The sequence below is a fragment of the Anaeromyxobacter terrae genome (genome assembly GCF_022690685.1).
GTDB classification, from domain to species: Bacteria; Myxococcota; Myxococcia; order Myxococcales; family Anaeromyxobacteraceae; genus Anaeromyxobacter; species Anaeromyxobacter terrae.
Genome location: NZ_JALCYY010000009.1, coordinates 88,764 through 133,502 on the forward strand (window position 1 = coordinate 88,764; position 44,739 = coordinate 133,502).

Here is a 44,739-nt window from a genome sequence, read left to right on the forward strand (position 1 = left end):
GAGGTCGCCACCGGGCTCGCCCACGAGATCAAGAACCCGCTCGCCGGGCTCTCCGGCGCGCTCGAGCTCCTCGCGGAGGACCTCGCCGAGGATCCGCAGCACGCCGAGGTGGTCGGCGAGATGCGCCACCAGGTGCAGCGCCTCACGCACACCATGGAGAGCCTGCTCAGCTTCGCCCGCCCGCCGAAGGCGAGGCTCCGCTCCACCGACGTGAACGGCACGCTCGAGAAGGTGCTCTTCCTCATCCGCCAGCAGTCGCGCAACGGCGTCGTCTCGGTCGTCCCGGAGCTCGCGCCCGAGCTCCCCGGCGTGCTGGCGGACCCATCGCAGCTCGAGCAGGTCTTCCTCAACATCTGCCTCAACGCCTGCCAGGCGATGGCCGCCCAGGGCGCCGGCACGCTGACCGTCCGCTCGCGCACCGGCGACGGGAACGTCGTCGTCGAGATCGTCGACACCGGCCCGGGCATCCCCGCCGATCTCCGCGCCCAGGTGTTCAAGCCGTTCTTCACGACCAAGCGCGAGGGGAACGGCCTCGGCCTCGCGATCTCCGCGCGCATCGTGGCGGAGCACGGGGGGCACATCGGTTACCGCTGCCCGCCGGACGGGGGGACCGTGTTCACGGTGACCTTGCAGCTGGCTCGCCCCGCGCGCGCCACGGAGCACGCCGCATGACGATCCCCTCGGCCCGCGTCCTCGTCGTCGACGACGAGAAGCTCATCCGCTGGTCGGTGTCGGAGCGCCTGCAGCGCAGCGGCTACGAGGTGCTGTCCGCCGAGTCGGGCGAGCAGGCGCTCGAGATGCTCGCAGCGAACCCGCCCGACGTCATGCTCCTCGACGTGCGGCTGCCCGGGATCGACGGGGTCCAGACGCTGCAGCGCGCGCTGGCCGAGAACGCCGACCTCATCGTGCTCATGATGTCCGCCCACTCGACGGTCGACATCGCCGTCGACGCCATGAAGCACGGGGCGATGGACTTCCTCGTGAAGCCCTTCCCGTTCCAGGCGCTCGACGCCGCCGTGGAGCGGGCGATCGCGACCGCCCGGACGCGGAGGCAGATCGCGGCCCTCGCGAACGAGCGCCGCAGCGGGACCGCGCTCGAGGCGATCGTCGGCCAGTCGAGCGCCATGGAGCAGGTCCGCTCGATGATCTCGCGGCTCGGCGCCTCCGACACGACGACGGTCCTCATCGAGGGCGAGAGCGGCTGCGGCAAGGAGGTGGTCGGCCGCGCCATCCACTTCCAGAGCGCGCGCGCCGAGCGGCCGTTCCTGCAGGTGAACTGCGCCGCCCTCCCGGAGCACCTCCTCGAGTCGGAGCTGTTCGGCCACGAGCGCGGCGCCTTCACCGACGCCCACGCCCAGAAGCGCGGCCTGTTCGAGAGCGCGGAGGGCGGCTCGGTGATGCTGGACGAGATCGGCGACCTGCCTCCCGGCGGCCAGGCGAAGCTCCTCCGCCTCCTCGAGAACAAGACGTTCCGGCGCGTCGGCGGCGTCCAGGAGCTGCGCAGCGACGTCCGGGTCATCGCCGCGACCAACGTGGACCTCGAGCAGCGCGTCGCCGACGGCCGCTTCCGCGCGGACCTCTTCTTCCGGCTGAACGTGGTCCGGATCGTCGTCCCGCCGCTGCGCGAGCACGTGGAGGACGTCTCCGCGCTGGCCGCGCACTTCATCGCCCGCTTCAACGCGGAGATGAAGCGGCAGGTGAGGGGCGTGACGCCCGCGGCGATGGAGCTCCTCAGGGCCTACCGCTGGCCGGGCAACGTCCGCGAGCTGCGCAACGTCATCGAGCGCGCGTTCATCCTGCACGCGGGGGTCGAGGAGATCCGCCCGGAGCACCTCAGCCCTGAGCTGCGTCGCGGCACGCCGGCGAAGCGCGCCGACAAGCTCGTCCCGAGCGTCACGCCGGACGGGCTCGTCCTCGACGACGTCGAGCGCAAGCTCATCGTCGAGGCGATGGAGCGCGCGAGCGGCAACCAGTCGAAGGCCGCGCGCCTCCTCGGCGTGTCCCGCGACACGCTGCGGTACCGGCTCAAGAAGCACGGGATCGGGTAGCGCCCGGCGGCGCGAACGGAGCAGCTCCCCGCCTCGAGAGACTGGCCGACGGAGTGGACACGAGACGGCCCGAGGCGATTCGCCCCGGGCCGCCAGATCCCCGCCCTCTGAAGCTTCGGGTGCGCGGCTACGCCAGCGCCGCGTCGTCCACGTCGACCGGCGTCCCGTCCGTCGGCCACTCGATCTCCGTCGCGAGCGCGTGCAGCTCCTGCTTCAGCTTCTCCTTCGCGCGGATCTCCAGCTGGCGGGCGCGCTCGCGCGAGAAGCCGAAGTGCTCTCCGAGCTCCTTCAGCGTGAGCGGGCGATCGGCCATCACGCGCTGCTCGATGATGTAGCGCTCGCGCTGATCCAGCCGGGCGAGGGCCGCGGTCACCTTCGAGGCGACGATCTGCTGCTCCTCCGCGACGGAGAGCTCGTCGTCCTGCGCCGCCGCCTTGCCGGCGACGAAGTCGATGTGCGAGTAGCCGCCGTCGTCGCCCATCGGCGCGTCGAGCGAGAGGTCGCGGCCGTCCATCCGCTGCTCCATCTCCTCGACCTCGGCGGGCTTCACCCGGAGCTTCTTCGCGATCTTGCCCTTGTCCTGAGCGTCGGAGTCGATCCCGTGCTCGGTGGACATCTTGTCGAGCTCGCGCTTCGTCCGGGCGAGGGAGAAGAACAGCTTCCGCTGGGCCTGGGTCGTCCCCAGCTTCACCAGGGACCACGACTTGAGGATGTAGTTCTGGATGTACGCGCGGATCCACCACACGGCGTACGAGATGAGCCGGATGCCCTTGTCCGGGTCGAACTTCTGCACCGCCTTCATCAGGCCGATGTTCCCCTCCTGGATGAGGTCGGCCATCTTGAAGCCGTAGGAGCGGTATTCGTACGAGACCTTCACGACGAACCGCAGGTTCGCCGTCACGAGCCGGTGCGCCGCGCGCGTGTCCCCCTGGTCCCGGTACAGCCGCGCGAGCCGCTGCTCCTCGTCCACCGTCAGGAGCGGAAAGCGATTGATCTCCGATAGATACAGCTCGAGGGAGCTGGTGGTCGTCGGGATCGCGATGCGCTTCATTCGGCCTCCGGGGTGCGCCTAGTGACGGGGGCTGGATAAAGCAACGCCCGTGCCGCAAAGGGGTAGGGGAAATTAGTGCGCGATTCCAAAGGCTTGGCTGTTAGGACAGGAGCCGCTCGGAAACCGTGTGGCTGTAAAGATGACAGTAGGCGCGTGAGCCCCTGGCCCCGTTGGGTTTTTTCCCTGTAATTCGTTCAACGGGACCTACCGGGTGGTTGCAGACCTCACTTGCGCGTGACAGACGGGGTACCCACGTTGTGGCCGCACGCTCGTCGGGATGGCGGCTAGGCAGGTGGATCGTGGAGCGCGAGCAATCCGAGCAACCCAAGACCGGGTCGGACCCGAAGGACGTGGCGGCGGACGCGAACGAGCGGCGGAGCGGGTATCTCGGCTTCGTGGCTCACGAGGTCCGCAACCCGCTCTCGACCGCGCTCTGGACCGCCGAGCTCCTGGCCCGGATGTCTCCCGAGGAGCGCGGGGGTGCCCGCGGCGACAAGCTGTCCGCGATGTGCCTTCGTTCGCTCTCCCGCGTCCGGCAGCTCGTCGAGGACCACTTCCTCTGCGAGCGCCTCGACGTGGCGGGCATCCCGGTCCGTGCGGAGCCGCTCTCGCTGGGCGAGGTCGTCGAGGCGCTGCTCGAGCGGCGCCCGGCCGACGCCCCGCCCGTCACCGTCGAGCTCGACGGCCCGATCACGGTGGCGGCAGATCGCTCGCTGCTCGAGCGGGCGATCGAGGCGCTGCTCGCCGTCGCGGGCAGCGACGGTACGCCGGTCCGGGTGGTCGCGCGCACGGGCGACGACGTCGCGATCTCGGTCTCCGGACATGCGCCGGCTCCCGGCGCGCTCGAGGATCCCCGCAAGGGCTCGGCCAGCGATCCGAAGGGGCGGGCCCTCGCGCTGCCGGTTGCCCGCCGCGCGGCTGCGGCGCTGCGGGGGAGCCTCATCGTCTCCGATGCCGGTTACCTGCTCACGCTGCCGCGGGTGAGGGCATATACTCCCCCGCCCGATTCACCCGCGGAGCCATGACAGACCCTCTCGTGCTGGTCGTCGACGACGACCCGGACATCCTCGACGCCATCTGCGACATCCTCGAAGGCGAGGGTTATCGCGTCGCGCGCGCGCGTCATGGCGTCGAGGCGCTCGAGAGGGTCGAGGCGGAGAAGCCCGCCATCATCTTGCTCGATCTGATGATGCCCGTGATGGATGGGCTCGCCTTCGCCCAGGCGCTCCGCGAGCGGCCGGGCAAGGCGGGGATCCCGATCGTCGTCATCTCGGCGGACGGAAACCCGCAGCGCGCCGCTTCGGTCGGGGCGGCGGGCTACCTCGCGAAGCCGTTCGACATCGACGCGCTGCTCGCGCAGGTCGCCCAGATGACGTCGTCGGCGTGCGCCTCGTTCTGACGGCGCCGCTCGGCCTTCGCCGGAAAACCGGCGGCGGTACGCGGGGTTCCCTTGACACCCGGGCGCGAGACGGGTAGAAACCGCCCCTTTCCAACGGCACGTCCTCCGCGGCCATCTGCGACGCGCGGCGGACCAATGCGAGGTGACACATGGCGACAGGGCTTCTGGCGAAGAAGGTGGGGATGACGCAGATCTTCACCCCCGAGGGTGACTGCGTTCCGGTGACGGTGCTCGAGGCGGGCCCGTGCACGGTGGTGCGCCGCAAGACCGCCGCGAAGGACGGCTACGACGCGATCGTGATCGGCTGGGGTGAGATGGACGAGAAGCACGCCCACCGGCTCACGAAGTCCGAGGTCGGCGTCTTCAAGAAGGCGGGCACGCCGATCTTCCGGCACGTGAAGGAGATCCGCGTCAAGGACGCGAAGCTCCTCGGCGAGCTCAAGGCGGGCGACGTCCTCACGGTCGACAAGGTCTTCCAGCAGAACCAGCGCATCGACGTGTCCGGTGTCACGAAGGGCCGCGGGTTCACGGGCGTCATGAAGCGCTGGAACATGCACGGCGCCGCGCGCGACTCGTCCACGACCCACGAGCACCACCGCCACGTCGGCGCGATCGGGCAGCGCAAGACGCCGGGCAAGGTGTGGAAGGGCAAGCACCTCCCCGGCCACTACGGCGTCGACAACGTCACGATCCAGAACCTCACGATCCTGGGCGTCGAGGCCGACAAGAACCTCCTCCTCGTGAAGGGCGCCGTGCCGGGCCACAACGACGGCCTCCTCTTCGTCAACACGGCCGTGAAGGGCCAGCCGCGGGCCAAGCAGGTGCAGGAAGTCCGCGCGCGCGCGAAGCCGAAGGTCTAGCGAGCTCCGCCGCCCGTCGGCCGAGAGACACGAACGCCGCTCCGGACACCGGGGCGGCGTTTCTCGTTTCCGGGGCCGGGTTGGAGGGGCGGGCTTCGCGGGCGCTCTCGCTGCGCGCCGTGAGCCGAGGAACCCCGAACACGACGACGCCGCCCGCGGACGAGGCCCGGGGCGGCGTGGGTGTTGCCGGAGCTCGAGGGGCGGGGCCTCAGGCCTGGGCCGAGGCGGAGCCGCCCTTCTTGCGATCGCGCTCCAGCTTGTAGCGCAGGGTCGGGTCGAGGAACTTCTTCCGCAGGCGGATGGAGTGGGGCGTCACCTCCACCAGCTCGTCCTCGGCGATCCACTCGAGCGCCCGCTCGAGGCTCATCTCGCGCGGCGGCGTCAGGATGACGTTCTCGTCCCGGCCGGCGGCGCGGATGTTGGTGAGCTTCTTCTCCTTGGAGATGTTGAAGTCGAGGTCGTTGTCGTGGCTGTGCTCGCCGACGATCATGCCGGCATACACCTTGTCGCCGGGCCTCACGAAGAGCGCGCCGCGCTCCTGCGCGTAGAAGCAGGCGTAGGCGACCACGTCGCCGATCCGGTCCGCCACGATCGCGCCGCTCTTCCGCTTCTCGATGCGCCCCTGCCACGGCTCGTAGCCGTCGAACTGCGAGGACATGATGCCCTCGCCGCGCGTGAGGGTGAGGAACTCGCCCCGGAAGCCGATGAGGCCACGGGCCGGCACGCGGAACTGGAGGCGGGTGCGGCCCGAGCCGAGCGGCTGCATGTCCACCATCCGCCCCTTGCGTCCGCCCATGCTCTGGGTGACGCCGCCCACGCCGTCGTCGGGCAGGTCGCAGACGAGCAGCTCCATCGGCTCGTGGATCTCGCCCTCGATGGTCTTGAGGATGGGCTCCGGGTTCGAGACGGTGAGCTCGTACCCCTCGCGGCGCATGTTCTCGACGATCACCGCGAGCTGGAGCTCGCCGCGGCCGACCACCTTGAAGGCGTCCGGGGTCTCGGTGTCCTCGACGCGGATGGAGACGTTCTTGTACGCCTCGCGGTAGAGCCGCTCGCGGATGTTGCGGCTCGTGACGTACTTGCCTTCCTTCCCGGCGAAGGGGCCGTCGTTGACCTTGAAGACCATCGACATGGTCGGCTCCTCCACGCTGATGCGGGGGAGGGCCACCGGGTTCGCCGGGTCGGCGATGGTGTCGCCGATGCCGATCTCCTGGGCGCCGGCGATGCAGACGATCTCGCCCGGGCCGGCGTCCTTCACCTCGACGCGCTTCAGGCCGTCGTAGGCGTAGAGCCGGACCACCTTGGCGGGGACGATCTTGCCCTCCTCGCGCATCACCGCGATGGCGTCGCCCTCGTGCAGCACGCCCGAGGAGATGCGCCCGATGGCGAGGCGGCCCACGTACTCGTCGTAGTCGAGGTTGTCGACCAGCATCTGGACGTGGGTCCCGTCGCCGCCCGGCGGAGGGGGGACGTGGGTGAGGATGGCGTCGAAGAGCGGCTTCAGCGACTCGGCCTCGAACGCGCCCTGGACGGTGTGGCCGGCCTTGCCCTCGCGGGAGATGGCGTAGATGACCGGGAAGTCGATCTGGTGCTCGTTCGCGCCGAGGTCGATGTAGAGCGAGTAGACGAGGTCGAGGACCTCCTTCGCCCGCGCGTCCTGGCGGTCCACCTTGTTTACGACGAGCACGGACGGTAGCCCGAGCGCGAGCGCCTTGGAGAGGACGAAGCGCGTCTGGGGGAGGGGGCCCTCCGCGGCGTCCACCAGCAGGAGCACGCCGTCCACGAGCCGGAGCGCCCGCTCCACCTCGCCGCCGAAGTCGGCGTGGCCGGGGGTGTCGACGATGTTGATCTTCACCCCCTTGTAGGTGACGGCCGTGTTCTTCGCGAGGATGGTGATGCCCTTCTCGCGCTCGAGGTCGTTCGAGTCCATCACCCGCTCGACGAGCTGCTCGTTCGCGCGGAACACGCCGGCCTGGCGCAGCATGAAGTCGACGAGGGTGGTCTTGCCGTGGTCGACGTGTGCGACGATGGCGACGTTGCGGATCTGCTCGCGGGGGGTCATGTAGGACTCTTTGCGTAAAAGGCCGGGACTTATAGTCGTTTCCGGCGACGCAGAGCAAGGGAAACCGCGATGTCGGGCGATAGCGGGAAAATCGGCCAAGCGCCCGCCACGTGGTAGGATGGGCGCGTTCAGCAATTTTTCTCGCTCGCCGGGGGGCGCGCTTCGGAATGCCGTACGTCATCCTCTTCGTGGACGACGAGCCGGAGGTGCTCGGTCTCCTGCGGCGCACGTTCCCGCCGCAGGACGGCTATGAGGCGCTGACGGCGGGCGGCGCCGAGGAGGCGCTGAAGATCCTCTCCGAGCGCGAGGTCGAGCTCCTCGTCACCGACCAGCGCATGCCGGGGATGAGCGGGGTGGAGCTCATCGCGGAGGCGCGCCGGAGGCGCCCCGACCTCTGCGCCATCCTCCTCACCGCCTATACGGAGCCGCAGGACATCGTCGACGCGATCAACCGCGGCGAGGTCTACCGGTACCTCGTGAAGCCGTGGGAGAGCGCGGATCTCCGCCAGACGGTGATCCGCGCGCTCGAGCAGGTCCACCTGAAGCGGGAGCACGCTCGCCTCCTCGCGGAGGCGGAGCGGCGGCTCCAGGCGCTCCAGGTCGCGGCGGAGGTCGCGCGGGACGCGAGCGTCGCGGAGAGCCACACGCGCCTGCTCGAGAGCGTCGTCGAGCGGCTCCCGCGGATCGTCCCGTGCGACGTCGCCGCCGCGCTCTTCGCCCCTGCCGGGAGCGCCCCGCTCCTTCTCCTCCAGCCGGTGGCCCGCCTCTCCGACTCGGCGCTCCTGCAGGTGAAGGAGGACGCGCTCGCCGCCTACGCGGAGCACTCGGGGAGCCGCCTCGCGGAGTCCTCGCTCCAGATCCGCGTCCTCGGCGCGGCGGGCCGGGCGAGCGCGTTCGGCTCGCGCCTCGCCGTCCCGCTCCAGGTCGACGGCGCCACCGCGGGCGTGGTCCTCCTCGAGAGCGCGGCGCCCGGTGCGTTCGGCGAGGGCGACGCGCGCGTGCTGGACATCTTCGTGAACGAGCTCGGCGCTGCGCTGCGGGCGTTCGGCGCCAAGCACGCGGGCGAGCGGCACCGGCTCGAGCGCGTGGTCGAGTGCATGGCCGACGGCCTGCTCTTCGCGGCGACCGGCTCCGACGAGGTGATCGCGAACCCCGCCGCGCGCCGCATGCTGGGCGCCACGCTCGAGGGGCCGCTGCCGGTGAAGTGGCTCAAGGACGCGCTCGGCTTCTACCCGTTCGACCTCGTGCGCGGCCTCGAGCCCGATCCCTCGGGACGCGCGTTCGTCCAGGAGGAGGTGCACCTCCTCGACCGGACGCTCTCGTCGATCGTCTCGCCGGTCGCCGAGCCGGACGGGCGGCTCGCCGGCGTCGCGATCGCCCTGCGCGACGTGACCGAGCAGAAGCGCCTCGAGGAGCGCAAGGAGGAGTTCGTCCAGGTCGTGAGCCACGAGCTGCGCACGCCGCTCACGTCGATCACCGGCGCGCTCGACCTCGTCCTCTCCGGGCTCGCCGGGGACCTCGAGCCGAAGCAGGGGCGCTACCTCCGCATGGCGCGGGAGTCGACCGAGAAGCTGAACGGGCTCGTCGACGACCTCCTCGACCTCGCGCGCCTCGCGAAGGGCAGGCTCCAGATGTCGCCCGAGTTCACGCGCCTCGACGAGCTCGTCCGCGCGACCGTGGAGCGGTACCAGCCCGCCGCCGCGGAGCGCGGACAGGAGGTCGCGGTCGAGACGCCGCCCGCACCCGTCCGGCTCCTCGCCGATCCGGGCCGCGTGGGCCAGGTCCTCTCGAACCTCCTCACCAACGCGATCAAGTTCGCGCCCGAGAACAGCGTCATCCGCGTGCGGCTCTTCCGCTCGCCGGCGCTGCCCGGGATGCTGGGGCTCTCGGTCTGGAACGCGGGCGAGGCGATCTCCGAGCCCGACCTGGAGCGGATCTTCGAGAAGTTCGAGCAGGCGCGCACGGACCGCAACCGGCGCGTGCGCGGCACCGGGCTCGGGCTCTCGATCTGCCGAGGCATCGTCGAGGCGCACGGCGGCGCGATCTGGGCGGAGAGCCCGGGCGACGGCGTGCGCTTCGTGGTCGTGCTGCCGGAGGAGGCCCCCGCGATCCCGTTCGATCGCGGCTCGATCGCGGCGGACGCGCCGCTCGTCCTCGTGGTCGACGAGCCGGACGCCGCCACGCTCACCCGCGGCGTGCTCGAGGCGCGGGGGATGCGCTGCCACGCGACGAGCGATCCGCACGAGGCGCTCGCGGAGGCCCGCCGCCGCCGCCCGCGCCTCGTCGTCTACGACCCGCGCGTCGTCACGCTCGCGGGCGTGCCCCTCGCCGACATCCTCCGCCACGACGCGGACACGCGGCAGGCCGCCGTGCTCGCCTTCGCGGACCCGAGCCAGCGAGAGGCGGCGTTCCGGGCCGGCGCCGAGGCGTTCGTGACGAAGCCGGCCCTGCCGCCAGTGCTGTCCGCGGCCGCGGAGCCCCTGCTCCGCCGCGGCCGGCCGGCGGGTGGGCGGGTGCTCGTCGTCGACGACGACCCCGCCATCCGCGCCATCTCCGCCGAGGTGCTCGCCAGCCAGGGCTATGAGGTCCTCGAGGCGGACACCGCCGCGGAGGCCCGCCGCCTCGTGCAGGAGAAGCGGCCGCAGCTCATGCTGGTCGACGTGCAGCTGCCGGACGGGAACGCGTTCGCGCTGCTCGAGGGGCTCGCCGAGGAGCGCGCCTCTGAGCCCTTCGCGGTCGTGTTCCTGTCCGCGCGCGGCGAGACCGCCGACAAGGTGCGCGCGCTCCGGCTCGGCGCCGACGACTACCTCACGAAGCCCTTCGACGCGCAGGAGCTCGTCGCGCGCGTCGACGCCGTGCTGCGCCGGCGCGAGGCCACCCTCCACGCCTCTCCGATGACGCGGCTGCCGGGAGGCCGCGCCATCGACCAGGAGGTGGAGCGGCGGCTCGGGGGCCGCGTCCCGTTCGCGCTCACCTACGTCGACCTCGACAACCTGAAGGCGTTCAACGACCACTACGGCTACGCGAAGGCGGACGGCGTCATCATCCAGACGGCGGGCATCCTCCGGCACGCGGTGACGGAGCACGGCGGGGAGGCGGCGTTCCTCGGGCACATCGGCGGAGACGACTTCGTCGTGCTCACCGCGCCGGAGCGCGCCGAGGCGGTCTGCCGGGAGATCATCTCCACCTTCGACCGCGTGATCCCGCTCTACTACGACCGCGAGGATCGCGACCGCGGCTTCATCGAGGCGGCCGATCGCTTCGGCGTCCGGCGGGAGTTCCCGATCCTGTCCTTGTCCATCGCGACCGTCGTCGCGCCGCCGGGCCGGTACGCGGCGCACGCGGACGTCGCCCGGGCCGCCTCCGAGCTGAAGGAGCGGGCGAAGCAGGTGCCGGGCAGCGTCCACCTCTCGGACGCGGGCGCCGCGGCGGGGAGCCCCGTCCTGATCGTCGGGGGCGCGTCGGGCGGCGGCGGGACGGCGGCATGACGCTGCAGCGCAAGCTCGCGCTCTTCCTCCTCGCAGCCTCGCTCGCACCCGTCGCCGGAGTCGGCTTCCCCATCCTGGCCTGGGCGCAGCGCGAGCTCGGCCGGCGCGCCTCCGCCGAGCACCTCGCCCGCGCCCGCTCCGGCGCGGCGAGCCTGGCCGTCGAGCTCGCCCCGATCGACGCGTCCCTCTCCGCGGTCGCCGAGAGCGGTCGGCCCGATCGGCTCGACGAGGCGGAGCGGCGGGCGCTGCTCGCGGGGCTGTTGCGGCAGGTCCCCGCCGCCGACGCGAGCGCGCTCGTCGACGCCGGGGGCAAGGCCCGGGCCGTCGTCGCGGGCTCGGGCGGCGCCTCGGACGCGTTCCTCGGCGCGGTGCGGGCGGCGGGGGAGGGTGCCCCGGCCGGCCTCGCCCTGCACGCCTACGACGAGCCCGACGGCGCGCACCTCGCGGTGGTCCACGCGGTGGCGGTGCGCGACGGGCGGAGGTGGCTCGTCGGTGCGCGGCTCGGCGCCGAGCTCCTGCAGCGGCGGCTCGACGCGGCAGCGCCGGAGGGGGGCGCGGCATACCTCGTCGACCGCGGGCGCGTGCTCGTCGGGTCCGCGGCGGCAGGGCCGCTCGACGGGGCGGCGCGGGCGGAGCTCGCCGGTCCACTCGAGGCGGTGCGCGCGGGGGCGCTGCAGGGACGCAGCGTGCTCGCCGCCTGGGCGCCGATCGGCGACGCGACGGGCTGGAGCGTGCTCGTCGCCGTCCCGGCGGAGGTCGCGTACGCGCCGATCGTCGGGCTCAGGCACGCCGCGCTCACCGCGTGCGCGCTCGTGACGTTGGGCGTGCTCGCGCTCTCGTTCCTGGTCGCGCGTCGCACGACGGCCGGGCTCGCCCGCATCGACGCGGCGGCGCGTGCGCTCGGCGCGGGTGAGGTCGCGGTCCGGCTCCCGGTGGACGGGCGCGACGAGATCGCGGCCGTGTCGCGCACCTTCAACGCGATGGCGGACGAGCTCGGGTCGGCGCGCGGGCGGCTCGAGCGCTGGAACGAGGATCTGAAGCGCGAGGTGGACCTGCGCACGCGCGAGCTGCGCGACGCGCAGGCGCAGCTCCTCGAGGCGCAGAAGCTCGCCGGGATCGGGCAGCTCGGCGCGGGCGTCGCGCACGAGATCAACAATCCGCTCACCGGGATCCTCGGGAACGCCCAGCTCCTGCTCGAGACGATGCCGCGCCAGCACCCGGACCGCGAGTCGCTCGAGAAGATCGAGACGCTCGCTCGCCGCTGTCGCGACATCACCCAGAAGCTGCTCCGCTTCAGCCAGCAGCGCGCCGAGCCCGACTTCCGCGAGCTCGACGCGAATCGGGTCGTCTCCGAGTCGCTGGCGCTCGTGGAGGGACACCTCCGCGCCGCGGGCATCCCGCTCGACGTCTCGCTCGCCGCGCCGCCGCCGCGGGTCCGCGGGGATCCCGGTCACCTGGCGCAGGTCGTGCTGAACCTCGTCTCGAACGCGCGGACGGCGTGCCTCGGGAAGGCGGGCGCCGGGATCCGGATCGCGACGCGGCGCCGCGGCGAGGACGTCGAGATCGAGGTGCGCGACGGCGGGAAGGGGATCTCGCCCGAGAACCTGCCGCGCATCTTCGAGCCGTTCTTCACGACCAAGGATCTGTGGAGCAACGTCGGGCTCGGGCTGTCGGTCTCGTACCGGATCGTCGCGGAGCACGGCGGCCGCATCGACGTCGAGAGCCGCTGCGGCGACGGGAGCACGTTCACGGTGCGGCTGCCGGTGGTGCCGTCGGCGATGTCGGCGGCGTAGGCGAGCATGGACGATCGGCGCGAGCGGCGGATGTTCTGGGCGCTGGTCGCCGCCCTGCTCGCCGCGACGGGCGCGGCCTACGCGCTCATCCTCGGTGCGCCGCCGGGCGAGCGCGAGCCGGTCGTGCTGTTCGCCGAGGCGCCGCCGGTCGCGCGCCCCACGCCCCCGAGGGCCACCCCGTCCGTCCCCCAGGGCGCTCGAACCGCCCCGCGCGCTCCCGCCGCGCCGGTCGCCCCCGCGGCCCCCGCCGTCGAGCCCGCTCCTGTCCCGCAGGCGGCCGACGGCGCTTCCGTCGAGCCGGCCGGGGCGGCCGCTTCGTCGACTCCAGCCGAGCCCGCGGCGCCGCTCCACGGCGCCGCCGTCGAGGCCGCCGGGGAAGTCCCGGCGGACGGCAGCGCCGCCGCGGCCCAGCCGCACCGAGGCGCACCCCAGGACCGTCCGCCCGGGTCGCCGGCGCCGCGCCCCACCGCGCTCGTGCTGAAGGTGGACTGGCCCGCCGAGCGGACGACGAACCACGCCCGCCTGCTGATCACGGGGCGCACCGCCCCGGGCGCCATGGTCGAGATCGGCGCCGAGCGCGTGAAGGTCGAGCCCGACGGTCGCTTCAGGCACGTCGTCGCCCTGCACGAGGGCGAGCAGCGCCTCGTCGCGCGCGCCCGCGCCGACGGCGGGCTCGAGACCACCGTCGAGGGCCCGGTCGTGGTCCTCGACACCCGCCCGCCGGAGGCGCGCTTCGAGACGGGAGACCTCTGGGGGAAGCCCTAGGAGGTCGCAAGCGGCCGAGGCCGCCCGAAGGCCATCCCACCTTTCCTCACGCGTTCCGCCGGCGGCGGCACTGAGCCAGCGTGGACCCGGGGGTGGGTTGGGGTGGACAGGGGGTCGAGATATCCTCCGATATCCACCTCGGGGGACGCTTGCTCACTCGCAGCCACATCGCCGGGCTCGCCCTGGCGCTCGTCGCACCGTGCGCCGCCGCCGCGGCGCCGGCCGGAACGTTCACCTGGATCGCGGCGGGGCCCGGCGATCAGGCCGATCCCGCCGTCGACGGGCGCTGGGTCGTGTTCACGGATGGTTCAGGTGCGAGCCGGGACGTGCTCGCCCGTGATCTCTCGACCGGCGACACGCACGCCGTCGCCGCGGGCCCGGGCGACGAGGACAGCCCGGACGTCGCCCGCTCCGTCGTCGCGTACCGCGTCGCCGACGGCGTCGCGGTCGCGTACCTCGCGAGCGGCGAGCTCCTCAGGACGCCAGCGGAGCCAGGCGCAGGCGCGCCGGCGGTCTCGACGGCAGCGGTGGCGTGGGAGGCGGGCGGTCCCGGCGAGCGGGACATCGGGTGGTTCCTGCTCGGGGGCGGGGCGCCGCGCGGCGGCGTCATCGCGGCTCCCGGAGATCAGCGCGCGCCGGCGGTGAGCGGCACCTCCGTGGCGTACGTCGACGACGGGGACGGCGGCTCCGTCCGGCTGCAGGAGCTCGCGCGCGGCGAGGCGCGCGTCGTCTGCGAGGGGCGCGCGACGGGGGTCGCGCTGGACGGCGGGCCGGGCGCGCTCCGGATCGCGGTCGCGCGCGCGGCGGCCGGCGCGGACGTGGACGTGGACGTGGAGCTCTACGATGACGGCGGCGCGCTCCTCGCCGCGCTGCGCCTCCCCGGCGAGCAGCGGCGCCCGCACCTGTCGGGCGACTGGATCGCGCTCGAGGACCTCTCGACCGGCCGCTCGCGAGTGGTGCTCTGGAACTGGCGCACCGGGCTCGTCCACGTGCCGCGGCCTTCGCTGGCGGAGCAGCTCCTCGGAGACCTCTCCGCCGGCGACGACGCGGTGCGGGTGGCGTTCACGGAGCGGACGGAGGGCGGCCTCGACGTCGGGCTCTACACGCTGCCGCTGCCGATCGTGGACGACGGCGGGGGCGGCGGAGGCGGCGGGCCGGGACCGCAGCCCGCGCGCTGCGACGACCCGGGGGCGGAGGTGCTCGCGACGCTCGCGCTCGTGCGCGCGCCGGGCGCGCCCGCGGCGGGCGAGATCGCGTTCTCGGGCGGAGGGACCGAGGACCTGCCGATCGTCGTCTGCGTCGACGCGCGGCGGGTGTCGTCGGGGTGGGTGACGCTCGACGGCGAGGCCCTCGCGGGCCCGTCGCAGGTGCTCTCCGGAGACGCTCACCTGGAGGTCCAGGCCGTGGCTCGCGGTGGCGAGGGAACGCTCGCGGCGCAGGTCGCCGGGAAGCCGGGGGCTTCGCTGCGGATCCGCGTGCTCGCCGACCGTGGCCGCGCGCTCCCCGCCGCGGACGGCGCCGGCCCGGTGACGCCGGGATCGGACTCCACGCAGGACGGCGGGGGCGCTCCCATCGCGAACGGCGGGGCCGTCCCCGCGGACGCTCCCGCCGGTGGCGACGTGGCCGTGCCCGGACGCGCGGGCGCCGGCGGATGCGCGAGCGGCGGCGCCGCCGACGGGCTCGCGGTCCTCGGGGCGCTCGCCCTCCTGCGGCTGCGCCGGCGCGCGGCGCGGGCCTGAAGGCGCGGCTCACATGACCGGGCTCCTCGCGCTCGCGCTCGCGGGAACCATCCTGCTCCCGCCGTGGCCGCTCTCGCCGGACGGCGAGGTCGTCGCGGTCCCGGGTGGCGCGGAGCTCCGCGTCGAGCCAGGCGCCGTCGAGCGCGTCGCGCCGGGGCTGTGGCGCGTCGTGCCCGCGGAAGGTGCGCATCGCGTGGTCCTCCTCGCGGGAGACGCGCGCGTGGAGGCCGAGGTCGAGCCCGGGGCGGGGGAGATCGCGATCGCCGCGGACCGGTCCACGCCGCTCAAGCGCGAGGGCCCGATCGGCCTCACGCTGGAGGCGCGCGGCCCGGACGGCGCGCCCGATCCCGCGGCGGCGACGCCCCTGCTCGTCGCCGCGCCGGGCCGGATCTCCGCCCCTACCGCCGCCGGCCCGGGCCGCTGGCGCGCGACCTACACGCCCGCCGCGGGGCCGCGCCCGGAGGTCGCCGTCGTCGTGGCCCTCTCTCCACGCTGCCCGCTGTGTCCGACGCCCCGCGCCGCGGGCGGTGCGGCGCTCCCGATCGCGGCCGCAGTCGAGCTGCCGGGACGGAGCGAGCCCGGCGCGCGGACGACGGTCATCGTCGCCGAGCGGAGCTACGACGCGGTGGCCGACGGGAGCGGCCGGTTCCGCGTGCCCATCGTGATCCCGCCCGGCGTCCGGACCGCGCGGGCGGTCGCGCTCGACGCCGCCGGGAACCGGAGCGAGACGGAGATCGACCTGCGCCTCCCCGCCGGCGACGGGAGCGTTGCCTGCCTCGTCTTCCCTCGGGCGCTGCGGGCGGACGGCCTGAGCGAGGCGAGCGTGCACTGCCTCTCCGCGGATGCCCAGGGGCGGCCTGCCCCGGAGGCGCCGCTCGAGGTGTCCGCCGCAGCCGGAGCCGTCGGGCGCCTCGTGCCCTGGCGCGGCGCGCTCCAGCGGGCGCGGTACCGCGCGCCGGCGGCCGGCGCGGGGAAGGGCGACGCGATCGTCGTCCGGCACGGGGCCGCCGAGTCCTCGGCCCCGGTCGCGCTCGCCCCCGGCCCGCCGGCGCGGATCGAGCTCACGCTCGCGCGCGAGCCGGTCCCGCTCGGCGCGACGGTGGCGGCCGAGGCGGTCGTGCGCGACGCCCGCGGCGAGGTGCTCGGCCGCGCGAGCGGGTCCGAAGGCTGCGCCGACGGGCTCGTCGGAGAGGACCGGCTCGTCGCGCCCCGCGCCGCGCCGGAGTGGCGGACCGTCGTGCCGCTGCGGTTCGCGCTCTCGCCGGGCAACGCGGCGACGAGCGTCACGCTCCGGCGCGAGGGGAGCCGCTGGATCGCCGCCGCGCGGACGGTGGACGGTCGCCCGGCGGCGGGCGTGGCCCTGCGATTCGGCTCGGGCGCGCGGGGCACGACCGACGCGCACGGCGAGGCGAGCGCGCCCGCGGCGGGGCGGGTCGAGACGGTCGAGGTCGAGGGAGGAGCCCGTGCCGCGGGCTGGGAAGGGATCGCGCCGCCGCTCCCGCCGATCGCGCTCGCCCGCGACGTCGAGGTCGCGCTCCGCCCGGCCTCCCCGGTCGACGTCGTGGCCTGGCTCGACGGTCGCGTCCTCGCGTGGCGCGTGGAGGACTCCGGGGGGCGGCCGCTGCCGGGGCGGCGCGTGGTGCTGCGCGCGCGCGGCGTCGCGGTCGGCCCCGCGGAGCCGGCGGGCGGCGAAGGGCGCGCGCCGCTCGGCGAGGGCAAGGGCAGCGTGGCCGTCGTGGACGCGGAGACAGGCGTCGCCGCGGTGCTGGAGGTCCCGCGGTGACCCGCGCCCTCGCGCTCGTCGCGGCCTTCGCGCCCGCGCTGGCGCTCGGACAGTCCGTCCTCCTCGGCGCCCAGCGCGAGCCGGGCGGCACGGTGCTCGGGCGCGTGTGCCTGGATCTCGATCGCGACGGCCGCTGCGGCGCCGACGAGCCCGGCGTTGCGGGGGCCCGCGTCGTCGCGGAGGACGGGGCGATCGCCATCGCGGACGGGCGCGGCCGTTATCACCTGCTCGAGGTTCCCGGCCGGATCGTGCTCCGCGATCGGACGGCCTACGGCGGGCACGTGGTCCTCGCCGAGGGGCTCCGCGTGAGCCGCGCGTTCGAGCTCGCCCCGGCGGGCGCGGTCGCGATCGAGCTTCCCGTCGCGCCTCCTCGCGGCGAGGCGCCGGCGCTCGCGCCGGTCCGGCCGGACGAGCCGGGTGCGACGCCCGCCCTCGGGCTTCGGGAGGACGGACGCCTCGGCTGGACGCTCGTGGGCCGCGTCCCGCCCGGCGCCATCGTGACGGTCGCGAACGCGCCGGCGAAGGTCGAGGAGGACGGGCGGTTCCAGGCGGACGTCGGCCTCGTGCCTGGGGAGAACGTCTTCCCGGTGGTGGTGCTCGCGGCGGACGGCGGGCTCGCCGTCTACTCCTGGAAGGTCCACCGCGCGCCGCGGGCGCGCGGGGGCGAGCTCGTCCTGCCCTCCGCGCCGCTGCGCGTCGCCGCCATGACCGTCGGCGCGGCGGCGGGCGGCGGCGCGCTCGTGCACGGCGTCGCGCCGGCGGGCACGCGGGTGCGGGTGGGCGGGCTCGCGCCGGTTCCGTCTGGCTCGGGCGCGTTCGCAGCGTACCTCCCGTCCGGCGCCCGCGATGCGTCGCTCGAGCTTCGGTCCGGGAACGCGCCGCCGCTCGCCGTCGCGCTGCCGCTCCCGCGCGCAGACGGGCTCCGCGCCGGCGCCGCGCTCGCGGAGCTGGAGCTCTCGCTCGGCGGGGACGCAGGGGTCCTCGTCACGGCGCGCGGGGCGGCCACGGCGGCGGGCAAGGCCGGCCCGGTCGAGTACGCGGCGGGCGTGGACGTGGACGATCGCGAGCGGTCGCTCGCGGACCTGGCGCGGCCACGCGACACGCTCGCGGTCGAGCACGCGCTCGATCCGGAGCGGAGCTTCCTCACGGCGGGCGACGACGCCGCCGCGGGCGACCGGAACCCCGGCCGCGGCCGCGTCTGGGCGCGCGTGGAGGCGCCCGGCGCGCGTCTCGACCTCGGCACGGCCCGCGCCGGGCTCACCGGCGCGGAGCTCGGCCGCTATGACCGCGCGCTGTTCGGCGCGAAGGCGCGCGGCGAGCGGGACCTCGGGCCGGTGCGCGTCGAGGCGAGCGCGTTCGGCGCGACCCTCCGGACCGACGCCGGCGGCAACGCGCCCCCGCAGGTGGCGCACGACGTGCTCGCGGCGACGGGCGGCGCCTTCTTCTGGCTCTCCCACGGAGAGGTCGTCCCGGGCAGCGAGGGCGTGCGCATCGAGTGGCGCGATCCCTTCACCGGCCTCGTGAGCGGGGGGCGCGTGCTCGCCCGCGGCGAGGACTACGAGGTCGACTGGGCGAGCGGCCGGATCGTGCTCGCGCGGCCGCTGTCGTCCGCCGCTGCGCCGCCCGTGCTCGCGACGGGCGAGCCGTTCTCCGCCCAGCGCGCGGTGCTGGTGGTCGACTACCAGCACGCGGCGACCGGGCCCGGCGGAGAGGACCTCGCCGGTGGCCGGGTCGGCGCGTCCGCGGGGCCGCTCTCCCTGTCCGCCCACGGCGCGAACGAGGAGCGCGCCGGGGGCTACCGGCTCGGCGCCGCGGCGGCGTCGCTCGACCTGGGCGCGCCGCTTCTCCTCCGCGCCGAGGCGGCTCGGAGCCGGGGCACGCCGTTCGGTGGCGCGGCGAGCGCCTTCGGGAGGAGCGCGGACGGCGGGATCTCCTTCGCGCCCCTGGCGGCGGGCGATGGCGAGGCGGGCGCCGTGCACGTCGAGGCGCAGGGCGCGCTCGGTCCGGCGCGGTACGCGGCCTGGTGGCGGGAGCGCGAGGCGGGCTACGTCGACTTCGAGTTCGCCGAGCCGGTAGCCGCGCGCGAGCGCGGGGTCGAGGCGGGCGGGCGCGCCGGGATCTTCACCGCCACGGCGACCTACGCCGAGCGCGAGGGCGCTGGCCCCTCGGAGGAGGGCGACGTCACGCCGAGCCAGGCGCGGCGGCTCGTCGGCCGCGGGACGGCGCGCGTCGGCGGCCTCGCGCTCACCGCCGAGGCGGCGCACGCGCGGCTCGTCGCGCCGGAGCCCGGAGAGGAGACGTCGGCGGGCGTCCGCGCGAGCTGGCGCACAGCGCCGGGCCTCTCGCTCGACCTCTCTCACCACCAGGGGCTCGCGGTCTCGGGCGCCGGCCGCGATCCGACCTTCACCGCCGCGGGCGCGACGGTGCACCGGGGCGACGGGCGGCTCTCCGTCCGGGGCGGCTGGGGACCGGAGCTCGGCCCGCGGGTCCTCGTCGCGGGCGAGCGCGGCCGGGACGGCGAGGCGGTGTACGGCACGTACACGGTGGATCCGGACGCGCCCTCGGCGTTCCGGGAATCGGCGAGCGCGCTCGGCGCGCGCCGGCGGGCCGGCGCCGCCGAGGTGTTCACCGAGGAGCAGCTCGCGCGCGACGCGCTCGGGCTGCGCGCCGCGCGCGTGGTGGGCGCGAGCGTCGTGCCGCTGCGGGGCCTCACGCTCACCGTGACAGGGGAGCGCGGCGCGCGGCTCAGGGCGGATGGGAGCGAGCTCGAGCGGACGGGGGCGGCGGGCGCCGCGTCGCTCGTTCGCGGGCCCGTGCGGCTCTCGCTGCGCGGCGAGGCGCGGCGAGAGGGCGGCGACGCGCAGATCGCGACCGGAGGCGCCGCGGAGTGGCGCGCGTCGCCCCGGCTCACGCTCTCGAGCCGCGCCGCGTGGGCGCACGCCGCGGGTGTCCGCGAGGCGCTCGCCTTCGAGGCCGCCGCGGGGGCGGCGCTCCGGCTCGAGCGCGCCGGGCTGCTCGCGACCGTCGCGCGGCTCGCGGACCAGCGCCCCGGCGCGGTCCGGCGCGACGCCCTCGTCGCCCGGCTCGCGGGCACGGTGGACGTCGCGGCGCGCCTCGCGCTCGGGGCGGCGGCGGCGATCGGCTGGGATCGGGCCGAGGGTGGCCGGGACGATCGCGCCGCCGGCAGCGTCCGCGCCGTGGTGCGCGTCGCAGGGCCGGCGGATGTCGCCGCGGAGTACGCGCGCCGCGCGCCGCTCGGCGGTCAGCCGCTCGGCGACCTCGACGCGCTCCGCGCAGAGGCCGGCCTCCGCGCCGGCCAGAGCCGGATCGCCATCGGCTACACGCTCCTCGGCTTCTCCGGCGACGGGATCGCGCCCCGCGACGACGGCCGGATCTTCCTGCGCGCGCAGCTCGCCTACGGACCATGAACCGATCGCTCGCCCTCGCGGTCCTCTTCGCCGCGGCCGCTTCGGCCGGCGCCTTCGCCCGGCCCGCGCGGGCGCAGCTCCGGGCCGACCCGATGCGCCTCCCGATCGCCGGCGGGCGCGTGGAGGCCGCCCTCGGGTCCATCGCGAGCGCCGCGCCCGCGAGCGACGTCCTCCTCCTCTCGGCCACCGGCGCGGGCGCCGAGCTCCGGGTGCACCACCGGCTCTCGGCCCCCGCGGCGCCGGACCGCCCGATCGACGCGAGCGCGCGGGACGTCGCCGCCGCGTTCCTCGGCGGACCGGCGGCCCGGGCGGATCTCGTGTTCGCGCGGGGCGACGGGGTGTCCGTGTCGTGGGGCGCCTCGACCGGAGCGCTCTGCGTCGTGGGCGGCCTCTTCACCCCCGGCGCGCCGACCGTGACCGCGGCGCGGCTCCGGGTGGGCGGCGACGTGGTGATCGCGCCGGTCGGGACGGGCGGCTGGACCGCCGGCGCGGTGCAGGCGGTGGACGTGACCGGCTGCCGGCGCGCCGACGCGGCGCGCTGGCCCATCGAGCCCGTGCTGTCGCGCGTCGGGCTCGCCGACGAGGTCTATACGCTGCGGCTCAGCCCGACGGCGCGCGCGCTGGGGCTCGACGATCTCGCGCTGCCGGGAATGGGCGAGGTGCAGCTGCTCCTGCACGCGAGGCCGCCCGACGCGGGCGCGGGGCTGTCCGGAGTCCACCTCACCGCGCTCAAGGTCGGCGATCACGTCCCGGAGTCGCAGGCGACGTGGCTCCCCGCGGGCGTGCGGCAGGGGGACGTCCAGGGGGTCGCGGCGGCCGACGTCGACCTCGACGGCGTGCCGGACCTCGTCCTCGCGCTCGCGCTCCCCACCGCCCTCCCGGACGCAGACGGCGCGCTCGTCTGGATCCGCAACGGCGGCGATCCCGCCGCGCTCGACCTGGCGCCCTGGGCGGACCTCACGCGCCACCCGGACCTGCAGCCGCTCGTCGATCCGGTCACGCTGCGGGGCGTCGCGCTCGGCGGCGTCGCGGGCGCGGCGGTGTGGGACCGCGCGCTCGACGCGATCGTCGTGTTCTGGCCGGAGGGCGGACGTCTCGCGAGCTGGCGCGGCGACGCGCTCGGCCTCGTGGTGAGAGAGATCGTCGCGGCGGACGTGGTCGGCTCGGCCGCGCCCGACCTCGTCGCGCTCGCCGAGGATCCCCGCACCGGCGAGGGCTCGCTCCTCGTCTACCCGGACCTCGCCGACGGCTCGCCGACCGTCGCCTGGGCGGCGGGCAGCCCGGGCGAGGCGGAGCGTGGGGGCGCGCATGCGATGGCGGTGGAGGCGCGGGATCCGGATGGCCCCGTCTCGATCGAGTGGTTCCTCGGCGCGGGCGCGAGCCCCGCGGGCCTGGGCCCGACGATCACGATCCCGGGCGCGCTCCTGTGCGGCCCGGAGGGCGACGTGCCGGTCGTCGCCCGCGCGACCGACGCGGAGGGCGTCTTCCGCGAGGTCGCCGGCGCGGTGAAGGTGCGGCTCGCCCCGCCGCGCCTCGCGCTCGCCGACGGCCCGTCGCCGGGAGCGATCGCGCTCGCGCCCGGCGGGGCGCAGGCGGTCCTCGAGGGCGAGGCGTGGACCGGCTGCGGCCGTCCGGTGCGCTTCACCTGGGCGACGAGCGGGCTGCCCCCGGGCTCGCTGCGCGCGCTCGAGGCCGGGCCGACCTGGTCTCGGCAGGCGCTCGAGCTGCCCGAGGCGAGCTACCCCGCGCTCCTCGCCGGCGCGCCGGCCGTCACCCTCGTCGCGTCCGACGACACCGGCGTCACGAGCCCGCCCGCGACGCTCCCGCTCGCGCTCGACGCGACCGGGCTCGTCGAGGTTACGCACGGCGCCGACGAGGCGGCGCTCGCCGCAGGCGAGGTGGCGGTCCTCCGCACGCGGCTCAGGAGCCGGATCTCGGCGGCGCTTCCGCGCGTGCGGATCGCGGACGCGCTGCGCGGGGTCGCTCCGGCCGGCCCGCCGCGCGTGCAGGGCGCGCGCGCCGTCGAGGTGGCCTCCGGCGGCGCCGAGATCGTGCTCGACGCCCTGCCCCCCGCGGGAGGCGAGGTGACGATCGAGCTTCCCGTGAGCGGCGCCGGCGCGCCGGGCGACTCGGCGGTGGAGGTCCGCTCCGAGGGCGACCACCTCCTCGCGCCCGCCGCCGCGGCGCGCGGCGTGGGCGGGCGCCTCCCGGGCCGCGGCTGTGCCTCGGGCGGCGCCGGCGGAGCTGCCTCGCTCCTCGTCGTCATGGGGGCGCTCGCCCTCGGGCGCGCGGGGCGCTCGCGCTCAGGCGCGCCGCCCGGGCGCCGCCTCACATGAAGCCGATGCGGCGCGTCCCCCCGAGGGCGCGCTCGACCTCCTCGAGGACGCGCATCACCCGGCACGCCTGGAGGAAGGCGAGCGCGTCGCGCTCGGGCACCTCCGAGAGCCGCACCAGGTCCGCCACCGCCTTCGTGCCGTCCGTGAGCGCGAGGAGCTTCGCCTCCTCCCGCCGGAGCTTGAGGGCGTAGAGCTCGAACGCAGGGTCGGGCGCGGGCCCGAGGTGTACGTGCGGCAGGAGCTCCTCGCGGAGGCGCGGCAGCGTCGCGGCGCGCCGCATGCCCTCGAGGACCAGATCGGCCATCGGGAGCCGCAGGTCGAGCCGGTCCGGGGGCGGCCGCCCGGGCTGGAACGCGTAGCGTCCCTCGCGCCACTCGAACGTGGACCAGAGGATCGCGCGGACCTGCGCCTGGACGATCTCCAGGCGCCGCTCGGCGGAGATGAGGCCGCGCGAGACGAGCGCGTCGCCGAGCCGCTCGTCCGGCGCGGCGCGGGACATCGTCTCGACCGCCTCGGCCGTGGCGTCGCCGAGCCGGACGCAGATCGCGGCGAAGCGCTCCGCGGCCACGTTGGACGCCGCGTATACGGGCACGCCGCGCTCGACGAGGAGGAGCTTTCGCACCGGCCCGCGCTCGAGCGTGAGCGCGCCCGTCGCCTGGCCGACGTGGAGCGCGACGCACAGGCGCGGAACGTTCGCCTCGGCGAGCTCGCCGCTCGGCCGCGGCGGCGCGTCGAGAGACCGGGGGCGCGCGGCGCTGGCGGCGGGGAGGGGCATCGCGAGCCCGGCGAGGAGGGCGGGCGCGGCGCCCCCCGCGTCCTCGTCGCCGAACGAGGCGGCGATCGCGTCCGGCGCCTCGTGACGCTCGAGCGGGCGCGCCCCGGTGACCTCGTCCGGCGCCGCGGCGTCGAGCGCCGGCGCCTCCGCGCCCACCGCCCGCGCGACCGCGGCGACGAGCGCCGCCACCTCGAACGGCTTCTCGAAGAAATCCCTCGCGCCGAGCCGCCGGACCTCCTCGGCGGCGCGCGCGCCGCGGTGCACGCCGGAGACCACGATCGCGGCCACCCCGGCGCGCGCGAGCGCGTCGACGAGCTCGCTGCCGCGTACGTCCGGCAGCGGGAGATCCAGGATGGCGGCGTCCGGGGCGCGGGCCGCGACGGCCGCGAGCGCGGCCCGCCCGGTCTTCACGCCCGCGACCTCGGCCCCGAGCCGCGCGGCCGCGCCGGCGACGAGCGCGGCCAGCTCGCGATCCTCGGCGACGAGCAGGAGACGCTTGCCGGAGAGGGGGGCTCGCACGTTGCGCGGCAATCTATCACGCGCCGGGCGTGGCGCCCCGCCGGAGCCGGCGCTAACCTCGCACCCGTGCCGCTCGCCTTCCACCACCTCGCGATCCAGTGCGCCGACCTCGAGCGGTGCGAGACGTTCTACCGGGAGCTCCTCGGCCTCCCCGTGCTGAAGCGCTGGCCGCGCGAGGACGGCGGCGGGGACCGGAGCGTGTGGCTCTCGGTGGGAGAGGGTGAGGGCGCGTTCCTCGCGCTCGAGCGGGCCGAGGAGCGGCCCGAGCCGCGCCCGTGGCGTGACGGCCGGGCGGGGCTGCACCTGCTCGCGCTGCGCATCTCCCCATCCGAGCGGGGCGCCTGGGAGGACCGGCTCGACGAGGCGGGCGTGCGCGTGGTCCACCGCACCCGCTGGACGATCTACTTCCACGATCCGGAGGGGAACCGGATCGGGCTCACCCACTACCCGCACGACGTCTGACGGCGGCCGCGCCTCCGCGGTAGGAGAGAGAGGTGCTCTTCGACCGCCGCCGCTACCACCGCGACAACTACGTCTACCTGCTCGCCGAGGGGGACGACGCGGTCCTCGTCGATCCGGGCGACGCTCGGGTCGCGCTCGCGCTCGCGGCGGATCACGGCGTCCGCCCGCGCTTCGTCCTCCACACGCACGGTCACGCCGACCACAGCGGCGGCTCGGCCGAGGTGCGCGCCGCGCTCGGCGCGCCGGAGGTCGAGGTCTACGGCCACCGCGGCGACGCGGCGTGGTTCGCGCCGGACGTGGACGTCGCCGGGCGCCGGACGCTCGCCCTCGGCGCGCTGCGGGTGGGCGTGCAGGAGGTGCCCGGCCACACCCCGGGGTCGGTGCTGTACTCCTGGCGCGGCAAGCTCCTCACCGGCGACACGCTGTTCTGGGCCGGCTGCGGCAACTGCCGCCACGGCGGGGATCCGGCGCGGCTCGCGGAGAGCTTCCTCGGGCCCATCGCCGCGCTCGACGGCGCGCTCGAGGTCCACCCCGGCCACGACTACGCCGAGGCGAACCTGCCCTTCGCCCTCGCGCTCGAGCCGGAGAACGCCGCCGCCCGCGCGCGCCTCGAGGCGGTCCGCGCGGCGCGCGCGGCCGGCGCGGAGCCGCCCGCGTCGGAGCTCGCCGAGGAGCGAGCGGTGAACCCCTTCCTGCGCGTGGGGACTCCGGCGATCCGCGGGGCCCTCGCTGCTCGCGCGCCCGGCGCGGCGCTCGAGGGCGACGCGGAGCGGTTCGTCGCGCTCCGCGCCCTGCGCGACCGGTTCGAGGCCTGAAGGCCATTCTCGACGGGAGGGCGCGTGCACGAGGAGCGGGCGAGGGGAGGGGACGACGAGACCCGCGAGCCCGGGCCGTACACGCTCGCGAACGGCCTCACCGCGCTCCGGCTCGTGCTCGCGCCGGTGTTCCTCGTCCTCTACGTGAGCGGCGATCGGCTCCGGGCACTCGCCGCGTTCGCCGCCGCCGCGGCGACCGACGTCCTCGACGGCCTAGTCGCGCGCGCCCTCCGCCAGCACACCCGCCTCGGCGCGGCCCTCGATCCCATCGCCGACAAGGTCCTCGCCGCGTGCGCCCTCGTCGCGCTCGCTGCGACCGGGAGGCTCCCGGTCTGGTTCCCCGTGCTCGTCGTCTCGCGCGACGCGCTGCAGATCGCGGGTGCGGTGCTCCTGCGGACCACCCACCACCCGGTCCCCATCGCGCCGACGCGCATCGGCAAGTACGCCACGTTCGGGCTCGCCGCCACGGTCGTGTTCGCGCTCGCCGCCGACTACGGCGCCTATCCCCGCTCGGTCACGGGCCCATACGTGGCGGCGTGGGCGCTCCTCACCGCGCAGTGCGTGGCAGTGTCCTTCGGCCAGTACTTCCTGCTCTTCGTCCGCGCGCTGCGCGCCCCATCACGGTGACCCGGAACGGCAGTCGGTCGCTTCCCGGACGGGCGGCCATGAATATCTTACCGGCGGATGCCTTCCCGGAAGCTCAAGCTGGTCGTCTCCGACTTCCATCTCGGGAAGGGGCCCTATCGCGAGGACGGCTCCGTCAACGTCTTCGAGGACTTCCGCCAGGACGGGAAGTTCGCCGAGTTCCTCGACTACCACCGCGAGGGCGAGTTCGCGGGGGCCGAGACCGAGCTCGTCGTGAACGGCGACTTCTTCAACCTGCTCTCGGTGGATCTCGACGGGCGGCTGCAGGAGGCGATCACCGAGCGCGTGGCGGTCGAGAAGACCGAGGCGATCCTGCGCGGCCACGCGCACGTCTTCGACGCGCTCGCGCGCTTCGCGGGCGACGCCCGGCGGAGCGTCACGTTCATCATGGGCAACCACGATCCCGGCCTGCTCTTCGCCGGGGTCCGCGAGGTGATCGCCCGGCGCGTCGGCGGGACGCACCGCTTCCTCCTCGACAGCTACGACTTCGACGGCGTGCACGTCGAGCACGGCATGCAGCGCGAGCCGATGAACGCGTTCAACCCGAACCGCTACTTCCGCGAGCGCAAGGGCGAGCTGTTCCTCAACCTGCCGCTCGGGTCGCGCTACATCATCTCGGTGCTGAACGAGGAGAAGGCGCAGCGTCCGTACATCGACAAGGTCGCGCCGTTCGCGAGCTACTACCGCTGGGCGCTCCTCAACGATCCCGAGGCGGTCCTCCGCATCTCGCTCCGCTCGGTCCGCTTCGCCGCCGCGGCCGCGCTGAAGAAGATCCCCCACCTCGACCCGCTGCCGCTCGCCGATCTCGCGAAGCGGCTCGTGCGCTACACCGCGTTCCCGACGCTGGAGCACGAGGCCCGCCACCTGCTCGCGCGCAAGGGCTACCACACGGTGATCATGGGCCACACGCACGTGCCGCTCTACCGCGAGTACGCGCGCGACAAGGTCTACCTGAACACCGGCACCTGGAACGCGATGACCTCGCTCGACGTCGGCAACCTCGGCCGCACGGAGCAGCTCACGTACGCCCACGTCGAGTACGTCGACGGCCGCCCCCGGGCCCGGCTCCGCGAGTGGCGGGGGATCGCCCGTCCGGCGGAGGACGTGTTCTTCTAGAGGGCCGCCGCGGCCGCACGAGGCGCGGATGCCGTCGCCGCTCGGGCCCCCGGAGCATGCGCGGCGAGCGGCCGCCTTGCCCGTTGACTCCGCCCGAAAACCGGCTATAAACGCTCGCCGTTGCGGACAGGCCCGTAGCTCAGTGGTAGAGCACTACCTTGACACGGTAGGGGTCGTCAGTTCAATCCTGACCGGGCCTACTCGCGGGCCAGCCGAGCACCGGCTGGCCCGTTTCGTTTTGCGCAGACGAGAGGAAGAGCCATGTCCGATCTCGTGAAGGTGACCCTCCCCGACGGCAGCCAGAAGGAGGCGGCGCGGGGCACGACCGTCCTCGACTTCGTGAAGACGTCGATCGGGGCCGGGCTCGCGAAGGCCGCCTACTTCGCCAAGCTCGACGGGGAGCCGGTGGACCTCTCTCGCGCCCTCGACCGCGACGCGAAGCTCGAGATCGTCACCACGAAGAGCCCCGAGGCCCTCGAGGTCGCGCGCCACGACGCGGCGCACGTCATGGCGTCGGTCGTCCAGAAGCTCTACCCGGACACCCAGGTCACCATCGGCCCGGCGATCGAGGACGGCTTCTACTACGACTTCGCGCGCGAGACGCCCTTCACGCCGGAGGACCTCGAGAAGATCGAGAAGGCGACCAACGAGGCCATCGCCGCGGACCTGCCGTTCGTCCGCGAGGAGATCTCGATGGACGCCGCGCTCGGCCTCTTCGAGCGGCTCGGCGAGAAGTACAAGGTCGAGATCGTGAAGGACATCGCCGCGCGCGGGGCGAAGACGCTCACGCTCTACCGCCACGGCGACTGGGTCGACTTCTGCCTCGGCCCGCACGGTCCGTCGACGAAGCGCATCGGCGTCGTGAAGCTCCTCAACGTCGCCGGCGCGTACTGGCGCGGCGATGCGCGGAACGCGATGCTCCAGCGCATCTACGGCACCGCGTTCTTCGACAAGAAGGAGCTCGAGGCGCACCTCGCCAGGCTCGAGGAGGTGAGGAAGCGCGATCACCGCAAGCTCGGCCCGGCGCTCGGCCTGTTCGCGTTCCACGAGGTCGCGCCCGGCGCGGCGTTCTGGCTGCCGAACGGGACCACGCTCTACAACGTGCTCGAGGACGCGATGCGCCGCCTCGTGACGAAGGGCGGGTACCAGGAGGTGAAGACGCCGCTCCTCTTCAACAAGCGGCTCTGGGAGCAGAGCGGTCACTGGGGCGTGTACCGCGAGAACATGTTCCTCGTGTTCGACAAGGAGTCCGACCCGGCGCTCCCCGTCGACGAGCGGCTCTCGATGAGCCTCAAGCCGATGAACTGCCCGTCGCACCACCTCCTGTACAAGATGGGGAAGCGCTCGTACCGCGAGCTCCCGGTCCGCTACTTCACGGTCGACACGCTGCACCGGAACGAGCTCTCCGGCTCGCTCGGCGGGCTCACCCGCGTCCGCCAGTTCGCGCAGGACGACGCGCACCTCTACCTCATGGAGTCGCAGATCCCGGAGGAGGTGAGCCGGATCGTCGAGCTCATGAAGACGGTCTACGGCGCGTTCGGGCTCGAGTTCTCGCTGCTCTTCTCGACCCGCCCGCTGAAGCCGGAGGACCGCATCGGCGACGACGCGCTCTGGGACAAGGCGGAGGGCGCGCTCCGCGCCGCGCTCGACCGGATGGGCCTGCCCTGGCAGCTGAACCCCGGCGACGGCGCGTTCTACGGCCCGAAGATCGACTTCGTCGTGACCGACTCGCTCGGCCGCAAGTGGCAGACCTGCACGATCCAGCTCGACTACGCGGCGCCCGAGCGGTTCGACCTCACCTACGTCGGCGACGACAACCACGAGCACCGCCCGGTCGTCATCCACCGCGCCGTCTATGGCTCGTTCGAGCGCTTCATCGCGATCCTCACCGAGCACTACGCGGGCGTCTTCCCGGCCTGGCTCGCGCCGGTGCAGGCGCGCGTCGTGACGGTCTCGGACCGGTTCGACGGCTGGGCGCGCGAGGTCCAGGCGAAGCTCGCGGCCGCCGGCTGGCGCGTCGAGCTCGACGAGTCCTCCGACAAGCTCGGCGCCAAGATCCGCAACGCGCAGCTCGCGAAGATCCCGTTCTCCCTCGTCATCGGCGAGAAGGAGGTCGAGGCGAAGGGCGTCGCGCCGCGCCGCCACGGCGGCGAGGATCTGAAGACCATGCCGCTCGACGCGTTCGAGGGGCTGCTGCGTAAAGAGGCGACGCCGCCGTACTAGAGGACGGCTTCGTGATTCGATAATCACCTTCGGTGATTCGCGAATCACGCTGTCGTTTGGCGATCATCGGCGATCATCTCGGCCTGGACCGTGAGTGACGGTCGGCCGGCTCGTCGCGCCGCCGCCCGCGCCCCCGGCCTCGCTCCACGCCACGCACGCTCACCGGCCGTGCGCCCGCTCCTTCGGAAGGGGCGCGGCGGGCGCGGTGCGTTCCTGTGCGCCCCCCGCTTGACAGGTTCGCTCGCGGATCGCTAGGCTCGTTTTTCTGATGTTCCTCGTACGCGCGCACCGACTTCTTAGCCTGGCGGGAGAGGTATCCCGGTCAGGCTAACGCCGCGCCGCGACCTCTTCCGCCGAACCGGCCGGAGAGGTTGCCCCCCGACAGGCGACGTTCTCCGGCCCCACCGAAACAGGAGCCAGGAGACCGCATGTCGACAGAATCCCCCGAACAACGGAACGCCTCACCCGCAGCCAGCGCAGGTCCAGTCGCCGATCGTTCCCGCAGCGCCGAGTCGAGCAAACCCCGAGGTTCCCGTCCCGAAGACGACGGAGAAAGCGTTGCCGTGAGAGACGCCGACAGGGTCATCATCTTCGACACCACGCTGCGCGACGGGGAGCAGTCGCCGGGCGCGTCGATGAACCTCGAGCAGAAGCTCCAGGTAGCGCGGGCCCTGCGCGATCTCGGCGTCGACGTCATCGAGGCGGGCTTCGCCGCCGCCTCGCCGGGGGACCTCGAGGCCATCCAGGCGGTGTCGCGCGAGGTCGAGGGCCCCAGCATCGCGAGCCTCGCCCGCTGCACGCGGGGAGACATCGACGCCGCGTGGAAGGGCCTGAAGGACGCGCCGCGCCGCCGCTGCCACGTGTTCCTGGCCACCTCGCCCATCCACCGCGACTTCAAGCTGAAGCTCGCGAAGGACGAGATCATCCGCCGCGCGGTGGACGGCGTGAAGCTCGCGCGCGAGCGCTTCGACGACGTCGAGTTCTCCACCGAGGACGCCGCCCGCACCGAGCTCGAGTTCCTCGCCGAGGTGGTCGAGCGCGTGATCGAGGCCGGCGCCGGCACGGTGAACATCCCGGACACGGTCGGCTACGCGCTGCCGACCACCTACGCGGACACCCTCCGCTACCTGAAGAAGAACGTCCGCGGCATCGACGACGTGATCGTCTCGGTGCACTGTCACAACGACCTGGGCCTCGCCGTGGCCAACAGCCTCGCGGGCGTGATGGCGGGCGCGCGCCAGGTCGAGTGCACCATCAACGGCATCGGCGAGCGCGCCGGCAACGCCTCCCTCGAGGAGATCGTCATGGCGTTCCGCACGCGCCACGACGTCCTCAAGGTCCAGACCGGGGTGAAGACCGAGCGGCTCTACCCGACGAGCCGGCTGGTGTCGCAGGTCACCGGCCTGCACGTGCAGCGCAACAAGGCCATCGTGGGGCAGAACGCCTTCGCCCACGAGGCGGGCATCCACCAGCACGGGATGCTCACCCACCGCGAGACCTACGAGATCATGCGGCCGGAGGAGGTCGGCTTCACCAAGAGCCAGCTCGTCCTCGGCAAGCACTCCGGGCGGCACGCGCTGAAGGAGCGGCTCGTCGCGCTCGGCTACGCGCTCGACGACGCCGCGGTGGACAAGGTCTTCCAGGACTTCAAGGTCCTCGCCGACAAGAAGAAGGACATCTACGACGCCGACATCGAGGCGCTCGTCATCCACGGCCAGATGCTCGCCCAGGGCGGCCGCGCCTGGGAGCTCGAGGCGCTGTCGACCACCTCCGGCACGGGCACGCTCCCGGTCGCCTCGATCGCGCTCCGCTCGCGCGACGGCGAGCAGCGCCGCGACGCCGCCACCGGCGACGGGCCGGTCGACGCCGTCTACCGCGCCATCGAGAAGATCACCGGCATCCCCGTGAAGCTGCGCGACTACCAGATCGTGAGCGTCTCGACGGGCGAGGACGCGCAGGGCGAGGTGTCCATCGAGGTCGAGCACGCGTCCGGCGTCTACCGCGGCCGGGCGCTCTCGACCGACATCGTCGAGGGGTCCGCGCGCGCGTTCCTCGACGTCGTGAACCGCATCGCGCTGAAGACGCCGGCGACCGACGAGGCCCGCCGCGAGGAGATGGGTACCGTCTGATGACCGCCGCCACCGAAGCGCGCCGCGCGCGCACGCTGTTCGAGAAGGTCTGGGACGCCCACGTCGTCCGGGCCGAGACGCCGGAGACGCCCGCCGTCCTCTACGTCGACCTCCACCTCATGCACGAGGTGACGAGCCCGCAGGCGTTCTCGATGCTGCGCGAGCGCGGCCTCCAGGTTCGCCGCCGGGACCGCACGCTCGCCACCACCGACCACTCGACGCCGACGCTCCCGCGGCTGCCCGATGGCCGCTGGCCGTTCTTCGACGCGCAGAACGCGGCGCAGGTCGCCCAGATCGAGCGGAACGCGCGCGACTTCGGCGTCGAGCTCCACGGCCTCGGCGACCCGCAGCAGGGCGTCGTGCACGTCTTCGGGCCGGAGATGGGCGCGACGCAGCCGGGCATGACCGTCGTCTGCGGCGACAGCCACACCGCCACGCACGGCGCGTTCGGCGCCCTCGCGTTCGGGATCGGGACGTCCGAGGTCGGGCACGTCCTCGCGACGCAGTGCCTGCTCCAGCGCAAGCCGCGCTCGCTCGCCATCCGCGTGGACGGGGCGCTGCAGCCGGGCGTCACCGCGAAGGACCTGATCCTCGCGATCATCGCCCAGATCGGCGTCGGCGGCGGCACCGGGCACGTGATGGAGTTCACGGGCCCGGCGGTCCGCGCCCTCACCATGGAAGGGCGCATGACCCTCTGCAACATGGCGATCGAGGGTGGCGCCCGGGCCGGGATGATCGCGCCGGACGACACGACGTTCCAGTGGCTCGCCGGGAAGCCGCGGGTCCCGAAGGGCGCGGCGTTCGACGCGGCGGTCGCGCGGTGGCGGGCGCTCCCGACGGACGCGGGCGCGACCTACGACCGCGAGGTGACGGTCGACGTCTCGCGGCTCGAGCCCATGGTCACCTTCGGCACGAACCCGGCGCAGGGGATCCCGGTGACCGGACGGATCCCGGAGCCGGGCGCGGAGAAGGATCCCGCCGCGCGCGCGACGCTCGAGAGCGCGCTCCGCTACATGGCGCTCACGCCAGGCGAGCCGATCCTCGGCCAGCGGGTCGACGTCGTGTTCGTCGGCAGCTGCACGAACGGCCGGCTCGAGGACCTGCGCGAGGCGGCGAAGGTGATGCGCGGCCGGAAGGTGAAGACCCGCACGCTCGTCGTGGCGGGCTCCCACGCCGTCAAGCAGGCGGCGGAGGCCGAGGGGCTCGACCGGATCTTCCGCGAGGCGGGCGCCGAGTGGCGCGAGCCGGGCTGCTCGATGTGCCTCGCCATGAACGGCGACATGCTCGAGCCCGGCCAGTACTGCGTCTCGACGTCCAACCGGAACTTCGAGGGGCGCCAGGGGCCCGGCGGGCGCACGCTGCTCGCGAGCCCGGCGACGGCGGCGGCGGCCGCGGTGTCGGGCGCGGTCGCGGATCCCCGGCGGCTGGTGGAGGGCTAGGACATGGAACCGATCCGCACCATCGAGAGCCGCACGGTCGTCATCCCGCGCGAGAACATCGACACCGATCAGATCATCCCGGGGCGCTTCCTCAAGGTCACCGACAAGCAGGGGCTCGGCAAGGCGCTGTTCTCCGACTGGCGCTACGACGCCGACGGGAAGCCGCGGCCCGAGTTCGTGCTGAACCGCCCCGAGGCGCAGGGCTGCACCGTCCTCGTCGCGGGGGACAACTTCGGCTGCGGCTCCTCGCGCGAGCACGCGCCGTGGGCGCTCGTCGACGCCGGCATCCGCGCCGTCGTCTCGACGCGCGTCGCCGACATCTTCCGCAACAACGCCCTCAAGAACGGGCTCGTCCCCGTCGTGCTCGATCCCGCGAGCCACGCGAAGCTGCTCGCGGCGCCGGGCGCGAAGGTCCGCATCGACATCTCCTCGCAGACGGTCACGCTGCCCGACGGCACGACCGCCTCGTTCCCGCTCGACGGGTTCGCGAAGTACTGCCTGCTGAACGGCGTCGACGAGCTCGGCTTCCTGCTCTCGCAGGAGGAGGCCATCGCGGCGTTCGAGTCGAAGGTATAGCGGCGGGCGCCCCGCCCCCGGCGCGCGCGCGCTGGGGCGGGGAGGGCCCGTCGCGCTCGTCTCGCTCGCTGCGATGTCACACGGAACGTAAAGGCTTCACGAGGAAGACATGGCCAAGGAGAAGATCACGGGCGCGATGGCGGTTCGCCGCGCGCTCGAGGCCGAGGGCGTCGAGTACGTCTTCGGCATGCCCGGCGGGACGATCCTGCCGATCTACGACGCGATGTGGGGGTGCGAGCGCCCGAAGCAGGTGCTCATCCGCCACGAGCAGGTGGGCGGCCACGCGGCGGAGGGGTTCGCCCACGCCACCGGGAAGGTCGGCGTCTGCTTCGGCACGTCCGGCCCCGGGGCGACGAACCTCGTCACCGCGATCGCCGACGCGTACATGGACTCGGTGCCGCTCGTCGCGATCACCGGGAACGTCGCGACCTCGCTCATCGGGTCCGACGCCTTCCAGGAGGCGGACATCACGGGCATCACGATGCCCATCACGAAGCACAACTGGCTCGTGACCGACGTCCACGACCTGCCGCGCATCCTGAAGGAGGCCTTCTACGTCGCCCGCACCGGGAGGCCGGGCCCGGTGCTCGTGGACATCCCGAAGGACATCCAGAACACCGAGTTCGAGTTCGAGTATCCGGAGTCGGTCGACATCCCCGGGTACCACCCGCCCGTGCGCGAGGAGCCGCGGCTGAAGGACGCCGCGGTGCTCATCCGCGGCGCGACGCGCCCGATCATCTACCTGGGCGGCGGGGTGCGGATCTCGGACGCGCACAAGGAGGTGTCCACCTTCGCCGAGCTCGTCGGGGCGCCGGTCGTCACGACCGTGCACGGGAAGGGCGCCTTCCCCGAGACGAGCCCGCAGTGCCTCGGCATGTTCGGGATGCACGGCTCCCGGTACGCGAACTACGCCGTGCAGTACTCGGACCTCATCATCGCGCTCGGAGCGCGCTTCGACGACCGGGTCACGGGCAAGCTCTCGACCTTCGCGCCCGAGGCGAAGATCGTCCACCTCGACATCGACCCCGCGGAGATCTCGAAGCTCGTCACCGCGACGGTCCCGCTCGTCGGCGACCTGAGGCGCCTCCTGCCGCAGCTCACCGAGGAGGTGCGCCGCGCCGAGGCCGCGCACGGCAAGCCCGACCTCGCCGCGTGGTGGAGGCGGATCGACGAGTGGAGGAAGAAGTACCCGCTGACCTACCAGCAGGAGGGGCAGAAGTACCTGCTCCCGCAGTACGTCGTGGACACGCTCTGGAAGAAGACGAACGGCAAGGCGATCGTCACGACCGGCGTCGGCGAGCACCAGATGTTCGCGGCGCAGTGGTGGCGGACCTCCGAGCCGCGCCAGTTCATCACCTCGGGCGGCCTCGGCACGATGGGCTTCTGCCTCCCGTCCGCGATCGGCGCCCAGCTCGGCCGGCCGGGCGAGCTCGTCATCGGCATCGACGGCGACGGCTCGTTCCAGATGACGCTGCAGGATCTCGCGACGGCGGTGGACCTCGAGCTGCCGATCAAGATCTTCGTCCTCAACAACCTGTTCCTCGGCATGGTGCGCCAGTGGCAGGAGCTGTTCTACGAGCGCCGCTTCGCGCAGACGCCGCTCACGGATCGACCGGATCTCGTGAAGCTCGCGGACGCGTACGGCTGCCTCGGCCTCCGCGCGCGCACGCCCGAGGAGCTCGACCAGGTCATCGATCAGGCGCTCGCGAACTCGAAGGGCCCGACGATCGTCGACGTCCGCGTGCGCCGCCAGGAGAAGGTGTTCCCGATGGTGCCGGCCGGCGCGCCCCTCAACGACATGATCGACGGCGGAGGTGACTAGGATGGAACGCACCGAAGAGAAGCCCAACGGGTCCACCCACACCATCAGCCTCCTCGTCGAGAACAAGCCGGGCGTGCTGCACCGCATCTCCGGCCTCTTCTCGCGGCGCGGGTACAACATCGCGAGCCTCACCGTCGGACCGACGGAGCGGTCCGAGTACTCGCGCATGACCATCGTCGTGCGGCTCGGCTCGAAGACCGTCGAGCAGGTCGTGCGGCAGGTCCAGAAGCTCGTCCCCGTCGTCGAGGTCCGCGAGCTCTCGGCGGCGGACCTCATCGAGCGAGAGCTCATGCTCGTGAAGATCCACACCCCGGAGCGGAACCACGCCGAGCTCCGGGCGCTCGCCGAGACCTACGAGGCGACGATCGTGGACGTCTCGCCCGACGCGCTCGTCGTCGAGGCGAGCGGCAACGCCGGGAAGCTCGACGCGCTCGAGGACCGGCTGCGCCCCTTCGGAATCCAGGAGATCTGCCGCTCCGGACGCATCGCCCTCGAGCGCGGGTTCAAGACGCTCGCTCCCCCCAACCTCAAGTAGAGAGGACGCACGAATGGCCGCCACCATCTATTACGACAAGGACGCGAACCTCGACCTGCTGAAGAAGCGCAAGGTCGCCGTGATCGGCTACGGCTCGCAGGGCCACGCCCACGCGCTCAACCTCCGCGACTCGGGCGTCGACGTCCGCGTCGGCCTCGGCGCGGGCTCGCGCTCGAAGGCGAAGGCCGAGGGCGCCGGGCTGCGCGTCGTCTCCGTGTCGGAGGCCGCGCGCGAGGCCGACGTCATCATGATCCTCATCCCGGACCAGACGCAGAAGAAGGTCTACGACGAGGAGATCGCGCCGCACATGACGAAGGGGAAGGCGCTCCTCTTCGCGCACGGGTTCAACGTGCACTACGGCCAGATCCGCGCCGCCGAGGGCGTGGACGTGCTCCTCGTCGCGCCGAAGGGGCCGGGCCACATGGTGCGCCGGCAGTACCAGGACGGCCGCGGCATCCCCGGGCTCATCGCCGTCCACCAGGACGCGACCGGCCAGGCGAAGGCCGTCGGGCTCGCGTACGCGCGGGGGATCGGCTGCACGCGCGCCGGCGTCCTCGAGACGACCTTCAAGGAAGAGACGGAGACCGACCTGTTCGGCGAGCAGGCGGTCCTCTGCGGCGGCGCCTCCGCGCTCGTGAAGGCGGGCTTCGAGGTGCTCACCGAGGCGGGGTACCAGCCGGAGAGCGCCTACTTCGAGTGCCTGCACGAGCTGAAGCTCATCGTCGACCTGATGTACGAGGGCGGGCTCGCCTGGATGCGCCACTCCATCTCGGACACCGCGGAGTACGGCGACTACACCCGCGGCCCGCGGGTGGTGACGAGCCAGACCAAGGACGAGATGCGGAAGATCCTGCGCGAGATCCAGTCCGGCCAGTTCGCGAAGGAGTTCATCATCGAGAACTCGGTGGGCCGGCCCATGTTCGACAAGATGCGCGAGGCGGAGGCCCAGCATCCCATCGAGGAGGTGGGCAAGCGCCTGCGCGACATGATGAGCTGGATCCGCGAGGCCAAGAAGGACTCGTCGGACCCCAACGCGAGGTAGGGGAGGGTGGGCGTCGGGCACGCCGGCGGGCGCCTCCCCCGCCGCCGCGGGCCCGGCGCACCGCCGCGTTTGACTTCGCTCGTGAAATCCTTATCCTACAGCGTCTTTTCGGCCCCGCTCCCGGGGCCTCATCCTTTGAGGCCACCCAGGGGGCGACGGCGACCGTAGTCGGAGGAGCATGGCAATCCAGCAGCGAGACAGCCGAGGGGGAGGGAACCGGGACGCGCGCACCAACCGCCGCATCAAGGCGCGTGAGGTTCGTGCGATCGGTCCCGAAGGCGAGCAGCTCGGTGTGCTTCCGATCGAGCAGGCCCTGGCGCGTGCACAGGAACTGGGGATGGACCTCGTCGAGGTCAGCCCCATGGCCAAGCCGCCAGTCTGCAAGATCATGGACTACGGCAAGTTCAAGTACCTCGAGAAGAAGAAGCAGAACGAGGCCAAGAAGAAGCAGGTCGTCGTCCAGCTCAAGGAAGTGAAGCTCCGCCCGCGCACCGAGGAGCACGACTACGCGACCAAGATCAAGAAGGTCCGCGAGTTCCTCGCCGAGTCGAACAAGGCGCGCATCACGGTGACCTTCCGCGGCCGCGAGATGTCGCATCGCGAGCTCGGGCAGAAGGTGCTCCAGCGGATCATCGAGGATCTGCGCGAGGTGGCGGTGATCGAGGCGGCGCCCCGCATGGAAGGGCGCCAGATGTTCATGATCCTCGCGCCGAACCCGAGGATGCTCCAGGCCCAGCGCGACCGCGCCAAGTTCGCCGCCCAGTCCGCTCCGGCGGCCGGGGCGCCGGCTGGCGAGGCCCCCGCGCCCGCCCCCCAGCCCGCGCCGCCCCCGGCGGCGGCGCCGGCGCCGAACCCGGACGGCCCGCGGTAGGCCGGACCGACCTCCGTGCGCGGCGCGAGACCGGACGGTCCCGCCGCCGGGCACGATGAACGAAGGAACGACAGGAAATGCCCAAGCTGAAGACGAAGAGCGGCGCGAAGAAGCGCTTCATCCCGAAGAAGAGCGGCAAGGTGAAGTTCCGCCGCGCCGGCGTTCGCCACCTCGCGACGTTCGGGAAGACGAAGAAGCAGAAGGTCCACCTCCGGGGCACGGACCACCTGGCCCCGATGGACGAGAAGAAGATCAAGGAGTGCTTCCCGTACGCCCGCTAGGGCGACGGGAGCCGTAACGCCCAAGCGGGGTCCACAAGAGTGCACGGTGCGTCACGAGGAGTGACGGGCCGCGGCGCCTCCCGCCGGCAGGAGAAGGAAGATGCGCGTCAAGAAGGGATTCAAGGCTCGCCGTCGTCGTAACCGCGTCCTGAAGCTCGCGAAGGGCTTCCGCGGCCGCCGCAAGAACTGCTACCGCCGCGCGAACCAGGCCGTCGAGCGCGCGCTCGACTACGCCACGCGCGATCGCCGCCAGAAGCGCCGCGACTTCCGCGCGCTCTGGATCGTCCGCATCAACGCCGCCGCCCGCCAGAACGGCACGACGTACTCGCGGCTGCTCGCGGGGCTCAAGAAGGCCGGCATCGCCATCGACCGCAAGATCCTCGCGGATCTCGCGCTCGCGCTGCCCGGCGACTTCGCGGCCATCGTCAAGTCCGCCCGGGCATAGGGGAGAGGCCCTTGGCCGACCTCCTCGGACAGCTCGAGGCGCTCGCGAAGGGCGCCCGAGAGGCCATCGGCTCCGCAGCCGACGAGAAGGCGCTCGAGGATCTCCGCGTCCGCTTCCTCGGCAAGAAGGGCGAGCTCTCCGCGGTCCTCCGCGGCATGGGCGCGCTCCCCGCCGAGGAGCGGCCGCGGGTCGGCGAGGTCGCGAACCGGGTCCGCGACGAGGTCGAGGCGCTCCTCGCCGACGCGAAGGGGCGGCTCGACGCGCGGAAGCTCGAGGCCGAGCTCGCCGGCCCCCCCATCGACGTGACGCTGCCGGGCCGGCGGCTCCTGCCGCGCGGCCACCGTCACCCGATCACCCGCGCGACCGAGGACATCTCCGCCATCTTCGCGCGCCTCGGCTACGAGGTCGCGAGCGGGCCGGAGATCGAGCTCGACTGGTTCAACTTCGAGGCGCTGAACATCCCGCCGGATCATCCCGCGCGGGACATGCAGGACACCTTCTACGTCGAGGTGTCCACGCTGGGTGACGGCGCGCCCGACGGCAGCGTGCTGCTCCGGACGCACACGTCCCCCGTGCAGATCCGGGCGATGCAGCGCCTCGGCGTCCCGCCGGTGCGCATCATCTGCCCGGGGCGCGTGTACCGCTCCGACTACGACCAGACCCACTCGCCCATGTTCCACCAGGTCGAGGGGCTCTGCGTCGACGAGGGGATCACGTTCGCCGATCTGAAGGGCACGCTCGCCGCGTTCGCGCGCGCGTACTTCGGCGAGGGCACCCGCACCCGCTTCCGTCCGAGCTACTTCCCGTTCGTCGAGCCGGGCGCCGAGGTGGACGTCTCCTGCTCGATCTGCGGCGGCACCGGGCGGCTCCCCGTACCGGGGGGGCAGCTCCCCCCGGACAGAGCGACACGGCGCTGTGGGACGTGCAAGGAGACCGGCTGGCTCGAGGTGCTGGGCGCCGGCATGGTCCACCCGAAGGTCCTCGAGAACGGCGGCTTCGATCCGAAGCGCTACAGCGGCTTCGCGTTCGGCATGGGCGTCGAGCGGATGGCGATGCTCCGCTACGGCATCGACGACCTGCGCCTCTACTTCGAGAACGACCTGCGCTTCCTCGAGCAGTTCTGAGCCCCCGGCATGCGGATCTCACTCAAGTGGCTGTCGGAGTACGTGGACCTGCCGGCCCCGGACGAGGTGGCGCGGCGGCTCACCGCCGTCGGCTTCGAGGTCGAGGCCGTCGAGCGGGTCGGCCAGGGGCTCGCCGGGGTCGTCGCGGCGCGGATCCTCGCCTCGGAGAAGCACCCGAACGCCGAGAAGCTCTCCGTCACCCGGATCGACGCCGGCAAGGGCGAGCCGCTCCAGATCGTCTGCGGCGCGAAGAACTACCAGGTCGGCGACGTCGTCCCGCTCGCCACCGTCGGCACGACGCTGCCGGGCGGCACGAAGATCGAGAAGGCGAAGCTCCGCGGGGTCGAGTCGTTCGGGATGCTGTGCTCGGCCCGCGAGCTCGGGCTCTCCGAGGACGCGAGCGGGCTCCTCATCCTCGACCGCGGCATCGCGCCGGGCACCCCCGTCGCGGACGCGCTCGGGCTCGAGGACGTGCTCCTCGAGGTGAACGTCACGCCGAACCGGCCGGACGCGCTCTCGCACATCGGCATCGCCCGCGAGATCGCGGCGCTCCTGGGGCACCAGGTAAGGCTCCCCCGCCCCGCGCTGCGCGAGGCGGGCGCGCCGGCGGCGGAGGCGGTGAAGGTCCGGATCGAGGCGCCGGAGAAGTGCGCCCGGTACGCCGCGCGCGTCGTCGAGGGCGTGAAGATCGGCCCGTCGCCGCTGTGGCTCGCGCGCAGGCTCGAGTCGTGCGGCGTCCGCTCGATCTCGAACGTGGTCGACGCGACGAACTTCGTCCTCCTCGAGCTCGGCCACCCGCTCCACGCGTTCGACCTCGACCAGGTGGCGGGGCACGAGATCGTGGTCCGGACCGCCCGGCCGGGCGAGAAGATCGTCACGCTCGACGGCAAGGAGCGCGCGCTCGAGCCCGACGACCTCCTCATCGCCGATCGCGACCGCGGCAGCGCGCTCGCGGGGGTCATGGGCGGGGGCGACTCGGAGATCTCGGCGGGGACGACGCGCGTGCTCATCGAGTCCGCCTGGTTCGCGCCGAGCGGGATCCGCCGCACCTCGCGCCGGCACGGGCTCAAGACCGAGGCGTCCTACCGGTTCGAGCGCGGCGCCGATCCGGGGATGGTGATCCCGGCGCTCGATCGCTGCGCGGCGCTCATCGCGGAGCTCGCCGGCGGGACCGTCCGGCCCGGGATCGTCGACGCCCACCCGCGCCCGCACCACGCGCCGGAGGTGCGCCTCCGCTGGCGCCGGCCCGCCGAGCTGCTCGGCGTCGACGTGGCGCGCGACGAGGTGCTCCGCGTCCTGGGCGGCCTCGGGTTCGAGGCGCGCGCGAGCGACGCGGACGGAGCCACCTTCGCGGTCCCGAGCTGGCGCGTCGATGTGTCGCTCGAGGAGGATCTCGTCGAGGAGATCGTCCGCACGAAGGGCTACGACGCCATCCCCGAGACGCTGCCCGCCAACGCCGCCCGCACGCCGGTCGAGCCCGCGGATGCGCAGGTGACCGCGCGCGCCCGGGAGGCGCTCGAGGGGGCCGGGTTCGCGGAGGCGGTGAACTTCAGCTTCGTCGCGGAGCGCGAGCTCGCGCCGTTCGCGGACCCCTCCGCGGCGGCGCTCCGCCCGATCGCGCTCAAGAACCCGATCAGCGCCGACCTGGCGGTGATGCGGACGAGCCTCGTGCCGTCGCTCCTCCGCAACACCTCCACGAACCGGCGACAGCGCGTCGAGGACGTGCGGCTCTACGAGCTCGCCCGCGTGTATCGCCCCGCCCCTGCCGGCTCGGACGTCCCCGCCGCCGAGGAGGGAGAGCTCGCCGGCGTGCTCGTCGGCCGCCGGAACCCGACCGGCTGGGCGGCAGGGCCGGACCCGATCGACTTCAACGACGCGAAGGCCGCGGTCGTGGCGGTGCTGGAGGCGCTCGGCATCGACGCGCGCTGGCGTGCTCGCGGCGGCGCGTGGCTCCACCCGCGGCTCTCCGCGGAGGTGCTCGGCGCCGACGGCGCGCCCCTCGGCGAGGTCGGTGAGCTCCACCCGCGCGTCGCCGCCGCGTTCGAGCTCCCGCGCGGGGTGTTCGCGTTCCGGCTCTCCGGTGCCGCGCTCGTCCGGAGCGCGCGGCTCGTCCCGCGCTACGGCGGGATCCCGCGCTTCCCCGCGGTGCTGCGCGACCTCGCGGTCGTCGTCGCGGAGGAGGTCGAGGCGGGCGCGGTGCTCGCGTCGGTCCGCGAGGAGCCGCTCGTCGAGGACGCGACGCTGTTCGACGTCTACCGCGGTCCCCCCATCCCTGCGGGCAAGAAGAACCTCGCGCTCGCCATCCGCTACCGCGCCCCGGATCGGACGCTCACCGACACGGAGGCGGACGCTGCGCACGCGCGCATCGTCGCGCGCCTGCGCGGCGGGCTCGGCGCGGAGCTCAGAGGGTAGGGTGGCCGCGCGCCGGCTGCCGCTCGCCGCGCTCGGATTCGCCGTCGCGGCGGCGCTCTCCTCCTGGAACCCGCTCTCGGCGCCGTTCGGCGTGATCGTCGGGCTCGTGGCCGCCGTCCTCGCGGTACGAGCCCTCGTCGAGGGCTCGAGCCGGGCGGCGGCGACGACCGCGCTCTGCCTGTCGCTCGCAGCGGCGATCGTGAGCGGGATGGTGCTCGCCCGGACGGCCGGCCTGGGGCGGCGCGGACCGGGCGAGAGCATCGTGACCGCCCCGTCGGGGGAGGGTGTCGATGCCCAGCTCGACGCGGCCGCCGAGCGAACGCGGGCGCCCCGGGAGGGGGCCCAGCGCGAGCTCCAGGCGGTGGAGAAGCGCGAAAGCGCCGCTCCGCCGCGCTCGGTTCCCCCGTCTTCCGAGCGGGGCGGCGCCCCTGCTCCACCGAGCGGGGCGGGTCAGCGCTGACGGTGCGTGCGGGCGTTTGACACCGTTTTGGAAATCAGCTAACGAATTCGACACTTAGCCGACCCGGGAGCGGGAGCGCGACGTGACCAAGGCCGATATCATCGAGAGCGTCTACGAGAAGGTGGGCTTCTCCAAGAAGGAGGCCGCCGAGGTCGTCGAGATGGTCTTTGACACCATCAAGGAGACGCTCGAGCGCGGCGAGAAGATCAAGATCAGCGGCTTCGGCAACTTCATCGTCCGCGAGAAGAAGTCGCGCGTCGGCCGGAACCCGCAGACGGGCGAGGAGATCGAGATCAGCGCCCGGCGCGTGCTCACCTTCCGGCCCAGCCAGGTCCTGAAGAACGCGCTCAACCTGAGCGACATGCCGTCCCCGCCGGTCGCGTAGCGCCCCGGGACTCCCGCCTTCGAGCTCGTGCCGTTTCGCGTCGGGCTGCGCCCGAACGCGCGCCGTCTCGCTCGAACGTCCGCCGGGCGCGGGACGTGTCGTTCCCGCTGTCCGATCCAACCGTACTCCTGGGAGGCGCGGCGCGCGGTCACCCGCTCGCCACGGGGTCGGACGTGCCCATGTCGGGGCGCTCCCGCTGCGGGCACCCGGAAGCTAGCTTCCCTCCTGGCGAGCGCCGCTTCGGCGCGAGAGAGGCGACCATGGATCGTTGTGCATGCTGCGGAGGCGCCGTCGGGCCCTACCCGGTGGGGCTCAGGTACCGCGGGCGGGAGACGACCTTCTGCTCGTTCGGCTGCGCCGTCGTGCAGGCCGCGCCCGCGTGCTACGCGTGCGGCGCGAAGATGCTCGGCCGCGGGCACGCGGTGGGCGGCCGGATGTACTGCTCGAGCGACTGCGTCCCCGCGCAGGTCGTCGCGAGCGCGGGCTGATCCCGGCCTCGCGCGCCAGCGACGGCGCGCGGCCGGGGCCGTGCGCGCGGCGCGGAGCGCGACGCCGCGACGACGCGGCGCCGCGTCGGACCTCCCGGCTACGGTGAGGTCGTGCGCGTGAAGGTCGGACGACTCCAGGACATCGAGGACGGGCGCGGGCGGGTCGTCGAGGTGGGCGACCGCGAGCTCGCGCTCTTCCGCCAGGGCGAGCGCGTCTACGCGCTCGACAACGTGTGCCCGCACCGAGGCGCGGCCCTCGCGTTCGGGGACGTGAGGGGCGACACCGTGTTCTGCCCGCTTCACGCGTGGCCGTTCGAGCTCGAGACCGGCGCGTGCTCCGAGTTCCCGGACGTCTGCGTCCAGGCCTTCGAGGTGCGCGTCGAGGGCGGGGACGTCGTGGTGGAGCTATAAGAGGGCCATGGCAGCGATCGACTACCCCGACGCCCGCCGCATGCGGCTCGACGTCGAGTTCTACTTCGCCGCGGCGCACCGCCTCCCACGCTACGAGGGCCCGTGCTTCCGGATGCACGGGCACAACTACCGGTTCTTCGTCGCGCTCGAGGGAGAGGTCGATCCACGCACCGGGATGATCGCCGACTTCGGCGAGGTGAAGCGCATCGTGCAGGAGCAGGTGCTCGCCCGGGTCGACCACCGCACCCTGAACGACGTGCTCGAGAACCCGACCGCCGAGAACATCGCGCGGTGGATCTGGGAGGTGCTCGAGCCACACCTGCCCGGCCTCGCCGAGGTCCGGCTCTACGAGATCCCGGACTCGTGCGTCACCTACCGGGGGCCGCGTGGCCGTTAGGACGATCCGACCGGCGCGGTCCCGCGGCGCCGGCGGCGCCGCCCCGCCCGATCCGGCGGCGGCGGCGGCGGCCGTCGAGCAGTTCCTCGACGCGCTCGGGCTGCCCGCCGAGGTGCGCGCGTCCGAGGATCTCCAGGGGACGCCCCGGCGCGTGGCGCAGGCGTGGCTCGAGGATCTCGTCGACGGCTATCGCCGCGAGCCGGCGGACCTCCTCGGCGAGGCGATCCCGTCGCCGAGCCGCGATCTCGTGGCGGTGACGGGCATCGCGTTCCACTCGGTCTGCCCGCACCACCTCCTGCCGTCGAGGGGGGTCGCCCACGTCGCGTACCTGCCCGGCGGAAAGGTGGTGGGCTTCGGCCAGCTCGTGCGGCTCGTCGACGCCCTCGCCCACCGGCTCCTGCTGCAGGAGGATCTCGCGCGCGCGATCGCCGACGCGCTCGTCACGCACCTCGGGGCGCGCGGGGCGGCGTGCCTGCTCGACGCGGAGCAGCTCTGCATGACCGTGCGCGGCGAGAAGCGCAGCGGCGCACGCGCGCACGCGGACGCCTGGGTGGGCGCCCTCGCGCGCGACGGGGCGGCGCGGCGGCGCTTCCTCGCGCTCGCCGGGCGCGGCGG

37 protein-coding genes and 1 tRNA gene (1 of these 38 cut by a window edge) are annotated in these 44,739 nt (G+C 73.9%); 35 read left to right on the forward strand and 3 right to left on the reverse strand.

Annotated elements, in window-relative coordinates; genetic code table 11:
- A protein-coding gene (locus MNY62_RS06100; protein WP_242343222.1) for a sensor histidine kinase crosses the window boundary here: on the forward strand, positions 1–672 show its final stretch. Its footprint begins 834 nt before the window's first position; only the last 672 of its 1,506 coding nucleotides appear in the window; its start codon lies beyond the left edge, outside the window; it ends in the stop codon at positions 670–672.
- A complete protein-coding gene (locus MNY62_RS06105; protein WP_242343223.1) occupies positions 669–2,048 on the forward strand; it encodes a sigma-54-dependent transcriptional regulator in 1,380 nt (459 codons plus the stop codon). The genes MNY62_RS06100 and MNY62_RS06105 overlap by 4 nt, the downstream gene beginning before the upstream one ends.
- Before the next feature lie 127 nt (positions 2,049–2,175).
- Here the strand turns inward: MNY62_RS06105 and rpoH are convergent, their stop codons facing one another.
- The gene (gene rpoH / locus MNY62_RS06110) at positions 2,176–3,099 is read right to left on the reverse strand and encodes an RNA polymerase sigma factor RpoH (RefSeq protein ID WP_242343224.1); all 924 of its coding nucleotides are present in this window, start codon (positions 3,097–3,099) and stop codon (positions 2,176–2,178) included.
- A gap of 299 nt (positions 3,100–3,398) precedes the next feature.
- Between rpoH and MNY62_RS06115 the strand changes: the two genes are divergently transcribed.
- The 3 genes from MNY62_RS06115 (at position 3,399) to rplC (ending at position 5,358) form a co-directional block, all read left to right on the forward strand.
- Entirely contained in the window at positions 3,399–4,124 is a 726-nt protein-coding gene (locus MNY62_RS06115; protein ID WP_242343225.1) for a sensor histidine kinase, read from the forward strand.
- A complete protein-coding gene (locus MNY62_RS06120; protein ID WP_242343226.1) occupies positions 4,121–4,498 on the forward strand; it encodes a response regulator in 378 nt (125 codons plus the stop codon). Before MNY62_RS06115 ends, MNY62_RS06120 begins: the two co-directional genes overlap by 4 nt.
- A 149-nt stretch (positions 4,499–4,647) precedes the next feature.
- Positions 4,648–5,358, forward strand: a complete 711-nt coding sequence (gene rplC, locus MNY62_RS06125; protein WP_242343227.1) for a 50S ribosomal protein L3 — start codon at positions 4,648–4,650, stop codon at positions 5,356–5,358.
- Between the two features lie 208 nt (positions 5,359–5,566).
- On the opposite strand, the gene typA is transcribed toward rplC, so the two are convergent.
- Positions 5,567–7,420, reverse strand: a complete 1,854-nt coding sequence (gene typA / locus MNY62_RS06130; RefSeq protein ID WP_242343228.1) for a translational GTPase TypA — start codon at positions 7,418–7,420, stop codon at positions 5,567–5,569.
- Positions 7,421–7,587: 167 nt separating this feature from the next.
- On the opposite strand from typA, the gene MNY62_RS06135 reads away from it, so the two are divergent.
- The 7 genes from MNY62_RS06135 (at position 7,588) to MNY62_RS06165 (ending at position 22,752) form a co-directional block, all read left to right on the forward strand.
- Entirely contained in the window at positions 7,588–10,908 is a 3,321-nt protein-coding gene (locus tag MNY62_RS06135) for a response regulator (protein ID WP_242343229.1), read from the forward strand.
- Complete coding sequence (locus MNY62_RS06140; protein WP_242343230.1) at positions 10,905–12,701, forward strand: sensor histidine kinase; 1,797 nt, start codon at positions 10,905–10,907, stop codon at positions 12,699–12,701. The genes MNY62_RS06135 and MNY62_RS06140 overlap by 4 nt, the downstream gene beginning before the upstream one ends.
- Before the next feature lie 6 nt (positions 12,702–12,707).
- Entirely contained in the window at positions 12,708–13,466 is a 759-nt protein-coding gene (locus tag MNY62_RS06145) for a hypothetical protein (protein WP_242343231.1), read from the forward strand.
- Positions 13,467–13,615: 149 nt separating this feature from the next.
- Positions 13,616–15,205 (forward strand): TolB-like translocation protein, encoded by a 1,590-nt coding sequence (locus MNY62_RS06150; RefSeq protein ID WP_242343232.1) that lies wholly within the window; start codon positions 13,616–13,618, stop codon positions 15,203–15,205.
- A 13-nt stretch (positions 15,206–15,218) separates the two neighbouring features.
- The gene (locus MNY62_RS06155) at positions 15,219–16,988 is read left to right on the forward strand and encodes a hypothetical protein (protein WP_242343233.1); all 1,770 of its coding nucleotides are present in this window, start codon (positions 15,219–15,221) and stop codon (positions 16,986–16,988) included.
- Entirely contained in the window at positions 16,985–20,416 is a 3,432-nt protein-coding gene (locus MNY62_RS06160) for a hypothetical protein (RefSeq protein ID WP_242343234.1), read from the forward strand. Before MNY62_RS06155 ends, MNY62_RS06160 begins: the two co-directional genes overlap by 4 nt.
- Entirely contained in the window at positions 20,413–22,752 is a 2,340-nt protein-coding gene (locus tag MNY62_RS06165; RefSeq protein WP_242343235.1) for a hypothetical protein, read from the forward strand. Before MNY62_RS06160 ends, MNY62_RS06165 begins: the two co-directional genes overlap by 4 nt.
- On the opposite strand, the gene MNY62_RS06170 is transcribed toward MNY62_RS06165, so the two are convergent.
- A complete protein-coding gene (locus MNY62_RS06170; protein WP_242343236.1) occupies positions 22,745–24,046 on the reverse strand; it encodes a DUF4388 domain-containing protein in 1,302 nt (433 codons plus the stop codon). The genes MNY62_RS06165 and MNY62_RS06170 overlap by 8 nt on opposite strands.
- A gap of 66 nt (positions 24,047–24,112) precedes the next feature.
- On the opposite strand from MNY62_RS06170, the gene MNY62_RS06175 reads away from it, so the two are divergent.
- The 23 genes from MNY62_RS06175 to folE all read left to right on the forward strand — a co-directional run.
- Positions 24,113–24,508: a VOC family protein gene (locus tag MNY62_RS06175; protein ID WP_242343237.1), complete on the forward strand. Its 396-nt coding sequence runs from the start codon at positions 24,113–24,115 to the stop codon at positions 24,506–24,508.
- 32 nt (positions 24,509–24,540) lie between these two features.
- Positions 24,541–25,323: a hydroxyacylglutathione hydrolase C-terminal domain-containing protein gene (locus MNY62_RS06180; protein ID WP_242343238.1), complete on the forward strand. Its 783-nt coding sequence runs from the start codon at positions 24,541–24,543 to the stop codon at positions 25,321–25,323.
- 24 nt (positions 25,324–25,347) lie between these two features.
- Positions 25,348–25,950: a CDP-alcohol phosphatidyltransferase family protein gene (locus MNY62_RS06185; RefSeq protein WP_242343239.1), complete on the forward strand. Its 603-nt coding sequence runs from the start codon at positions 25,348–25,350 to the stop codon at positions 25,948–25,950.
- 57 nt (positions 25,951–26,007) lie between these two features.
- Positions 26,008–27,084 (forward strand): metallophosphoesterase, encoded by a 1,077-nt coding sequence (locus MNY62_RS06190; protein ID WP_242343240.1) that lies wholly within the window; start codon positions 26,008–26,010, stop codon positions 27,082–27,084.
- A 128-nt stretch (positions 27,085–27,212) separates the two neighbouring features.
- Positions 27,213–27,284 (forward strand) — tRNA-Val (locus MNY62_RS06195).
- Between the two features lie 61 nt (positions 27,285–27,345).
- Positions 27,346–29,307 (forward strand): threonine--tRNA ligase, encoded by a 1,962-nt coding sequence (thrS, locus tag MNY62_RS06200; RefSeq protein ID WP_242343241.1) that lies wholly within the window; start codon positions 27,346–27,348, stop codon positions 29,305–29,307.
- Between the two features lie 563 nt (positions 29,308–29,870).
- Complete coding sequence (locus MNY62_RS06205; protein ID WP_242343242.1) at positions 29,871–31,436, forward strand: 2-isopropylmalate synthase; 1,566 nt, start codon at positions 29,871–29,873, stop codon at positions 31,434–31,436.
- Positions 31,436–32,875 carry a 3-isopropylmalate dehydratase large subunit gene (gene leuC / locus MNY62_RS06210; RefSeq protein ID WP_242343243.1) on the forward strand — a complete coding sequence of 480 codons (1,440 nt, stop codon included), beginning with the start codon at positions 31,436–31,438 and terminating at the stop codon, positions 32,873–32,875. The genes MNY62_RS06205 and leuC overlap by 1 nt, the downstream gene beginning before the upstream one ends.
- Before the next feature lie 3 nt (positions 32,876–32,878).
- The gene (leuD, locus tag MNY62_RS06215) at positions 32,879–33,451 is read left to right on the forward strand and encodes a 3-isopropylmalate dehydratase small subunit (protein WP_242343244.1); all 573 of its coding nucleotides are present in this window, start codon (positions 32,879–32,881) and stop codon (positions 33,449–33,451) included.
- 109 nt (positions 33,452–33,560) lie between these two features.
- Positions 33,561–35,273, forward strand: coding sequence for a biosynthetic-type acetolactate synthase large subunit (gene ilvB, locus MNY62_RS06220; protein WP_242343245.1), 1,713 nt, complete (start codon positions 33,561–33,563; stop codon positions 35,271–35,273).
- Position 35,274: 1 nt separating this feature from the next.
- The gene (gene ilvN, locus MNY62_RS06225) at positions 35,275–35,808 is read left to right on the forward strand and encodes an acetolactate synthase small subunit (RefSeq protein ID WP_242343246.1); all 534 of its coding nucleotides are present in this window, start codon (positions 35,275–35,277) and stop codon (positions 35,806–35,808) included.
- Between the two features lie 13 nt (positions 35,809–35,821).
- Complete coding sequence (ilvC, locus tag MNY62_RS06230) at positions 35,822–36,850, forward strand: ketol-acid reductoisomerase (protein ID WP_242343247.1); 1,029 nt, start codon at positions 35,822–35,824, stop codon at positions 36,848–36,850.
- Between the two features lie 178 nt (positions 36,851–37,028).
- Positions 37,029–37,721, forward strand: a complete 693-nt coding sequence (gene infC / locus MNY62_RS06235; protein ID WP_242343248.1) for a translation initiation factor IF-3 — start codon at positions 37,029–37,031, stop codon at positions 37,719–37,721.
- A gap of 77 nt (positions 37,722–37,798) precedes the next feature.
- Positions 37,799–38,002 (forward strand): 50S ribosomal protein L35, encoded by a 204-nt coding sequence (gene rpmI / locus MNY62_RS06240; RefSeq protein WP_242343249.1) that lies wholly within the window; start codon positions 37,799–37,801, stop codon positions 38,000–38,002.
- Between the two features lie 100 nt (positions 38,003–38,102).
- Entirely contained in the window at positions 38,103–38,447 is a 345-nt protein-coding gene (gene rplT, locus MNY62_RS06245) for a 50S ribosomal protein L20 (protein ID WP_242343250.1), read from the forward strand.
- Positions 38,448–38,458: 11 nt separating this feature from the next.
- The gene (gene pheS, locus MNY62_RS06250) at positions 38,459–39,571 is read left to right on the forward strand and encodes a phenylalanine--tRNA ligase subunit alpha (protein ID WP_279426284.1); all 1,113 of its coding nucleotides are present in this window, start codon (positions 38,459–38,461) and stop codon (positions 39,569–39,571) included.
- 9 nt (positions 39,572–39,580) lie between these two features.
- On the forward strand, positions 39,581–41,983 hold the full coding sequence (pheT, locus tag MNY62_RS06255) for a phenylalanine--tRNA ligase subunit beta (protein WP_242343251.1): 2,403 nt from the start codon (positions 39,581–39,583) through the stop codon (positions 41,981–41,983).
- Between the two features lies 1 nt (position 41,984).
- Entirely contained in the window at positions 41,985–42,443 is a 459-nt protein-coding gene (locus tag MNY62_RS06260; RefSeq protein WP_242343252.1) for a hypothetical protein, read from the forward strand.
- Positions 42,444–42,525: 82 nt separating this feature from the next.
- Positions 42,526–42,828, forward strand: a complete 303-nt coding sequence (locus MNY62_RS06265; RefSeq protein WP_242343253.1) for an integration host factor subunit alpha — start codon at positions 42,526–42,528, stop codon at positions 42,826–42,828.
- Between the two features lie 260 nt (positions 42,829–43,088).
- On the forward strand, positions 43,089–43,316 hold the full coding sequence (locus MNY62_RS06270; RefSeq protein ID WP_242343254.1) for a hypothetical protein: 228 nt from the start codon (positions 43,089–43,091) through the stop codon (positions 43,314–43,316).
- A gap of 117 nt (positions 43,317–43,433) precedes the next feature.
- On the forward strand, positions 43,434–43,727 hold the full coding sequence (nirD, locus tag MNY62_RS06275; RefSeq protein WP_242343255.1) for a nitrite reductase small subunit NirD: 294 nt from the start codon (positions 43,434–43,436) through the stop codon (positions 43,725–43,727).
- A 7-nt stretch (positions 43,728–43,734) separates the two neighbouring features.
- Positions 43,735–44,124 (forward strand): 6-carboxytetrahydropterin synthase QueD, encoded by a 390-nt coding sequence (gene queD, locus MNY62_RS06280; protein WP_242343256.1) that lies wholly within the window; start codon positions 43,735–43,737, stop codon positions 44,122–44,124.
- On the forward strand, positions 44,114–44,739 hold a 626-nt coding region (gene folE, locus MNY62_RS06285; protein ID WP_242343257.1), incomplete at its 3' end, for a GTP cyclohydrolase I. The genes queD and folE, both read left to right, overlap by 11 nt.

What these genes read in the sequence shown, in the direction of transcription:
- MNY62_RS06105 (WP_242343223.1), top strand. Translation starts at nt 669, where the DNA reads ATGACGATCCCCTCGGCCCGCGTCCTCGTCGTCGACGACGAGAAGCTC.
- rpoH (WP_242343224.1), bottom strand. Translation starts at nt 3,099, where the DNA reads ATGAAGCGCATCGCGATCCCGACGACCACCAGCTCCCTCGAGCTGTAT.
- MNY62_RS06120 (WP_242343226.1), top strand. Translation starts at nt 4,121, where the DNA reads ATGACAGACCCTCTCGTGCTGGTCGTCGACGACGACCCGGACATCCTC.
- rplC (WP_242343227.1), top strand. Translation starts at nt 4,648, where the DNA reads ATGGCGACAGGGCTTCTGGCGAAGAAGGTGGGGATGACGCAGATCTTC.
- typA (WP_242343228.1), bottom strand. Translation starts at nt 7,420, where the DNA reads ATGACCCCCCGCGAGCAGATCCGCAACGTCGCCATCGTCGCACACGTC.
- MNY62_RS06135 (WP_242343229.1), top strand. Translation starts at nt 7,588, where the DNA reads ATGCCGTACGTCATCCTCTTCGTGGACGACGAGCCGGAGGTGCTCGGT.
- MNY62_RS06140 (WP_242343230.1), top strand. Translation starts at nt 10,905, where the DNA reads ATGACGCTGCAGCGCAAGCTCGCGCTCTTCCTCCTCGCAGCCTCGCTC.
- MNY62_RS06145 (WP_242343231.1), top strand. Translation starts at nt 12,708, where the DNA reads ATGGACGATCGGCGCGAGCGGCGGATGTTCTGGGCGCTGGTCGCCGCC.
- MNY62_RS06155 (WP_242343233.1), top strand. Translation starts at nt 15,219, where the DNA reads ATGACCGGGCTCCTCGCGCTCGCGCTCGCGGGAACCATCCTGCTCCCG.
- MNY62_RS06165 (WP_242343235.1), top strand. Translation starts at nt 20,413, where the DNA reads ATGAACCGATCGCTCGCCCTCGCGGTCCTCTTCGCCGCGGCCGCTTCG.
- MNY62_RS06190 (WP_242343240.1), top strand. Translation starts at nt 26,008, where the DNA reads ATGCCTTCCCGGAAGCTCAAGCTGGTCGTCTCCGACTTCCATCTCGGG.
- thrS (WP_242343241.1), top strand. Translation starts at nt 27,346, where the DNA reads ATGTCCGATCTCGTGAAGGTGACCCTCCCCGACGGCAGCCAGAAGGAG.
- leuC (WP_242343243.1), top strand. Translation starts at nt 31,436, where the DNA reads ATGACCGCCGCCACCGAAGCGCGCCGCGCGCGCACGCTGTTCGAGAAG.
- leuD (WP_242343244.1), top strand. Translation starts at nt 32,879, where the DNA reads ATGGAACCGATCCGCACCATCGAGAGCCGCACGGTCGTCATCCCGCGC.
- ilvB (WP_242343245.1), top strand. Translation starts at nt 33,561, where the DNA reads ATGGCCAAGGAGAAGATCACGGGCGCGATGGCGGTTCGCCGCGCGCTC.
- ilvN (WP_242343246.1), top strand. Translation starts at nt 35,275, where the DNA reads ATGGAACGCACCGAAGAGAAGCCCAACGGGTCCACCCACACCATCAGC.
- ilvC (WP_242343247.1), top strand. Translation starts at nt 35,822, where the DNA reads ATGGCCGCCACCATCTATTACGACAAGGACGCGAACCTCGACCTGCTG.
- infC (WP_242343248.1), top strand. Translation starts at nt 37,029, where the DNA reads ATGGCAATCCAGCAGCGAGACAGCCGAGGGGGAGGGAACCGGGACGCG.
- rpmI (WP_242343249.1), top strand. Translation starts at nt 37,799, where the DNA reads ATGCCCAAGCTGAAGACGAAGAGCGGCGCGAAGAAGCGCTTCATCCCG.
- rplT (WP_242343250.1), top strand. Translation starts at nt 38,103, where the DNA reads ATGCGCGTCAAGAAGGGATTCAAGGCTCGCCGTCGTCGTAACCGCGTC.
- pheT (WP_242343251.1), top strand. Translation starts at nt 39,581, where the DNA reads ATGCGGATCTCACTCAAGTGGCTGTCGGAGTACGTGGACCTGCCGGCC.
- MNY62_RS06270 (WP_242343254.1), top strand. Translation starts at nt 43,089, where the DNA reads ATGGATCGTTGTGCATGCTGCGGAGGCGCCGTCGGGCCCTACCCGGTG.
- queD (WP_242343256.1), top strand. Translation starts at nt 43,735, where the DNA reads ATGGCAGCGATCGACTACCCCGACGCCCGCCGCATGCGGCTCGACGTC.